The organism is Spirochaetaceae bacterium (assembly GCA_009784515.1).
Lineage (GTDB): Bacteria > Spirochaetota > Spirochaetia > WRBN01 > WRBN01 > WRBN01.
The window spans coordinates 1-48,111 of record WRBN01000002.1 but is presented as its reverse complement, the minus strand read 5'-3'; the positions used below and the strand labels follow the sequence as shown (position 1 = coordinate 48,111).

At 41.3% G+C, this 48,111-nt stretch carries 48 protein-coding genes; 18 read left to right on the top strand and 30 right to left on the bottom strand.

Annotated features, from left to right (window positions below; all coding sequences use genetic code 11):
- Nucleotides 1–1,148: hypothetical protein (locus FWE37_00680; GenBank protein ID MCL2519506.1), on the bottom strand; the 1,148-nt coding region annotated here is incomplete at its 3' end.
- 189 nt (nucleotides 1,149–1,337) lie between these two features.
- Here FWE37_00680 and FWE37_00675 point away from each other — a divergent pair.
- Complete coding sequence (locus FWE37_00675; GenBank protein ID MCL2519505.1) at nucleotides 1,338–2,255, top strand: hypothetical protein; 918 nt, start codon at nucleotides 1,338–1,340, stop codon at nucleotides 2,253–2,255.
- A gap of 67 nt (nucleotides 2,256–2,322) precedes the next feature.
- Here FWE37_00675 and FWE37_00670 read toward each other — a convergent pair whose 3' ends face one another.
- The 6 genes from FWE37_00670 to FWE37_00645 all read right to left on the bottom strand — a co-directional run bounded on the left by FWE37_00670 (nucleotide 2,323) and on the right by FWE37_00645 (nucleotide 9,376).
- The gene (locus FWE37_00670) at nucleotides 2,323–3,681 is read right to left on the bottom strand and encodes a hypothetical protein (GenBank protein ID MCL2519504.1); all 1,359 of its coding nucleotides are present in this window, start codon (nucleotides 3,679–3,681) and stop codon (nucleotides 2,323–2,325) included.
- A gap of 106 nt (nucleotides 3,682–3,787) precedes the next feature.
- Nucleotides 3,788–4,339 carry a hypothetical protein gene (locus FWE37_00665; GenBank protein ID MCL2519503.1) on the bottom strand — a complete coding sequence of 184 codons (552 nt, stop codon included), beginning with the start codon at nucleotides 4,337–4,339 and terminating at the stop codon, nucleotides 3,788–3,790.
- A 179-nt stretch (nucleotides 4,340–4,518) separates the two neighbouring features.
- The gene (locus tag FWE37_00660) at nucleotides 4,519–5,598 is read right to left on the bottom strand and encodes a hypothetical protein (GenBank protein ID MCL2519502.1); all 1,080 of its coding nucleotides are present in this window, start codon (nucleotides 5,596–5,598) and stop codon (nucleotides 4,519–4,521) included.
- 141 nt (nucleotides 5,599–5,739) lie between these two features.
- Entirely contained in the window at nucleotides 5,740–7,476 is a 1,737-nt protein-coding gene (locus FWE37_00655) for an adenylate/guanylate cyclase domain-containing protein (GenBank protein MCL2519501.1), read from the bottom strand.
- Nucleotides 7,477–7,527: 51 nt separating this feature from the next.
- Nucleotides 7,528–8,586: a flavodoxin-dependent (E)-4-hydroxy-3-methylbut-2-enyl-diphosphate synthase gene (gene ispG / locus FWE37_00650; GenBank protein ID MCL2519500.1), complete on the bottom strand. Its 1,059-nt coding sequence runs from the start codon at nucleotides 8,584–8,586 to the stop codon at nucleotides 7,528–7,530.
- Between the two features lie 139 nt (nucleotides 8,587–8,725).
- Nucleotides 8,726–9,376, bottom strand: coding sequence for a queuosine precursor transporter (locus FWE37_00645; GenBank protein ID MCL2519499.1), 651 nt, complete (start codon nucleotides 9,374–9,376; stop codon nucleotides 8,726–8,728).
- 206 nt (nucleotides 9,377–9,582) lie between these two features.
- Between FWE37_00645 and FWE37_00640 the strand changes: the two genes are divergently transcribed.
- Together FWE37_00640 and FWE37_00635 are read left to right on the top strand one after the other, a co-directional pair.
- Nucleotides 9,583–10,338, top strand: coding sequence for a hypothetical protein (locus FWE37_00640; GenBank protein MCL2519498.1), 756 nt, complete (start codon nucleotides 9,583–9,585; stop codon nucleotides 10,336–10,338).
- 317 nt (nucleotides 10,339–10,655) lie between these two features.
- Nucleotides 10,656–11,276, top strand: coding sequence for a TetR/AcrR family transcriptional regulator (locus FWE37_00635; GenBank protein MCL2519497.1), 621 nt, complete (start codon nucleotides 10,656–10,658; stop codon nucleotides 11,274–11,276).
- A gap of 140 nt (nucleotides 11,277–11,416) precedes the next feature.
- On the opposite strand, the gene FWE37_00630 is transcribed toward FWE37_00635, so the two are convergent.
- The 5 genes from FWE37_00630 to FWE37_00610 all read right to left on the bottom strand — a co-directional run bounded on the left by FWE37_00630 (nucleotide 11,417) and on the right by FWE37_00610 (nucleotide 17,266).
- A complete protein-coding gene (locus FWE37_00630) occupies nucleotides 11,417–12,385 on the bottom strand; it encodes a hypothetical protein (protein MCL2519496.1) in 969 nt (322 codons plus the stop codon).
- Between the two features lie 135 nt (nucleotides 12,386–12,520).
- Nucleotides 12,521–13,135 (bottom strand): endonuclease III, encoded by a 615-nt coding sequence (locus FWE37_00625; GenBank protein ID MCL2519495.1) that lies wholly within the window; start codon nucleotides 13,133–13,135, stop codon nucleotides 12,521–12,523.
- A gap of 221 nt (nucleotides 13,136–13,356) precedes the next feature.
- The gene (locus tag FWE37_00620) at nucleotides 13,357–14,445 is read right to left on the bottom strand and encodes a glycosyltransferase (protein ID MCL2519494.1); all 1,089 of its coding nucleotides are present in this window, start codon (nucleotides 14,443–14,445) and stop codon (nucleotides 13,357–13,359) included.
- The gene (locus tag FWE37_00615; GenBank protein MCL2519493.1) at nucleotides 14,438–15,490 is read right to left on the bottom strand and encodes a glycosyltransferase family 4 protein; all 1,053 of its coding nucleotides are present in this window, start codon (nucleotides 15,488–15,490) and stop codon (nucleotides 14,438–14,440) included. Before FWE37_00615 ends, FWE37_00620 begins: the two co-directional genes overlap by 8 nt.
- A gap of 198 nt (nucleotides 15,491–15,688) precedes the next feature.
- Nucleotides 15,689–17,266: an OPT/YSL family transporter gene (locus FWE37_00610; GenBank protein ID MCL2519492.1), complete on the bottom strand. Its 1,578-nt coding sequence runs from the start codon at nucleotides 17,264–17,266 to the stop codon at nucleotides 15,689–15,691.
- Between the two features lie 153 nt (nucleotides 17,267–17,419).
- Between FWE37_00610 and cyaB the strand changes: the two genes are divergently transcribed.
- Nucleotides 17,420–17,932, top strand: coding sequence for a class IV adenylate cyclase (gene cyaB, locus FWE37_00605; protein ID MCL2519491.1), 513 nt, complete (start codon nucleotides 17,420–17,422; stop codon nucleotides 17,930–17,932).
- A gap of 72 nt (nucleotides 17,933–18,004) precedes the next feature.
- The gene (locus FWE37_00600; GenBank protein ID MCL2519490.1) at nucleotides 18,005–18,985 is read left to right on the top strand and encodes a hypothetical protein; all 981 of its coding nucleotides are present in this window, start codon (nucleotides 18,005–18,007) and stop codon (nucleotides 18,983–18,985) included.
- 17 nt (nucleotides 18,986–19,002) lie between these two features.
- Here the strand turns inward: FWE37_00600 and FWE37_00595 are convergent, their stop codons facing one another.
- Nucleotides 19,003–19,350 (bottom strand): hypothetical protein, encoded by a 348-nt coding sequence (locus FWE37_00595; protein MCL2519489.1) that lies wholly within the window; start codon nucleotides 19,348–19,350, stop codon nucleotides 19,003–19,005.
- 237 nt (nucleotides 19,351–19,587) lie between these two features.
- On the opposite strand from FWE37_00595, the gene FWE37_00590 reads away from it, so the two are divergent.
- The gene (locus tag FWE37_00590) at nucleotides 19,588–20,028 is read left to right on the top strand and encodes a hypothetical protein (GenBank protein MCL2519488.1); all 441 of its coding nucleotides are present in this window, start codon (nucleotides 19,588–19,590) and stop codon (nucleotides 20,026–20,028) included.
- Between the two features lie 8 nt (nucleotides 20,029–20,036).
- Here the strand turns inward: FWE37_00590 and FWE37_00585 are convergent, their stop codons facing one another.
- Nucleotides 20,037–20,393 carry a TraR/DksA family transcriptional regulator gene (locus FWE37_00585; protein MCL2519487.1) on the bottom strand — a complete coding sequence of 119 codons (357 nt, stop codon included), beginning with the start codon at nucleotides 20,391–20,393 and terminating at the stop codon, nucleotides 20,037–20,039.
- Between the two features lie 164 nt (nucleotides 20,394–20,557).
- On the opposite strand from FWE37_00585, the gene FWE37_00580 reads away from it, so the two are divergent.
- Nucleotides 20,558–20,965 (top strand): response regulator, encoded by a 408-nt coding sequence (locus tag FWE37_00580; GenBank protein MCL2519486.1) that lies wholly within the window; start codon nucleotides 20,558–20,560, stop codon nucleotides 20,963–20,965.
- Nucleotides 20,966–21,020: 55 nt separating this feature from the next.
- Nucleotides 21,021–21,734, top strand: coding sequence for a hypothetical protein (locus tag FWE37_00575; protein MCL2519485.1), 714 nt, complete (start codon nucleotides 21,021–21,023; stop codon nucleotides 21,732–21,734).
- Nucleotides 21,735–21,794: 60 nt separating this feature from the next.
- Here the strand turns inward: FWE37_00575 and FWE37_00570 are convergent, their stop codons facing one another.
- The 7 genes from FWE37_00570 to FWE37_00540 all read right to left on the bottom strand — a co-directional run bounded on the left by FWE37_00570 (nucleotide 21,795) and on the right by FWE37_00540 (nucleotide 27,881).
- Nucleotides 21,795–22,385: a ribonuclease HII gene (locus FWE37_00570; GenBank protein ID MCL2519484.1), complete on the bottom strand. Its 591-nt coding sequence runs from the start codon at nucleotides 22,383–22,385 to the stop codon at nucleotides 21,795–21,797.
- A 3-nt stretch (nucleotides 22,386–22,388) separates the two neighbouring features.
- Nucleotides 22,389–22,922 (bottom strand): chromate transporter, encoded by a 534-nt coding sequence (locus FWE37_00565; protein ID MCL2519483.1) that lies wholly within the window; start codon nucleotides 22,920–22,922, stop codon nucleotides 22,389–22,391.
- Entirely contained in the window at nucleotides 22,919–23,464 is a 546-nt protein-coding gene (locus tag FWE37_00560; protein MCL2519482.1) for a chromate transporter, read from the bottom strand. Before FWE37_00560 ends, FWE37_00565 begins: the two co-directional genes overlap by 4 nt.
- A gap of 72 nt (nucleotides 23,465–23,536) precedes the next feature.
- The gene (gene pepF, locus FWE37_00555; protein MCL2519481.1) at nucleotides 23,537–25,309 is read right to left on the bottom strand and encodes an oligoendopeptidase F; all 1,773 of its coding nucleotides are present in this window, start codon (nucleotides 25,307–25,309) and stop codon (nucleotides 23,537–23,539) included.
- Between the two features lie 129 nt (nucleotides 25,310–25,438).
- Entirely contained in the window at nucleotides 25,439–25,711 is a 273-nt protein-coding gene (locus FWE37_00550) for a TMEM165/GDT1 family protein (protein MCL2519480.1), read from the bottom strand.
- On the bottom strand, nucleotides 25,711–26,436 hold the full coding sequence (locus FWE37_00545) for a TMEM165/GDT1 family protein (GenBank protein ID MCL2519479.1): 726 nt from the start codon (nucleotides 26,434–26,436) through the stop codon (nucleotides 25,711–25,713). Before FWE37_00545 ends, FWE37_00550 begins: the two co-directional genes overlap by 1 nt.
- 8 nt (nucleotides 26,437–26,444) lie before the next feature.
- The gene (locus FWE37_00540; GenBank protein ID MCL2519478.1) at nucleotides 26,445–27,881 is read right to left on the bottom strand and encodes an MATE family efflux transporter; all 1,437 of its coding nucleotides are present in this window, start codon (nucleotides 27,879–27,881) and stop codon (nucleotides 26,445–26,447) included.
- Between the two features lie 253 nt (nucleotides 27,882–28,134).
- On the opposite strand from FWE37_00540, the gene FWE37_00535 reads away from it, so the two are divergent.
- The 7 genes from FWE37_00535 to FWE37_00505 all read left to right on the top strand — a co-directional run bounded on the left by FWE37_00535 (nucleotide 28,135) and on the right by FWE37_00505 (nucleotide 33,459).
- Nucleotides 28,135–30,231: a methyl-accepting chemotaxis protein gene (locus tag FWE37_00535; protein ID MCL2519477.1), complete on the top strand. Its 2,097-nt coding sequence runs from the start codon at nucleotides 28,135–28,137 to the stop codon at nucleotides 30,229–30,231.
- A gap of 115 nt (nucleotides 30,232–30,346) precedes the next feature.
- Complete coding sequence (gene rpmF / locus FWE37_00530; protein ID MCL2519476.1) at nucleotides 30,347–30,523, top strand: 50S ribosomal protein L32; 177 nt, start codon at nucleotides 30,347–30,349, stop codon at nucleotides 30,521–30,523.
- Between the two features lie 48 nt (nucleotides 30,524–30,571).
- Nucleotides 30,572–30,814: an acyl carrier protein gene (acpP, locus tag FWE37_00525; GenBank protein ID MCL2519475.1), complete on the top strand. Its 243-nt coding sequence runs from the start codon at nucleotides 30,572–30,574 to the stop codon at nucleotides 30,812–30,814.
- A gap of 14 nt (nucleotides 30,815–30,828) precedes the next feature.
- On the top strand, nucleotides 30,829–31,554 hold the full coding sequence (gene rnc / locus FWE37_00520; protein MCL2519474.1) for a ribonuclease III: 726 nt from the start codon (nucleotides 30,829–30,831) through the stop codon (nucleotides 31,552–31,554).
- Complete coding sequence (gene rsmI, locus FWE37_00515; protein MCL2519473.1) at nucleotides 31,547–32,215, top strand: 16S rRNA (cytidine(1402)-2'-O)-methyltransferase; 669 nt, start codon at nucleotides 31,547–31,549, stop codon at nucleotides 32,213–32,215. Before rnc ends, rsmI begins: the two co-directional genes overlap by 8 nt.
- A gap of 53 nt (nucleotides 32,216–32,268) precedes the next feature.
- Nucleotides 32,269–32,553, top strand: coding sequence for a flagellar biosynthesis anti-sigma factor FlgM (locus FWE37_00510; protein ID MCL2519472.1), 285 nt, complete (start codon nucleotides 32,269–32,271; stop codon nucleotides 32,551–32,553).
- A 72-nt stretch (nucleotides 32,554–32,625) separates the two neighbouring features.
- Nucleotides 32,626–33,459: a PHP domain-containing protein gene (locus FWE37_00505; protein MCL2519471.1), complete on the top strand. Its 834-nt coding sequence runs from the start codon at nucleotides 32,626–32,628 to the stop codon at nucleotides 33,457–33,459.
- Here the strand turns inward: FWE37_00505 and FWE37_00500 are convergent.
- Together FWE37_00500 and FWE37_00495 are read right to left on the bottom strand one after the other, a co-directional pair.
- Nucleotides 33,442–34,284 (bottom strand): hypothetical protein, encoded by an 843-nt coding sequence (locus FWE37_00500; GenBank protein MCL2519470.1) that lies wholly within the window; start codon nucleotides 34,282–34,284, stop codon nucleotides 33,442–33,444. The genes FWE37_00505 and FWE37_00500 overlap by 18 nt on opposite strands.
- Before the next feature lie 2 nt (nucleotides 34,285–34,286).
- Nucleotides 34,287–35,351 carry a hypothetical protein gene (locus tag FWE37_00495; GenBank protein ID MCL2519469.1) on the bottom strand — a complete coding sequence of 355 codons (1,065 nt, stop codon included), beginning with the start codon at nucleotides 35,349–35,351 and terminating at the stop codon, nucleotides 34,287–34,289.
- Nucleotides 35,352–35,447: 96 nt separating this feature from the next.
- On the opposite strand from FWE37_00495, the gene FWE37_00490 reads away from it, so the two are divergent.
- Nucleotides 35,448–35,849, top strand: coding sequence for a cytidine deaminase (locus tag FWE37_00490; protein ID MCL2519468.1), 402 nt, complete (start codon nucleotides 35,448–35,450; stop codon nucleotides 35,847–35,849).
- 88 nt (nucleotides 35,850–35,937) lie between these two features.
- Complete coding sequence (locus tag FWE37_00485; GenBank protein MCL2519467.1) at nucleotides 35,938–36,912, top strand: hypothetical protein; 975 nt, start codon at nucleotides 35,938–35,940, stop codon at nucleotides 36,910–36,912.
- Nucleotides 36,913–36,974: 62 nt separating this feature from the next.
- On the opposite strand, the gene FWE37_00480 is transcribed toward FWE37_00485, so the two are convergent.
- The 7 genes from FWE37_00480 to FWE37_00450 form a co-directional block, all read right to left on the bottom strand.
- On the bottom strand, nucleotides 36,975–37,346 hold the full coding sequence (locus FWE37_00480; GenBank protein MCL2519466.1) for a hypothetical protein: 372 nt from the start codon (nucleotides 37,344–37,346) through the stop codon (nucleotides 36,975–36,977).
- Entirely contained in the window at nucleotides 37,318–38,034 is a 717-nt protein-coding gene (locus FWE37_00475) for a hypothetical protein (GenBank protein ID MCL2519465.1), read from the bottom strand. The genes FWE37_00480 and FWE37_00475 overlap by 29 nt, the downstream gene beginning before the upstream one ends.
- Before the next feature lie 142 nt (nucleotides 38,035–38,176).
- Entirely contained in the window at nucleotides 38,177–40,405 is a 2,229-nt protein-coding gene (locus FWE37_00470) for an MFS transporter (GenBank protein MCL2519464.1), read from the bottom strand.
- Nucleotides 40,406–40,480: 75 nt separating this feature from the next.
- Nucleotides 40,481–41,869 (bottom strand): hypothetical protein, encoded by a 1,389-nt coding sequence (locus tag FWE37_00465; protein MCL2519463.1) that lies wholly within the window; start codon nucleotides 41,867–41,869, stop codon nucleotides 40,481–40,483.
- A 64-nt stretch (nucleotides 41,870–41,933) separates the two neighbouring features.
- Nucleotides 41,934–43,622, bottom strand: coding sequence for a S1C family serine protease (locus FWE37_00460; GenBank protein MCL2519462.1), 1,689 nt, complete (start codon nucleotides 43,620–43,622; stop codon nucleotides 41,934–41,936).
- 15 nt (nucleotides 43,623–43,637) lie between these two features.
- Nucleotides 43,638–45,299: a tetratricopeptide repeat protein gene (locus tag FWE37_00455; protein ID MCL2519461.1), complete on the bottom strand. Its 1,662-nt coding sequence runs from the start codon at nucleotides 45,297–45,299 to the stop codon at nucleotides 43,638–43,640.
- A 584-nt stretch (nucleotides 45,300–45,883) separates the two neighbouring features.
- Nucleotides 45,884–46,576, bottom strand: coding sequence for a hypothetical protein (locus tag FWE37_00450; protein MCL2519460.1), 693 nt, complete (start codon nucleotides 46,574–46,576; stop codon nucleotides 45,884–45,886).
- Nucleotides 46,577–46,762: 186 nt separating this feature from the next.
- Here FWE37_00450 and FWE37_00445 point away from each other — a divergent pair, with 186 nt between their 5' ends.
- Nucleotides 46,763–47,980 carry a hypothetical protein gene (locus tag FWE37_00445; GenBank protein ID MCL2519459.1) on the top strand — a complete coding sequence of 406 codons (1,218 nt, stop codon included), beginning with the start codon at nucleotides 46,763–46,765 and terminating at the stop codon, nucleotides 47,978–47,980.
- Nucleotides 47,981–48,111: the final 131 nt, after the last annotated feature.

Sequence of the window (48,111 nt, the reverse complement as noted above, 5' to 3'; positions counted from 1 at the left end):
TCTTCTCGGCCATGACCGCTTAAGTTATCACGCACATAAGGGATAACATCGTTGGCCCGCTCAATAAGCAGCTGGTCGCCGGCGGCTAATTTAAGTTTACCTACATATTCGGCGTTATGTAAGCTGGCGCGCTCTAGGGTAGCGCCGCCTAACTGTATAGGGGCAAAGATAGCCACCGGTATAGCAAAACCGCTGCGGCTTACCTGCCACTCCACATTTATCAGGCTACTTACTTTACTGGCAGAGGGCGGCTTAAACGCTAAGGCATAGTGATGATGATGGTCTACCACCCAACGTCTATCCAACTCGGCCTGTAGCCGGCTATTGTTTATCACTAACATTAAACCATCGGTTTCATAAACCCACTGGTCACGTAGCTGCTCAAGGTACTGCTGGTAGTAATTATCTATCTCTTCTTCACTGCTCACCAGCTGATAAGGCACACTGCTAAAACCCAACGCAGTAATTAATTTAATGGCTTCTTCTTCTGTACCGTAGCTATACCCTTCAATACGATAGGCGGCAAAGTGCACAAAGCTAGCCTCTGCCTTATTTTCTTTACGGTTAATTAATCCTACGGTGTTGTTGCGCAAAGGTTTACCTTTAGTATCATAGCTGGTATTGCGGGGCAGGTATAATTCGCCGCGTACCTCGATGGTTAAAGGCTGGCTTAACTTTTTAGGGATAGCGCTTATGTAGCCGGCTACCTCTGTAATATCCTGTCCTGTTCTACCATCACCACGTGTGGCTACAACATCAAGCAAACCATTAACATAACGGCAGCTAGCCGACAGGCCATCTATCTTAGGCTCTATAATTAATTGATAGCTAGCCAGCTTAAGCTTACCCAACCACTTGCTTACTTCGGTCATATCTTTGGCTTTATCGGCGCTAAGCATAGGTACAAGATGTTTTACCTTGCCGGCTTCACCGCTGCTATCAAAATTTATGCCTACTGTTTTAAAGTAGCTATGGTGGGGGGCTAAAGCCCTTAATTTATCCTCTAAATCATCAAAGTTATTATCGGTTAAAAGCAGCTCGCCGCTATTGTAATAATTGGTACGGGCCTGCCGGAGTTTAGTTACGAGGCGTTTAATGGTGATGGCCTGTTTGGCTTGCTGGGTTAATGGGAGTATTTGCTTATTCATAAGTTACAGGGTATTTAGGCGATATTTATAGTATCGGGCGGTTAGCAATTAATTATTACTAGACCATCTTTGTCAAGGCGTTATAAGCAAAAAAGCAAGCGCAACAAGCTATTTTGTATTATAAGGACTTGACAAAGATTTAGTGTACTTATATAATATTAATGCTTTATATTTAAAGGAGTTTTTATTATGAAACTAGCTAAGCTCATTTATATTTTATTATTTATCCATATTATTTTATATTATTCTTGTGGCCAAAAAGAAGATTCTTATAATCAAATAATAGAAGATGAGCAAATCTTATCTACTGTAGAAAAACCTCATGCTCTGCTAGATAGAAATTTAGTTTTAATTATAGAAAATAATTATTCTCTTCCTACTATAAGAGATTTAAATGAACAATTAGAATACACATTTTTTTATGACGCTATGCTTGGTTATCAATTTTTAATTTATAGAGATGGCTCTAGCTGGCCTGAAGTTGATGAGCGAAGGCTTCAACAAGGAATTTCTCAATTATTAAATGAAATGGGTGAATTTATTCTTAGAACCACTAGGTTTACGGATGTAAGATATAGAACCTTTAGAGCCGGACCGGCTATGGTATTTGGCGGCGGTTATATAAATTCTACTGCTGTTTTGTTTAGGCATTATGTAAACCCTAACGTTTCTTTTCATTTAGTTCCTAATTCTACTTCTTTTTCTTTATCTTTCATACCAGATTCACCTTTTCTAAGAAATTATTCCATAAATTTGTTAGAGTCTGTAGCTCTTGCTCGTAACCAACCTAATGGTTGGTGGAATAGCTATAGGCGAAGCTTCCATGATTTTATTTTTCATTTAGCTTGGCTAGATTCTACATTTTCTCAAGTGTTATTTAACAGCTTACAAATAAACGACCCTCTAAATATACAATATAAAGTTATGATAATTCCTCATGGAGCTTTAGTTAGATATGTAGATGCTTATAACAGAGTTAGAGAGAATGTATCTTATATTATGTCTTATAATTTTATTGAATTTAGAGATGATTGGAATGTAATGCAGTATGACCAGAATGATGGGTCTCGACCAATTATTGCCTTAATAAAGTGGGATCATCGTTAATTTACAAAAAGCAAATTTAACTAGAACTAACCAATCAAAATGTTTTTATTAGTTATATTTTACCGTATTAAAAATTACTTATAGCTTCATCAATCGTGATTAGCCCAGACATAACTAACGAAAATAAAGCGGTAAAACGGTTTAACAAAGCTTGCCAGCCATCAACTCCACTTAACATAGCTCCATTCGCTAAGCTAGCCTCTAAAGCTTCCCGTTCGCCAATATGCAAAGGCCGCATTAACTGTCCAAGCCGGTTAGGGTAAAACCCCCGCTCTGCGGCCACTCTAAATTGGCCGGCATTTCCCCATAAACTTAAAATTAACCTTTGGCCGGCCAAGCTAGCTGGCGCCTCTATGGGGCTTAAAGCCACATAATACGTAAAGAGCGGCTGCATACCTTGCGGCAAAGCTAAAAAGGCTAAATCAACTAAACCGGTATTAACTGTACCGGCCCAACCGGTATCGCTAAAAAACAGCGCAATTTCACGGCTGTTAATATCACCGGAAATGTTACGTATATGCGGGCTGGCAAATAAGCTTTGCCCTAAATTAAACGCCGCCCGTAAATTTTCTTCCTGAAGACTAGTATTAAGACCGTTTATTCTTAAAAAAGGCAAAAAAGCGGTAGCTCCGCTTACATTCCATGCAATAGGTGTAGTTACAAAATTTTGCACGGCCGCAGCTGCTCTATGCAAGCTAGGTACAGTAGGAACAGCGCCATCAAAAAGCGAGTGATGCATAACATCGCTATTGTAAAGTAAAGCTTGGTAACTAAACAGCAGCGGATAAGCTATAGCTTGCAAATAACTAGGGGCTAAACGAAAAAAACTGCCGTACCGCTGCTCATCGGCTAAAACGGCCCTGCTTAAAGGAATAAAATTGTCGCGATAATTATAAATAAAAGAGTTATCGGCTGTGGTAATAATAACATCGGGCGGGCTCTCGCCAGTTAAGGGTAAACTTTCGATAGCTGTAGCTAAATTAGGTACAATAACCATTTTAATATTTACCCTATGCAAAAGCCCAAAATTTTCTATCTGCCGCTGCAGAACAGGCTGCGGGCTGCTAAGCCAAACCGTTAAGTTATTATCATTTAAAAGCTCGGCATAAGCATCTATCCTATTTATGATTACATTATTTCGGCCAAGCCTGATAGTATTTGTTACCACTAAATGCTCGTTCATTAATTGCTCGGCTGTTAGCTGCCCTAGCCTAAGACTGCCGTTAATAACAACAGTTGGGTTATTTTGGCCTAAAGGGATAATATCGTTAAGGGTAATGTATTGGCGGCCGGCTTCATCGGTCATAGCGATGGTAGTTAGTTCATCGGTATTATATATGTGGGCAAGCCTATCGTTAAAGTAAAGTTGCAGGCCGTAACCATTAAAGCTTATAAGTAAAATTAGCCATAAAAAAAGCGGTTTCATTACTTAAATTATCGGGCGGCTGGTAATTAACTATTAATGGGCCGCTTACAAATAACCCCCAGCTACAATGGGGGTTATTAATTAAAATTATTAAATAAGGTTATTCCTAATTAGGGATAGCTACAATGGTAATATCTGCTCCGGCAAAACCGGCGGCAGCGGCAAGATTATTAACAGGTGTGATAACATTGTTGCCAAACGGCCCCCAACTTCTTAATGAGTTTACCACATCTATCGGTGTTATAGGAAGACCGCTAATAGGGGTAAAATTAACCGTTACCACTATTTGTAACCTAGAAGTACTAGGAGCCGAAGGTACACCGCCTACAGTACTTGCTCCTGCCGTATTACCTAAAGTTAAAGCAGCGCCGCTTACACTAGCCGAACCATTACCGCCATTTATCATTAATCCCGGCTGGTTTGCAATACTTACATTAATAGTGCTAAGCTGGTCTGCGGTGGGTAAAGCCACCCAATTAATAACCGGGCCTTCATCGCCTCCGCCATCGGGGCTGCCATCACCTTCGTTACCGCCGCCAATAACCGGCGGCTGTTCCCCGCCCCCATCGTTATTACCACTGCCGCTACTCCTGCTATTATTACAGCCTATAAAGGCTAAAGCCGCTAATAAGAGCAGCCATAACTTTATATTTTTCATATCTAATACTCCTATAAAAAAGTTTTAGACTACATGTATATCTAGCAGCTATTGTATATTATTTTCCATAATTAATCAAGCATTATAAGTGGTAATAAAAAATAAATGTTATATTTATTTATAAAGGACTAAACGTAGCCCATAGCAATAATTTAGTAATAAAATTATTTTTATTTTAGTTATAAGTTTATGATTATGGTTTGGCTAACGCTACCGGCATTATCTTCGCGGTTAAATTCGTTAATAGGGATAATTGTTACGGTATAATGGCCGGCCGGCAGCCTAACGGTAGCAAAGTTGGTACGCGCCACTATATTTACCGGCCTAGCCCCCGTATCGTTGTTAGTAATTATTACACGGTAACTATTAGCACGGCTTATGGCTTGCCATTCGATACGTTGAGTGGGTGTAGAAAAGCTATTAGCGCTGCTCATAACCGGTGCCGGCATAGGCTGTAAACTTAAAGTAAAATTTATTACCACCGGCTCATTGCCAAGTACTGCGCCGGCGGTGCGCCTAAAACTTTGCAGGCTTAGGCTAAAGTTACCTTCTTCCAGCTGGGCTAAATTGGTATAACTAAAGCTGCTGCCCCTAATTTGGTTACGCGTTAAAATAACCCGGCCGGTATTTAAATTAGTAAGTACTAAGCTGCTATCGGTAGCTTCCTCCGGCAGTTGCCAGTTAATAATTAGAGCGCGCTCACCGCTTAAATCTAGCACCTGCCCTGCTATAGGTGATAGCATAACCGCTGGCGCTAAGTGGGTAATTACCGCCGACTCAGGTTCGGCTACAGCTAAAGCAGCTGGCGGCGGTTGAATGACTTCTATTACTGCCGGCGGCAGATTAACGGGCGGAGCGGTGGTTAGCACAGGCGATGAGCTAACCGGTATTATAGGGGCAACCTCTGTTACCACCTCTGGCACCGGTGTTTCGTTAGGGGTTACACCGATAACCGGCAAAGGACTAGGCTCATCTGCTACAATATTTGCTTGCGTTGGCAAAGCTGGTTCGGCAGTATCAGTTATAGCCTCTGCTAAAGCTTCGTTGCCGGGAGTATCTTCTACTATTGGGATTAAGACAACTAAACTAGAAGCAAACTCGGTGGTAAATAATTTTATTAATTCGGTATTGTTTAAATAACTAACTTTATTTAACTGATTATCAGTTTTAAGCGAGTGATAATGGCCAAAAGCCAGCCCTGCCAATAATACAAAAATAGTTATAAAAATAATAATTGCTAATTTACTAACTTTACTCATAACTTATATTTTACTTATCAAAATACACGATTAAGCGGGGCACGTACGGTAAAGGGTGCCTCGACAAAGTTGCTGCTACCCTCAAGGCGGAGGTACCGCTAAAGCTTTGTACACACATAAAAATCACCGCCAATCAATTTGCTAGTTTTGCTCATTATTTACCCTTACCTTACTGCGTTTTTTATCGAGAGTATGCCTAATATCGTTAATGTTTTGGCTAAGGTTAGCAATGTTACTTTTAGTGCGCCCTTCAATAAAGTAAACGGCCTCTGCTTCGTCTTTGCCGGCCAGTTTAACTTTTTCTTGCACTTTGGTTAAATAAATACCGGCTACTCTTTGGTAGCTTAGCTGGTTAATTAAAATATCTGTTTCAAAATTATAGTTAAGCCGGCGCAAGCTTTTAGCTAAGGTTACCGCCTCGCCAATTACCGTATTTTCGTTGTTTAATTTACCTACAATAACCTTACCATAACTTATACCACAGTTCATCTTTATTAACCGTTCGCCTTTACTCACCCGCTTTAAATTATAGCTATTAAGGCTTTCACGCATTAAAATGGCGGCATCTACAGCGTTTTTAACATTATTACTTAACGGCGAGCTATAAACAGCCACAAAACTATCGGCATTTATTTTAGTAAGGATAACACCGGTAGCCTTAAGACAATTAAACATACGTTTAAGGTAATCGTTTAAAAAGCTCATCAGCTCTAAGGGGCTCATTTCATTGACAAAAAGCTCAAAATCTTTAATGCTGGCAGCTATAATGGCGGCCTCTTTAAATTCGCCGTTAATAAATTCGTTAAATTGCTTGGGGTGGTTAGCTTTCGCCCGTTCTTCTTCACTTAAATTAGCAGCCAACTCCTTAAAACTATGGCTAAGCTGCCCCAGCTCGTTACGGCCGTAATTAGGTAAATTAATGGCATAGCTACCGTGCCTTAATTGTTCGCTGGCCGTAATTAACTGCCGTAAAGGCGTAGTAATGGTACGGCTAAATAACCACAAAATAGGAAAAGTTAGCCATAGTAACAGAGCGCTTATTAAAAGATTAAGGCGAGTAAGGGTAGCAACAAAAGTTAGCTCGGCCGTAAGCGGTGTGGTGGTTAAAGTTACAATATCTAATTGGTTAGCCCTGTAAAGGCTGGCTAAATAGCTGGTACCGGCAAAACTATAGCTATAAAATAAAGAGTTATTATCGCCCATTACAAACTCTGCCCAGCCGGGCAACAACGAAAAATCGGGCTGGCTGCTATTTAAAGTAAATTGCACGAGCAGTTGGCCGCTGGTATCCAGCACCAAAGTTTGTCCGCTGCCGGCTAAACTTTGATAAAGCTCATCGGCCAAAATAATAAAAAGCAACCCTAAATCTTGCGGGCCGCTGCTAAAGCGAACGGCCAGCAAAGGGCGATTAAAAACCACCGAAATATTTTGCAGCATTAACCTATCATAAGTTACCGGCGGGTGAGCAATAGTGGTATTAACATAACGGGTAAGCAGTTCGTTATCTAGGCTGGCGGCTAAACGGGGATTAAGGTAACTATGGCCGGCTGTATTAAAAAAAGCCAAGCTAGGGTTAGCGGCAAAAAAGTTGTTAATTAAACTAGCTTGATTAGGCAAACCGGTAGTTATAGCCAGCAAGTTATTAATACTTTGATGGGTAAAATTTAAACTTTGCCAAAAGTTATGACTAAAATTTTGGGCGCTTGTTAAAGCTTCGCTGCGCAGCTGATTATGCAGTTGCTCGGTAAATAAACTTTGCGAAACAAAACTAATAGTAATTGTTGCTGCCATTAACAGCAAGGCCGTAAGAGCAAAAAGTTTAGCCCACAGCGGCGGCGGCTTTAGAGAACGAACAGCATAAAGAGGATTAAAGGCCATAACTTACTTTAACATAAAGAGGCGCTTTAGGCAATTATAGATAGTAACGGCTTAACCTGCCGCCAGCTCATTTAATTGCTGCATAAAGTAGCTTTCTGCTTCTATAGCTTTACCGCTATATACCTTTTGGCCATATTTATAAACAAATACTTTATCGCCAATACCGCTAATAGCTAAATCGGCATGGCCGGCTTCACCGGGCCCATTAACGGCACAACCCATCACCGCTATGGTAATATCTTTATTTATAGTGTACAAAATGGGCTCAAGCTTTTGGCTAAAACCGTGTACATCAAAGCTGGCACGACCGCAGCGCGGGCAGCTAATTAATTTAGGCTTAGGTTGGTTAGCTAAACCTAAAGTACTTAATAGCTCGCGCCCAGCCATTACTTCGCGCTCGGGAGTATCGCTAATACTAATACGAATGGTATCGCCAATACCTTCGCTGAGTAAGGTACCTAAAAAGAAAGCGCTTTTGGTAAGGCTAGGGATAAGAGGCCCGGCCTCTGTAATACCTAAATGTAAAGGGTAATCACACTGCTTAGCCAGCAAGCGATTGGCCTCCAGCACATAGTTTGGGTTACTATCTTTAATAGAAACAACAATTTGTTTAAACCCTACCTGCTCTAACAAATTAGCTTCCTCTAGGGCAGAGGCCACTAAGGCCTCTACTCTTGGCAAACTCGCCAGTCGCTTTTCTAGGCTGCCGCCATTTACGCCTATACGTATAGGTATGGCTTTATCAAGCGCTTTGCGGGCCACCTCTTTAACTTGCTTAGCCCCACCGATATTACCGGGATTTAAGCGTAACTTAGCGATAGGATAATCTAAACATTTTAAAGCAATACGGTAATCAAAATGAATATCGGCCACTACCGCCAACTCTAGCCGGTCGGCTAAAAGGCCTAGCTGCTCGGCTGCCTGCATAGTAGGTACGGCAAAACGGATAATATCGCAGCCTAATTTTTTAAGACCATTAATACGGTTTATTAAGCCGGTGTCTATAATATCCAGCGGTTTATCCCACATAGTTTGTATAGTAATAGGCGAACTACTGCCTATAATCAAGCTGCCTGCTTTAACTTGTCCTGTTGCTCTGCGTTTGTACATAATCTTACGATAATTATAGCGTATTTTGCCTGCGAAAGCAAGAAACTTTGCAAGCCGGTAACTATCTTTTTATGGTTACCAAATGCTTAATAGTTGCTACCGCTCCTCCGCAAAGACAAAATACGTTTATTTTAATAGTTTATAAATCTTCTTTATTTACCTTTAGTTTAGCCAGCTTAATCAGCGGTGTGCCCGCTACGGCCACTAAACCTTTAACTACTAAGTTTACCACCATAATACTGATAAGCACATGGGTAGGGAAAACTCCGGCAAAGGCAATTAAGGTAAACAGCACACTATCTACCAGCATAGCGGCTAGGCTGCTAACAAAGCTGGCTAGCATATCATGCTTTAAGTTAGCTTTGAGTATTTTGCCAAAGATAATGCCGCTCAGTAAATTAGCCACCATTTCGGCAATAATACTGGCAATAATAATGCGGCGCACCGGCAGTAAAACGGCTTCGAATGCGGCCTGATGCGGCCAATCTTGGTAAGCCGGCGGCAATAAGGCCCCAATATAAAAAAGCAAGGCCATAAAAGCTATCACAAAACCATTTAAAATGACTACTTGGTTAGCCAGCTTACGCCCTAAGTTTTTGTGCAGCATATCGCGCGCTACAAAACCTAAGGGGTAAATAATAGTACCGGCATCTACCACCATATTCCCCGCAAAGCCTAGTAAAACAAGCTTAGTGGAGAGTATGTTGGCAAAAATACTGGTACATACGTAAAAAACCGCACAAAAGATGGGAAACAGAGAAACAGTCTGCTCCATTTTTAAATTGTTCATCATATAGTTATAGCCTAAAAAAAAAGTTTTAACAAGGTTATGATAGTTTTTATGGCATTAAGCCTACTTTTTATGTTTTATATCAACTATTATAAACAAATTTAAATGGCCGTAATCAATTTGTTACCTAATAATCAAAAATTAATTATAAAAATATCATAATCCCCTTATTTAAAAATAAAAAAATATGTTATACTATAGCTATTATGACAAAAAAAGTTTTATTAACCACCTTGTTTTTTTTATTTACTTTAAGCCGTGCCGGCTTTACCTTAAGCATTCACGATTTAGGTTACAGCAGCGACGATGTACAACTGTTATTAGCCGGCAATAGGCTAAATAACTTAGTAGGCAGCATTGACCAGCTGGATTATTTACCCCAAACTCTCTTTGCCCTAAATGTAAGAGACATTTTAGCGCAGCAACACCCACGCACCTTAATCGAAGCCGCCTATTTTTTACCGTTAAGAGGAGCAAGTACCTTAAATTTATTTAATTCGCTATTAAATATAGAGAGCCTATCGGGGTTAGAATTTTTTAGCCGCGGCGAAAGAAGAGTTAAAACCTTAATTCATACGGTTACGGTAGTAGATGGCCCCGGCGGCCAACCTATAACCATACCTAGTGTTACTACGGTACCCAGCCGTTTAGTGCTTTATTTTGTGCAAGATGACGAAACTTTTGGCGTAGCCAACTACCGAGCTACTTTTTTATCGCATAGTAATCAGTTAGCCATTACAATTACCAACTTGCAAGTGCTTAGGCAATCTATTTTTAGGGTAGCCGATAACGAAAGCATGCACACTACTTTTATTGTGGTGCCCATTAACGAAGGCGTTTTATTGTACGGCCTTGCTATTAACACCCGTACCGCTCCTTTTGTGGTACGCAATAACATGAACGAATCGGTTCTTAATAGGCTTGATGCCTTTAAAAATTGGTTTGTAAGCCGGTATCCATAAGCCAAAATATAAATTTACAAATTTTTATTAATCATAATTAGCAAAGCTATTTACAAACTATTTTCTTTAGATTATAATTACCAGTATAGCTTATACAAAGTTTTTTAATTTAAAAATTTGACAAATTTAGTAAAACGCTTATAATGAGCTATTAAGTAGGTAAAAAAAACGGTTTTATGGCTAACAGAGTATATGAAATTTAAATAAGATATATTATCTTTGAAATTAGAGTAAAGATAAAGTTTATTGAGTGGCAATAACATAGAGTAAAAAAATTAAAATATAATTTAAAATTTAAAAAAAAGAGGAGCAAAACTATGGAACCAGTAAAAAAGAAGTATCACTACCCCGCCGACTTAAAGCAAGATTTACTTGAAAAAGGTATTCAGCTTATCCGTGAAAAAGGTATTGATGGCCTAACCTTAAAAAGCTTAGCAGGGAGTCTTGGTGTTACCAGCGCTGCTATGTATCATCATTATCCCGATAAAACAGCTTTATTTGTAGCTATTGTGGAAAGGCGCGCGGTAGAGCTTTACCAACAGCTAAACGAAAAAGTTGTAGCGGTACACAAAGATGATGTTGCGCAGCTATTAATTAAATCGGCTGAGGTATTTTACGATTTTTGTGCCGAAAATACCGAATTTTTAGCCTTAATTATGGGTGATGCCATTAGGAGTTGGGACGAATACCCAGCTATTAACGAAAAGGTACAAAACGTTTTTGGTATACTAGAAAAAGCCATTGTACAGGGGCAGCAATCGGGCATTTTGCGCGATGGTAACCCTTATAATTTAATGATGGTTTTATTTTCGGGCACACTTGGTATGGCCAATATTATGTTTAACAGCAAAACAGCTTTACCTGCACAAATTGTAGGCGATGCAAGGCAAGCCTTCTCAGATGTGATACACGGCAGCCTAAATATGATTAGAAAATAATCAAAGGTTTAGCCAAACAACTATACCGGCAAAGTTTTTGCCGGTATATAATTTTTAAAAATAAAAAAAGCAAGTATTAATAATCATACTTGCTTTTTTGTTATCTTGTTAATTACTCTACCGCTCGGCAGATAGGCGCCTTAGTTATTTGTAGTGTAAAAATTAATTTGCGATGTTATTACATTAAATTCGTACATAGCATAGTCGCCGCCTGCGGCCTCCCACAGTAAAAAGCTGCTGTGGTTAAACATTTTACCCAGCGGTTTATTATTAAGCGAAAACGAAGCAATAGCCGAGTTAGTTTTAAGTTTAGCCCCTTTATTACCGGCAGCTAAATGCAAATTAAATTGGCTGCCGGTAGCCATAACGCTGGCATAATTAATAGCTATATTATTACTATCTAACTTTAAATTTAAACCGGTTAGTTTTAAATTTTCTATCGTACAATCTTTAAGACTAATGGGCAAATTAACGGCATCAATATCAACTTTTTCTAAAGTATGGGTGCCTTCTATATTAAGTTTACCCTCTACTAATTTACCGCCTAAGGCGATTTTATAACTTTTAGGTACATTTATAAAGAGGTTGTAAGTTAAAATATTTTTATTTTGGTTACTGCCCTGATTAAAACTTAAAGTTTCGGTTAATTCATCGTAATTTAAAGCATAACTTAAAAAGTGCGGCTGCCCTTCGGTAATTTGGTAGCTAATTTCTACCTCATCTTTATCGGTAAAACTTAAAGTAACGTTGGCATAAGTTACATTAAGGTTAATTTGTTTACAATTAACGGCTTTTTCGTAAATTTTTTGCTCACTCTCACTCACTACAACGGTGTTATGGCCGGCAAAAAAGCCGCGCTTAGCCATACTGCGGGCTAAAGGCGGGCCTAAAACTAAGGCGACAATCAGCACCAGCACACTAATAATAACTAGCCGTGATATAACAACTAGGGCCTGAAAAAAGTAAGGCAGGGCCACAATAACCAACACCACCAACACCACTAATACGGTTAAAGCTACTAAAATACCTTTAGTACCTTGCTGCCCGCTCATAGCTTTATACCATGTCTGTAAAAGATGGTTAAACATATTTTTAAATTGTTTGCTCATAATTATAGTATCGCTTTATTTGCTTATTTTAAAAACTACACACTTGTTTAGGTAATAGAGAGTAGATAACAATTAATAATTGCCGTCAAAAGGCGGCTTCCTTCAATTATTAATTAGCTGTTATTTATTATCTATTTATATTATTATTTTTGGGCAAAACTTATTAAAAGGGCATTTAGAGCATAAAGGTCTTTGCGGTTTACAAATAGTTTGACCAAAGCTAACCAATAGCTGATTACTGTCAATCCACCATTCTTTAGGCATCACTAAGCGCAAGGCCGCTTCGCTTTCATCGGGGGTAGTGGTATTAATTAAGCCCAAACGGTTGCAGATACGGTGCACATGCACATCTACACAAATAGCGGGAATATTAAAACCCCTGCTTAACACTAAATTGGCCGTTTTTAGACCAACCCCTTTAATATTTAATAACTCATTAAGGTTAGCCGGCGGCTGTTCTTGGCCGTTAGCCGTTAAATTTTGCGATAACGTTAAAATTTGTTCGGCTTTGCGTTTAAAAAACCCGGCAGGATAAATAAGAGCCGCAATTTCTGCCTCGCTTAAAGTGCACATTAGCCTAGCCGTCGGTGCTATGGCAAACAAAGCCTTACTGCGGCTGTAGCTTACTTCGTCTTTTGTCCTCAGCGAAATAATACAAAAAACCAGCACCTGATAAGCCGTAGTAAACGGCCAGTCAGGCGGCGGCAATAATTGTTTTAAGGTGGTAAAAAGTGTATCGTAGCTAACCATAACTTATTATATAACACAAAAGAGGCTCTGTACAGCCATAAACAGTCCTGTTAATAACTTGTTAATAACTTTTGTTAATAAGCAAAACAATCCTAAAATAACAATTTTTAAAAAATAATATTATCATATATTAATGTATAGTATGGTATTATTTTTAGTTCATCTTTAATAACCCGGCCGGCAGCCTAAAAAACAGCTGTTAATAACTTGTTAATAAACTCTTAATAACTTGCTAACAGCTTATTAACGGCATTGGTAATTTTAGTTTTAAAGATGGTTTTATCAAAGTTTAAGGCAAGTTTATGCATAGCTTTAGCGTTAAAGTTGTAATGGCCGCTTTCTAATTTGGTGATGGCTGCGTTAAGAGCAGAGGGAGTTTGCTCGTTAAAAAAGATACCGCTTTCCCCCTCAATCACCGTCTCTAAAGCGCCGCCTTTAGCATAAGCAATTACCGGTGTGCCACAGGCGATAGCCTCTACCGGGATAATACCAAAATCTTCTTCACCGGGAAAGATAAGCGCCCGTGCCTCTGCTAAATAAGTTAAAGTTTGTTCCTTAGCGATATGGCCTAAAAATTTAACGTTAGGCGGTAAGTTTTTGGGCTTTTTACCGCCGCCAATAATAACGAGGATTTTGCCGCTTTGCCTAAAGGCTTCTATCGCTAAATCTACCCGCTTATAATTAACCAGCTGGCCAAAAAATAAATAGTAATCTTTTTTGTTGTTAGTAGGTATAAAAGTACTTACATCTACCGGCGGATAAATTATCTCGCTCTCACGGCGGTAGATACGCGCTATACGGTTTTGTACATTAGCCGAGTTAGCAATAAAGTAGCTAACGCTATTGCTGCCGGCTAAATCCCATAACCTTAGTTTAGGGGCAACCTGCTTAAAAATAAAACGGGTAAGCGGGCCGGCTTCTTTAAGGTAATAATGGTAATAATCATACAAATAACGCATAGGGGTATGGCAATAACAAAGGTGCGGCAGGCGGCTGGGCAAAATTAAGCTTTTGGCCGGGCCGCTTTCGCTGCTAATAACTAAATCGTAACTGGAAAGGTCTAGTTCGGCTAAGGCCGCCGGCATGAAGGCTAAATATTTTTGGTATAACTTAGTTGCCAGCGGCAGCTTACTAATACTGGTGGTATAAATGTTGTGTTTTAATAAGGTGGGCGATAAATTTTTTTTATTGACGACATGGGTATAAATATCGGCCTGCGGGAAAAGCTCGCACAAAGCCTCTACCACCTTTTCGCCGCCGCGCATAGTTACCAACCAATAGTGAACAATGGCTACCTTTAAGTTAGCCATCAAGCTGGGCCTCTGTAACTAATTGGTTAATTTTTTGTGTGGTGTTATCCCAGCTATAACCTTGAACCAGCTGGAGCCCTTTAGCCTTTAAAGAGTCGGCTAGCGGTGTATCGCTTACTATTTGCTTAAGGGCGCCGCTTATCGCTTTAACATCTAGCGGATTTACATATAAAGCCCCATCGCCGCCAACTTCTTTTAAGACAGCGATGTTAGAAGCAATTACCGGACAACCCAGCGACATAGCTTCCAGCATAGGCAAGCCAAAGCCTTCGTGTAACGATGGAAAAACCAAAGCGGCCGCATGTTTATAAAGGCTGGCCATTTGGTTATCATTACATTGCCCTAAAAATTCGATGTTATGGTCTTTAGCTTCGTTTTCATCAAAAATATTGGTAGTATGGCCGGCAATTTTTAATTTAAAACCCGGTAAAGCCGCTAAATTAAACGCCGCCATAATACGCTCAATATTTTTACGCGGGTCTATACTATTAATGGCTAAAAAATAAGATTTACCGGCAAGGTCTTGCTCAAGCGTGCTATCAAAATTATTTAACTGCGGGTAACCGCTGTAAACCACATAAGTTTTATTAACGGCGGCAGGAATAGTCTTTTGCAGCTCGTCCTTACAACTTTGGCTAATGACCAAAATACCTTTAACATTGTTATTTAAGCTTTGGCTTAAATATTGCCCCCATAACTTAACCGAAAGTTTTTCGGAGCTTTGATAGTTAAAAAAGGCGGTATCGTGCACCGTAATAAATTGGTTACGATAGTTAAACGGCCCCATACCGGCTAAATTTAACAAAAATGGCCAGCCATTTTGCCGCAAAAAACTATTTAAGGTAATTTGCTCCCATTGGCTGCCGGTGTTTTCGCCAATAACCTTAGCCTCCAGCTCGGCAGCCCAATCTTTTTGCATAATATTAGGCGGACTAACAAAAATGTAGTTAGAATTTAATTTTTTTAAACGCCGCGCTACCTCAAAGGCAAAACGCTGCATACTGCTAACATTTTGGGTTAAAAACCGAGCATTTACTACTATCATATAACTATTATACACTAATTTAATAAATTTTTCAAGCCCACTTAGTGAGCTTTAGGCAAGCTTATGCTTAAGTTTTATTACTCAAATTATAGTGCAGGTAAAGATACCTATGCCGCTTTTATATGATGTTTATTTTGTATCTTACTTCCTTATTAACAGCGTAAAATTAACCGTCATATCTTCTTAAATTATTAATTGTTATCTATTTATCATCATTAATAAAGCAAAAACCACACCCATCAAGCCTTCGCCGGCCACAAAACCGGCCCCTACTAACTTGCCTTGCGCCTGATACTTTTTAAGGATAAGGGCAAGCAAACCGCCCAGCCCGATAGATGTACCCAGCCCTAAAATGGCTGAAAGATAAAAACCCAAAGCCATAGCCAGTGCCGGAACCGGTAAAAAAATAAATAGTAAGCCAATGGCTACTCCGGCTAACAGCAGCCCGGTATGACTGGTGCCGGCTACGATGGCTGCCACCATATTACTTTGGGCCGCACTAAACACCGAGCCATTAAGCATAGCGGCCCCGCCGCCAAAGGCGCTTTGCAAAATAAACAAAGTAACCACAGAGGCTATAATGCCCACTAAACTGCCTACACTTTCGCCTATCAGCATAGCGGTAGGGTTGGTACCTAAAAGTTTGGCCGTTTTAAAATCGTTCATCATATCGCCGCTTAAGGCGGCGGCGATACTGGCGGCCGCTACCATAAATACGGCGGCCTGCGTACCTAAACTAAACAGGGCTACCACCAATAAAAAAGCTACTGCTCCTAAAACTTCCAGCGGGTTAATCCCGGCATGGCCTACCAGTAAACTAGCCAGCATAGCGGCCAGTAGGCTGGCCAATAGCAGTAAAAAAGCCGCCATAACCGGCACGCCGGCTAAACTAAGCAAAGCGGTGGCTGCCAATAAACTTATGGCCAGCAAAAGTAAAAATTTTTTATTTAACAGCTCGATTAACGCTTTAACCATTAAAGGTAAAAAACTGCGCGCTTTAAAAAGGGCGGCCAGTAAAGTGGCAAAAGCTGCGCCTATCATTAAGCCTAACCCAAAGTTCCCTCTAAAGATATTAACCTCGGCCATACCGGCAAAAACCCCATTGCTTACCAGCAGCGGTATAACAATAATGGTAGTACTTAACGTGGTTATACCCCAAGTTAAAGAAAATTTAGGGCCTAACATAAAACCCATCGCCAACGTCATAGGAGCAAAAGGAATAACCCCAAATTGCCCTTGATAGAGCGGCCGTATTAAACCAATTTTATCACGTAAAGTAGCTATAACCATAGCAAAAGCCGTAGCAGCCGCTAAAAGTTTACCGCCGGCTTTGCCTTGTTCGCTGGCGATAATGGCATCGTAGGCCGCACGGCCAATAACAAAGGGCATATCTAATTTTTCGATAAAAATTACCCGCCATAACTGGGTAGAAAGTAAGCCGATAATCGCTCCGGCCGCCAATGCCAGTACGGCGCTAATGGCGCTTAAGCTGGCGGTATCACCTTCTATCCGCCATAGGGCCGGCAGCACAAAGGCTGTAGCGGCGGCGGTCATACTGCCGGCCGTCATTACGGTGCTGGTAACGTTTACTTCGTCTAGGCTGCCTTTACCTAAACGTCTTATTAACATAAAACTTAATATTGCTGCAAATACCAGCGTCCACGGGGCGCTGCTTAACCTTAAGGCTACATAAACTGTACTGCCGGCTATAATTACAGAGCCTAAACTGCCAATAATTAAACCACGAGTCGTTAGGCCATCTAGTTTTTTTAACATAATATCTCCATTTGTAAATAAAATAAATAACATATTACAAAAATATGGTCAAGCTTTTTAAAAAATAACTAGCAAAAAAATATTTTGTGTTTTATACTAAAGAAGGGATTAACCAAACTAGCGGCTGTCCCGACATTATAGGAGATAAAGCAAATGATTTACGAAATTGAAGAAAAAGTACAAATAAACAATGCTGACGAAATACGCGCCAAGCTGCGCAGCGAATTTTTAGAGAATGGCACAGAGGTAAAGTACGATACCTACTTTAAAAACGACCAAAATAAAATGGTGCGTATGCGCGAAAGCGCCAAAGGTCTTTATGTTACTCTAAAAGAGTACGGTGGCGATGTGCCCATCACCAAAGAGGTAGAGTTTGGCATTAATAATAAAGAAGATTTTAGGCAATTTATGGAGGCCATTGGTTTTAGTGAATGCTTTAAAAAGGTAAAAAAAGTGGAACTATTTACCGCCAAAGGCCTGAAATACGAACTGGTAAATATTGAAGGCTTGGGCGATTTTTTAGAGATTGAAGCCTTAAAAACCAGCCAAGATGAAGCCCATTTAGCAATAGAGCTGGTGCGCGAGGCTTTTAGTAAGCTGGGCTTTAGTAAAGATAAACTGATAACTAAAAATTACCACGATTTAATGCAGCTGGATAAACGGTAAGAGCTGCTGCCCAAAAATTGACTTTACTCTAAGGGTATGCTAAAATAGCTTAAAAAGCTACAGAGGGTTATAGTGCCAAAGAGTTTAACTTTAGTTTTATTATTAGTCATTTTAGCTGCCGCTTATGGGCAAGGGGTAGTGGTGCCGGCTAGCGCGACCCTTAACAGCCTTTTCCCCGATGAAGCTTTGCGCCATGCCGTAATGCTTAGGCTGAGCCGCGATGCCGGCCTTACCGGCCAAAGGTTAAGCGATGCCTTAGCTAGGGTAACCGGCGAGCTTGATGTAAGTAATAGGGGTATTACCAATGCCGCCGGTCTTGAGTATTTAATCGGCTTAACCAGCCTTAATATCAGCCACAATAATTTGGTATCCTTAGATGTAAGTAATGGCAACTTAACCCGGCTTAATGTAAGCGGCAATGATAATTTAATTTGGCTTAATGCCAGCGGTAACCATTTAACCGGCTTAGATGTAAGAAGCCTTCGCTCTTTAGAAGCGCTTTACCTAGACCACAACAGGCTAACCGGCCTTAATATTAATACATGGGATAACCCATATTTAACGGCTCTGAGTATTAGCAGTAACCATTTAACAGAGTTTAGGTTAAACGACAGCCGTTTAACCACCCTTGATATAAGTAATAACATTTACTTAACCTCTCTGCATGTAAACCATAATATGCTAACCAGCCTTAATGTAAGCGGGAACAGTAACTTAACCAACTTTAATGTGTGGGGCAACCGCCTTACACAGCTCGATTTAAACGGCCTTACGGCTTTAAACCATTTAGATGTTGATGGTAACCAGCTAACAACCCTTAATGTAAACGGTCTTATTAACTTAACCAGCTTAGATATACGCAATAACCCCTTAACCAGCCTAGATATAAGCACTCTTACCGGCTTATCTTTCCTTTATGTGCAAAACACTAGGCTAGCCAGCCTTAATGTGCACGGTCTTACTAACTTAACCGAAATATGGGTAAGCGGCACCGTACTCACAAGGCAAAATATTATTAGCTTGGCTTCTTTGCCTAATATTGTTCTTAGGTAATTTATGTAGCTAAGCTTTTAAAGCTCTTTTATATCTAACAAATATTGCATTACGGCTTGCAACACATCTAAATCTATCTCGCTGGCATAGCGGTTGTTAAGCTCTATTACCAGCTGCCAATCGTCGCTGCTTAAGGCTATGCCGTCTTCTTTCGTTAAATCGTTGTTGTAAAGGTCTATTAAGGTATATAATTTTTCGTAATACGGGTTAAAGTTAGCAAAATATTCGTCGGCTAATAAACGCGGCACATTAATAATACGGGCAAAGCTATCGTTAAGGCTAGCTTCAAAATCGAAGTTAGGGTTTTGCCGTTGGTGTTTTTCGGCTTGTTTTATTTTTAGCTCGAAGGCGCGTGATGAATGCATAAGTTAATTGTACAGGTAAACTCTTTTTTTGGCAAGGCCGCCGGTAATTTTTACAGTTATTAAATATAATTAATTAATACTGTTTTAGGTACAATAACATCTTACTTTTAGGCCAATTAATTATATATATTTTAAGAATTGATTACAAAGAAGTTAATTACAACCTAAGCGGCTTTACATTTTTGAAAAAGGGGTTGATAATATGAGCATCATAGCAAACAAGGAGGAAAATAAGTTATGAAAAAACTTTTAATATTAATTGCTATAGGGTTACTCTCGGCCAATGTGGTAATGGCGCAGGCCGGCTTTGGCCGAGGCCCTGCTAACAACGTGCGCGGCAGAGGCCCGCAGCAAGCCTTAGGGTGGCAGCAGCCACAAGTACAGCTGACCGAAGTTAGCTATCAAGGGCGGATAATGGTAAGTAACCGCAGGTTTGTAGAGATGCAAACAGCAAGCGGTACCGTGTACCTGCATATTCCGCCAATGTTCTTATTTGACGGCAGTATTCCTATTAACGATGGCGATGTAATTACCATTACCGGGTTTGAAAGCGTAGACGGCGGTTTTGTAAGCGTTGCCAGCATTACCATTGGTAACAACAACTATGTTATTCCGGCTATGGGTGGTTTTGGCGGCCGAGGCTTTGCCGCCGGTGGTTGCTCCTTTGGCAGATGGTAAAACATTAATTAATTTAGGCGGCCGCGTTCAGCTTTAGCCTGACAATTAATGCATAAAGCGGCTTCCGGTACAGCCAGAAGCCGTTCTTTATCTACCATTGTGCCGCATTTGGCGCAAATACCGTAGTTACCATTTTCTAGGCGTGCTAAAGCGGCTTCTATTTTAGCTAAAGCTAAACTGCTTTGGCCGCGTCTTAAATCTATCATTTGCATATCTACATCGCCGCTGGCGACATCACCGGGGTCGGAGGTATCTTTACTGTTAATAGCTTCGGTAAATTCTTGGTCTTCGGCACGCAGGGCATTAAGGGTTTCTTCTCTTTGCGTAAGCAAAATTTTTTTTATTTGTTCGTAAAATAGTTCCATTATCTTTCTCCGCACACTGCTAAGATATATCTACCTATTGTAACACCATAATAACGATAAAGCAATCTTTTTCTTTAAAAAATATGAAAATTTGTAGCATTTTATAAAAAAGACTAGTTAAAGTTGCAATAATATGTTATAGTTACTGTTAATGGAGATTAGTAATGGACGAAACTGGAGCAAGTTACGGCGTAAATAAAAACGGTGTTCCCTATAAAGTGTTAATTGTTGATGACTCGATATTTGTACAAAAACAGCTTCGCCAAATTTTACTAGCCGAAGGCTTTGAGGTAATAGAAACCGCTACCGATGGGGCCGAAGGGGTTGAGAAATACCGCCAGCTTAAAGATAAAATTGATGTAGTAACTATGGATATAACCATGCCTAATATGGACGGTATTACGGCCCTAACTAAAATTATAGAGATAAACCCTAACGTTAAAGTGGTAATGATTAGCGCACTTGGGCGCGAAGACTTAGTAAAAAAAGCGTTAATGGCTGGGGCCAAAAACTATATTGTTAAACCCCTAGACCGTAAAAAGGTACTGGAACGGCTAGCCTCTATATTTTAACTTAAAACTAAAATAAATTGTTTGCTAACTGTAGCAAACTATGCTATAATAAGTTATGCCTTACAATATACACTTAACCGAAGCCGAAAGGCAGTGGCCGATGGGCTCTACCCAAGATATTGGTAACATTATAAAATCTATCTTAAGCCGCGAGCTTAAGGTATCGGCCTTAAAGTTACCTGCGAGAGAGGCCGCTTTAGGTTTTAAACCAACTAAAGAGAAACGTGCCGTTACTTTGCAGCTAGGCGAAGGCCCCTTTGATGGCAGCACCGAACATTTTTGGACACTGGGTTTTGATATTGACAAACAGCTTACTTTTGTCGATTTAGTGGCTATAGGTAATTTATTAACGGTAAACGTGAACCCGCGTATGGCTTACAGGGGGTTTGCTTACTATGCCGCCGCTTACGCCGTATTTGTACACAACCATGTGAGCGACCAGCCGCCGGTTTTTAGCGAAGCCGATAAAGAAACTACCATTACCTTGTTAAGAACTAGTAAGCTGGCGGGTGTAAGGGTTTACGACCACATGGCCATAAACAATAAGTTAGATATTATAAGTATGCTAGACCAAAATATACTGGCTGGGTTAGCCGAAGAGGCCGATTTTACCGATTTAACGATGAAAGCAGCCGCTAAAGCCGCCACCGAAATGAATAATATAAACAGACAGCTGGTAACCAATTTAAACCAGCGAGACGAAGAAATAAAAGATAAAAACAGTTATATTAGTCAACTAGAAGCCGAATTAGCTAAGTTTAAAAAATAAATTTAAAACCCTCAAATATAAGAGTAAAGCCTTATTTGGTAATTAATTATTGCCTATTGTCTATTCTCTGTTTTCTTTCACTTTAAAACTTAAGCGATGGTGCTCACTTAAACCATATTTTTTAAGAGCCTGCTTATGTTCGGCGGTAGGATAACCTTTGTGGTTTTGGTAACCGTAGCGGTTATCTTCTTGGGCTAGCTTAAGCATGTAACTGTCGCGCTCTACCTTAGCTACTATACTAGCGGCCATAATACTAGGTATTTTATCATCACCTTTTATAATGGCATAAGCTTTAATAGGCAGCTTAGGCAGCTGGTTGCCATCAACTAAAGCTAATTCCGGCCGGCCTTTTAAGCCGGCAAAAGCCCGGCCCATTGCTAATAAGCTGGCCTGCAAAATATTAAGGTTATCAATCTCGGCCACACCGGCGGTAGCCACGCTATAATCGGCTTCATTAATAATAATATGATAAAGCTGCTGCCGTTGAGCGGGGCTAAGTTTTTTGCTGTCGGCCAACTGCCACTTAAAACTGGCCGGTAAAATAACGGCCGCCGCATAAACCGGGCCGGCAAGGCAGCCGCGCCCGGCTTCGTCTAAACCGCAATGATTAGCCGGCAGGTTGATATTATCCATATCAAAAAGTACGTTCATAATTTATCCCATTAATAGGTGGCTAAACAAACCCAGCATAGCCCCCGCCAAAATAACCACCATTATTTTAGTGCGCACCATCAGCAAAGCCATAACTAATAAAAAAATACCTAAAGCTTGTAAATTACGGCCGATAAAAGCTTCGTCCCACAATATACGTATACCCACAAAAAAAACCATACCGGCCACGACAGGTTTTAAAGCCATAAGCAAAGTAGTTAAGTAGCGGCTATTTTTAAATTTACTAAAAAATTTATAAGCAATCAAAGATGCGGCCACGCTTGGTATAACTAAACCCACAACGGCCATTAAAGCGGCCAGTTGCGGCTGTGAGCCCACCATTAAACCAAAATAGGTGGCGGCATTAATAGATATAGCGCCCGGAGCCGCACTGCTAATAGCTATTAAGTTTGCCGTTTGGGCGGGAGTAAGATAGTAGTAAAAATCATCGCTAAGCAGCGATAAAATAACATAACCGCCGCCAAAACTTAAAGCGCCGGTTCGTAAAAAAATTAAAAATAACCAAAGATAATTCACGCTAAACGCCTTTTGTAAAGATAATAACTGCTGGCTAGGGCAATAATTAAAATAATAATAACAGAGGGGCTAAAGCCCAGTAACATCATTAAAACGGCAAAAATAAAGGCGCTAACTTTAAAGAGGCTGGCTTTAAAATTTGGCTCCTTTTTAATAACGGTAACCAACATTTTACAGGCGCTATGGATAATTAGGGCCGCCGCCGCCGCCCTAATGCCCATTAAAGCGGCCTGAATGGGATTACTTAAAAAGAAGTTATAGCCAACAACAATTAAGCTTACCACTAAATACGAAGGCGCTATAACGGCCAACACACAAACTATAGCTCCACCTTTACCCGCCAAATGGCTGCCAATTAAAACCGCCGCATTAATGGGAATAGCGCCCGGCAAGCTTTGGGCTAAGCTAAAATAATCGTTAATTTCGTGCGGGGTAAGTTTATCTTTTAAGCCGTGTTGTAGCGGGGCCAGCATAGCCATACCACCGCCAAAGGTGGTGATGGTAATTTTAAAAAAAGTTACAAATAAATTTAAGTAAATCATTTTGAGAATTAATAATTAAGAAGTAAGAGCTTTTAATTATTAATTCTTACTTCTTAATTTTCACTTAATTACCTATCCTTTAAGTTGTTCTAATAAACCGGCGTACACTTTAATGGCATCGGCCACAGGGGCTTCGCTGGCCATATCTACCCCAGCCAGCTTTAAGCTATCGATGGGGAAACGGCTGCCGCCGCTCTTTAAAAAACTTAAATATTGCTCACGTTCGGCCGCACCGCCCTCCAGTACCATTTTACTTAAGGCAAGACTGGCCGAAATACCGGTAGCGTATTTGTAAACATAAAAGGCACGGTAAAAGTGCGGGATACGTAAAGCCTCTAGGCTGCTGGTTTCTTCAAAAATGAGCTGCGGGCCAAAATATTTTTTTAAAAGGCCGTCATAAATCTCTCTAAACAAAGTTAAACTGGCCGCCTCGCCGGCTTCGGCCCGGGCATGGACAAGCTGCTCGTACTCGGCAAACATTGTTTGTCTAAAAAGGGTGGCGGTAATATCGCCGATGCGTTCGCCAATCAGGACTTGTTTAAGCTGCTCATCTTTGCTGCTTTTCATTAAATAATCAAAGAGCAAAGCTTCGTTAAAGGTGCTGGCTACTTCGGCCTCAAAGATGGTGTAGTTGTAATGCTGAAAAGGATTACTCTTTACGCTGTAATAACTATGCATACTGTGGCCGGCTTCGTGGGCTAAAGTAAAAAGGGCACGAATATCTTCGTCTTTATAGTTCATCAAAATGTAAGGCTCACCGGTGTAACTGCCGTTAGAAAAAGCCCCCGAGCGTTTCCCTTTGTTTTCGTACCTATCGCTCCAGCGGCCATCAAGCAAACCGTGCCGCATAACTTTAATATAGTCGTCCCCTAGCGGCTTTAAAGCTTCGCAAATAAGGTTGACCCCTTCTTCCCAGCTAATCTTTTGGCTGCGTGCCTCCGGTAAAAGCGGAGCGTAAACATCGTAGTGCCTTAATTCGTTTACTCCTAACATTTTTTTACGTATATCATAATATTTATGCAAGGTAGGCAAGCCATTATTAACGGCCTTAACTAAGTTATCGTAAACGGCAACCGGCACATTATCGGGGAACAAAGCGGCCTCTAAGCTGCTGTTAAAGTTACGGGTGCGGGCGCTGTAAATATCTTGTCTTACGCTGCCGCCGTAAAGGCTGGAAATGGTGTTTTTGTAATTATTGTATTGGCCGTAAAATTGTTTGTAAGCCTTTTCGCGAATATGGCGGTTACTGTCCTTTAAAAAGACGGTAAAACTGCTTTGAGTAAGCGGCCTGCCTTCCACCTCGCCAAAGTTCATATCGGCATCGGTTAAGGCGCTAAAAGTACCGGTAGCGGTGCTAAATAGTTCTTCCAGCGGGGCCAGCAAAGCTTCTTCTTTAGCCGATAAAATATGCTCTTTATTGCGTAATATTTTATTTAAATAAATGGTATATTCTTTTAGCTCGGTGCCGGCAAGATAACCTTGCATTACCTCACTATCGATAGCTTGCAGCTCGGGAGCAAAGTAACTGGCTAAGGCGCTGTAGTTGGCCAACAGGCTTTGCACCTGCAAAAAGTTAGTGTTATGCCGGTTATCACCTAAATCTTCTTGCAAACGCATAAAGGCATAACTGGCTAGGGCCTCCAGCTGTAATTCCAGCTCCATTTTAGCCGTTAAAGCCGCTTTTAAGCCGGCAGCGCTTGCGGCTAATTTACCTTGATAACGGCTGATAATCGTTATATCTTTATTAAGTTTATTATAACCGGCTAACCAAGCGTCGTCGTTTTTATATAAACCTTCTAAATTCCAAGTATCTTTTTCGGCCACTTCGGCTCGTGTTTTAGTCATTTAGGTACTCCTTATCTTATAAAGTTTAACTAAAATATTTAGCTAAGTTTTATTATATATGGCAATGCGCAATAAAGCAAGGGCGGCTCGCCGTCTTTTTAGGTAATTTTTACTTTATGCTAATAGTTATTAAGTTAGGAGCGAACCAGTTAAAAATACTACGCCCATAACAATAAATAAGAAGCCAGCGACCTTCTTCATTACTGCTCCGGAAATTTTTTTGCTAATTTTATCACCAATCAGTACCGCCAACAAAGTAGAGGTGGCCAAAGCCAACGTAGAGCCTATAATGATGGCCGCCAAATTGTAGCCGCGGCTGGCAAAACTAAAGCTGGTAATTTGCGATTTATCACCCAGCTCCGAGAGCAAAATAAGCACAAAGGTAGAAAAAAATAATTTCATTAAGCTTGCCCCTCTTTTAAATTGGTTAAAATAGCTTTAAATACCCCAATATGTTCTTCTTCGTCTTTTATCATAGCGCGTATAACGTCTATCATTGGGTCGTCCTTATGGTTGGCGTTAGCCTCTAAATGCGCCAGCACCGTTTTATAAAACCGATTAGAGCTCTCCTCTATCGCTAAAGCCTCTTCCACCAACTGTTGATTAGAGATAGTTTTAAAATTTATTTTATCGTTAAAACTTATCACCGGTAAATCGTTGTTAATATCGTCTTTAAATAAAAATTTGCGGCTAATAAATTTTTTAAATAATTTTTCATGATGGTCTTCTTCGTTAAAAACTTTAGCCAGCTGCGGCGTTAAAAGACTGCGTTTTTTAAACTCGGCCAAAAACTTTTTAACCAATAAATTTTCTTGTTTAGCTACGGCGGCAAAAGCGTGGTAAATAGCCGGCGGCTCTTTACGTAATAAAATAATAAAACCAAAAGCAATAAATAAAAACGGGGCCACGTAACTGCTTACAAAAGCCATTTGGTTAGCCAACAGGCTGCCTAAAATTGCCGCCACCGTGCTGGAAAGCAAAAAGGCTAAGCTGCTGGCGGCAAAAATAACCCACGGTTTTTTAGTACTGCTGGCCAAACTAAAGGCAGCCAGCTGGGTTTTATCCCCCAGTTCGGTGATAAAAACTAAAATAAATACATTTAAAATAGCCCATAATGTTAATAACATAAATTTCCTTAGCTTTTAGCCATTTGTAATTTGTGGTAAATCTTTTTAATATCGGTAAGTTTCCAAACGATAAAGTTAGTGATTAAACCTAACGCCCAAGTGGTAGGATAAACGGCCCAAACGCCTACCAGCCCAAAACGGTTATCAAAAAAGTGGGCAATAGGGATACGAAAGCCCACCAAAACGGTAAGCGATAGTAACAGCGAAGTAATGGCCATACCCAAACCGCGCAAAGCGCTATTAAAAATAAACATTAAACCCACTAAGGGGTAAAACCACGCAACGGTAATAAAAAAGCCGGCGCCGATACGCAGCACCTCCGTTTCGTGAGCAGGGATAAACAGCCCCAGTATTGCATACCTAAAGGGGATAATAATGGCATAACACACAAAACCTACAAAAGCAATTAAAATAAAACTGGTATAATTAACGCCTTTAGTGATACGCTGTAGCTGGCCGGCCCCTAAATTTTGCCCCACAAAGGTGCTGGCAGCCATCGCAAGCGTCATCGCCGGCAAGCCGACAAAACCATCAATAATTACAATAGCGCTGTAAGCGGCGGCGGCCTCTAGGCCGTGCGCATTAACCAATCTTACCAGCACCAATACGCTTAAAGTAATTAAACTTTGCTGCAAGCCCGATGGCAAACCCAAATACAAAATAGTGCCAAAGGCCTTAGCATTAAAACGCAGCTGCCTAAACCTTACATGCAAGTAACTATCGCTTAGGGTGCGGCTGTAAATAATTACCCCAAAGCACGCTACCGCTTGCGATAAAACGGTGGCTACGGCCACACTGCCAATACCTAAACCAAAAACAACAATAAAAAGTAAATTAAAGCCTACGGCCACGCCGGCGGCAACTATTAAAAAAATAAGCGGTGTAATGCTATCACCCACACCGCGCAGCACGCTGGCAATGGCATTATACCCAAAACTAAAGATGGTGCCCACGAAAAAGATACGCAAGTAAACAATGGCCATCGGCACAATCTCGGGCGAGGTGCCTAACCAACTTAAGATTTGCGGGGTAAAGGTAATGCCTACGATAGTAATAACTAAGGCAATAGCAATGGTAAAGAGATAACCGGTGCCGATAATATCGTTTAGCTGCTGCCAACGTTTAGCCCCAAAATTTTGGGCCACCAAAATGCCTATACCCAACGCAAGACCGATAGCTAAAGATACTAAAAAAAAGTATACCATATTGGCTTGACCCATTACGGCTACAGAGCGGCTGCCTAAGTTTTGGCCCACAATCATCGCACTGGTAAAGCTGGTAAATTGCTGAAAAATGTTACCTACAAATAACGGCAGCGAAAAGCGCAAGATACCGCCAACGATGGAGCCCTCTACCAAGCCATGCTTTAAAGTTAGCTTATCTTTAAATAAATACACTAAAATGCAGCTTGCCGCAAAAGCAACAAGTAAGATAAGCCAAAACATCTTTACCCCTTTTATAATAATAGTAATAGCATAAGTTAGTATAATAAACAAGAGCGGCCGCCCGTTTAAAGATTATTTAAAACCCCGTTTTGCCAACGAAGGAGAGTTTGGGGTGGTATCTTACAAAAGCAGTTGCTTGTTTTGCTTAATTACTGCACCTTATTTGCCGATGGGTTAATATAGTGTAGTATATTGTGCAAACACAGCAAATGATATATAATAATAGTACTGTTAAAGTTATTAGGAACTAATTATGAAAACCAGTGAACAATCTTTATCGATTATACCTCCTCTGTATGCGTTTAAAACGGCTCTTACCAGTGTAGGTTTAAATTTATTGCTGCTTACCAGCTTTTTTAGTTTATTTTATTTGCGCGATACTATGCTGCTTGTAGGTACTCATCAGGTAGCTTCTTTTATACGCGCTGTTGTTAACTTTTTTATGTTAAATTTTACCGCTAATGTTGTGCTTATAGTTCTTTTTACTTTTCTTATTCAACGGCTTGTTGTAAACACCTTTAAAAGTAGTGTTATTGGGCAAAAAACCATTCCGTTAAATGTAATACATAAACTTATTGCCAACTTTGCTCTTATTAAATTTGTGGTTGCCGGTGTAGCGTTTATTATTTTACCGGCTATCTTTTTTGTGCGCACCATCGCTATGGGTAAAATTTTTAATTTAACCCACTATTACGATAACTTAAATTATTTAATTTGGCTGGTGGTGGTAGCTGCTTTGCTTAACTTTATGCAAAGAATGATATTAGACCGTAATTTTGGCCGGTTAAAAGCTGCTTTAAATGTTACCACAATGCAAGATATGCGTATGGAATCTACCCGTAAGCGTAACTTGGCTATCAACATAACTTTAGTAGCTTTTGCCGGTATATCGGTTATGTTTATAAACGATGTGGTTTTGCAGCGCGATGTTAGGTATTACCACAATATGCGGCAGGTAACCGCCGGCAACATTAATATGAACCAAGCCATTGTCAACTTTAGAGAGGCCCAATACGATACTATGCGTAACAGTCTGTTTAATGTAACCCCCGCTAATGCCAGCGACCTTAACTTACTGACCGATTTAAGTAACACACAAGTACGCGTTTATAAATTTATTTTATTTTTAATTACCCTTTCCTTTTTGTTTATTATTGGTTTTGTTATAGAAAGTGCACGGACCAGAATTTTATTAGACGAAATAGATAACGTGTCGCAAACCATTAGGGGCATTATTAAAGGCGAGGCCAGCTTAACCACGCGTATAAATATTATTAACTTTAACGAAATGGGTTATATGCTGGGGTATGTCAACTTGCTGCTTAAATATTTTAACGAGCTGGTAAGCAATGTGCGTAATGTATCGGGCGATGTAGTAAAAAGTACCGAAGAAATTTCTTCTACCGTTTATAGTATGATGGGCACGATGGAAAAGCTGGCCGAACGCGCCGAGCACAGCAGGGGCGAAGCTATGCGTAGCGAAGCCGAAATTAGCAACACGAACGAAAGTTTGCAAAAGCTTTTTTCTTCTACCAACGTGATTAACGGCCATGTAAACAGCCAAGTGCTTTTAGCCGCCCAAACCAGCGTAGCTACCGAAGAATTTGCCACCGGTGTTGATGAAGTATACAGTATGACCCGCGAAGCTCAAGAAGTTAGTCACGGCTTAGTAGATATTGCGCAGGCCGGTGAAAAAGCCGTAGAGGCCAGTAAGATAGCCATGAATTTAATTAGTGATGCCTCTAAAAATATGAGTGATGCCATGAGCGCCATTACGCGTATTGCCAGCCAAACCAACTTGCTTTCGATGAACGCCGCTATCGAGGCGGCTCACGCCGGAGAGGCCGGGCGCGGTTTTGCCGTAGTTGCCGACGAAGTGCGTAGCTTAAGCGAAGACAGCGGCCAGCAAAGTAAATTTATCCGCAGCGAAATTAAAGGTATGAACGCTAAAATTAAACAAGGACTCGAGGCTTCGGCTAACGTGCAGGAAAGTTTAAAACAAATTCTTGACGGTATCGAAAATAGTAACGATATTGTTATTAAAATTGCCAAACAAATGGAAAATCAGCGTAACGGTACCACCGAAATGGTTAATAGTATTAATCACCTTAATGAGGCCAGTATGACGATGGGCAGCCATGTAAGCGGCCAAAAGAACGAAACTAAGCACGCCCAAGAGGCTATCTCCCGCCTAGAAGTAAGCTCTAAATCGCTCATCGAAGTAGTGCTGGAGCAAGCCGAATACGGTAAAACCTTACAAACCGAGATGAACCGTATTAGTAAAAGCTTAAAAACCAGCACCGAAAAGGTAGATGCCTTAAATTCGACGGTGTCGGCTTTTAACCTATAACTAAGTAAAAACTGAAATTTTTAATTTTCACCTTTCAGTTTTCAGTTTAGTACTTGACTTAATGGCTTAACGTTAATATTATAGTTAAAAACAACGTAAAAGGATAAACAAATAAATGGCAGTACCAAAGTATAAACCGGGTAAGGCGCGCAGCCGAAGAAGGCGCACCATTAATATGCGGCTAATAGCCCCCACTCTCGCTACTTGCAGCACCTGCGGCAACGTAATTACGCGGCACCATTTGTGTGCTAAATGCGGTTCGTACCGTGGCAGGCAAATTATCGAAGTTTAAATATAATTTATGGCAACTTTAATTTTAATATAAAAAAAAGAGGTTTTTATGAACGAAAAGTTATACGAGCAACTTAAAGCAATTATTATTGATAAGCTAGAGATTGACGACCCTTCTAAAATTACGCCTGAGGCGCGTTTTAGAGAAGATTTGAACGCCGACAGCCTAGATACTTACGAACTGGTTTACGCCATTGAGGAACAATTAAACATTACCATTCCTCAAGAACGCGCTACCGAGTTTGAAAAGGTGGGTGATGCTTTAGCCTTTATCGAAAGCCAAGTAAAATAAGGGTTTTATCTATTATGAGTAAACCTAAAGCCGCCGGTGTAACTACTAGGCGGCTTTTATTTAAATTAGAAGAGGCTTTAAATATTTCTTTTAATAACCAGCAACTATTGGCTTTAGCCTTAACCCATAGCAGCTATGCCAACGAAAATACCCTGCCGCAAAGTAATGAGCGGCTAGAATTTTTAGGTGATAGTATTTTAAATATGGTGGTAAGTTATACCCTTTATCTTAACTTTCCGCAAGCAAGTGAAGGTGAATTAGCCAAATATAAATCTTTTTTAGTTAGTGAAGAATCTTTGCTGCAAAGCGCCGTTAATTTAAAACTAGCCGATTATTTACTATTGGGCAGAGGTGAAAAAATTACCGGCGGCGACAGCCGTCCTTCTATTTTAGCCGATGCAATGGAGGCTATCATTGCCGCCATCTATTTAGATAAAGGTTTTGGCGAGGCCGAAAGTTTTATTTTAACGCAGCTGGCCGCCCAATTTACGGCAGTAAAAACCAATACTTACGAAAGAAATTATAAATCTTTACTGCAAGAGTTTTGCCAAAAAAAATATAAAGATTTACCGCTTTATCGTTTAGTTGATAGCAGCGGCCCCGAGCACAAAAAAATTTATACTATCGAACTTTTAATTAATAATAAAGTAATTGCTGCCGGCAGCGGCGGTAATAAAAAAATGGCCGAGCAACAGGCGGCCGCTAAAGCTTACGAACAGTTGGTAGGCGCCTATGGCTAAACTTTATATAGTAGCCACCCCTATCGGCAATTTAAGCGATATTACTTTACGCGCTTTAACTATCTTGCAGGAGGTAGATTATATCGCCTGTGAAGACAGCCGCCATACGCAAAAACTTCTAAACCACTATAAAATTAGCAAACCGCTGCTTAGCTGCCACGCCCATAATGAACGGCAAAGCGCTGCCGGGTTAATTAAATTATTAAGCCAAGATAAAAATGTTGCTTATTGTAGTGATGCCGGCACACCGGCTTTAAGCGACCCGGGAGCACGGCTGGTAGACAGCGTAATTAAGGCCGGCTTCGAGGTAGAGCCGCTGCCGGGAGCTTCGGCCTTTAGTTGTTTGGTTAGTGTCAGTGGTTTTATGGGCGAAACCCTTTTTGCCGGTTTTTTACCGCCTAAAGGGGCTAAACGCCTGACTAAACTGGCCGAATATTTGGCTTTACCTTTTAATGTGGTGCTTTACGAATCGCCGCATCGTATAATTAAGTTACTGGAGGAGTTAAACCGGCTTTGTCCGCAACGTCAGCTGGTAGTAGGCCGTGAAATGACTAAACTTTACGCCGAATTTTGGCGCGGCACGGCGGCCGAAATTTTTAACGCAAGCGGGCAAAAAAAGATAATGGGCGAATTAGCAATTATGATTGCGAAAAATGATTAATAGTTATTGCTTAACTACTCGATAATTAAAGAGACGAGCTATAGGAGTTGCTAATGAACATAAATCGGATTAACCCATTAGATGCTATTAATCAGGCTACTAATAACGGTAAAATACAACAGGCCGGTAAAGCTAGCCGTACCGAATCTATAACTGTATCCGCCGAAGCGCGTGAAGCTGCCGAGCTGCAAAATATCCGCGACATGGTGCTGGCCAGCCCCGATGTAAGGGCCGATAGAGTGGCAGAGGTAAAGGCTAAATTGGCCGACCCTAATTATCTTAATGAAAAACTTATTAATGACACTGCCGATAAAATTATAGAATTTTATCGTTTATAAGCTATATTAATTTAGCAAGGGAAGTAGCCGTTAAGAGAGGGCCTATTAGCCCTCTCTTTTTATTAACTTACTATGATAGATTTACATACTCACTCCAACGCCAGCGATGGCGAACTTAGCCCCAGCGGGCTTATTGCCAAAGCCGCCAAGCTGGGTTTAACCGCCGTAGCTTTAACCGACCACGATACCCTAGCCGGCCTAGACGAGGCCGCTTTGGCCGCCGCCGGTAAACTTACCTTTATCAGGGGCGTAGAGCTACAGATAGAGTGGCCGCGCGGCGATTTTCATTTACTTGGCCTAAATTTAACCACTAATACCGGCAAGCTTGAGGAACGACTGACTTTACAACGCCGGCAACGGGAAGAACGTAACTTAATTATTTTAGATAAAATTAATCGCCACTTTAAGCTTAGCCTTAACTACAGCGAGGTAACTGGCTTGGCCGGCGGCGTAGTTGGCCGTTTACACTTTGCCTATTTGCTGGTAAAACTAGGCAAAGTAAAAAATGTTAAAGTAGCCTTCGATAAATATTTAGCCATTGGCCGCCCCTGCTACGAAGGCAAAGACGGCCTCCCCTTTGCCGAAGCCGTAAGCTTAATTAAAGAGGCCGGCGGCAAAGCTATCTTAGCCCACCCTATGTCGCTGTATCTTTCTTTAAGTAAATTAGCGGAAGTTGTAGCTACCCTAAAACAACAAGGCTTAGATGGCCTAGAGGCTTACCATTCGCAAGTTACCGTTGGCAAAGCTGGGCAGCTTAAAACTTTAGCCGAGCAGTTTAATTTAATTATCACCGGCGGCTCGGATTATCACGGCAATATACGCAAAGATAGGCAGCTGGGTTATACCTGCGGCCAAAAACTTACCATTGCCGATGAGTTATTGGGACAGTTAATTAACTATCACTAATAAAGTTTGTTCGTGCTCATTCCCAAAAATATTCGCCGCCCGTACCGTAATAAAAAATTGGCCCGGCGCAAGGTTAAGGCTGCCTAAAATAAGCATACCATTGTCGGCATAAAGGCTTTGGCCGGTTAAATTAGTAGAGTGCAAAGTAGCCATACCTTCACCGGTACTAAAAGCATTAAAGGCAAAACGGTTGACTATATTCCCCATAAATTCTAGATTGAAACTGTAGGCTATTAAGCTATAGCGGCCCAAAGTACTGGGCTGTGTGGCATTAATTAATACCTGATAGTGCCCGCTGCTTAGCTGCATATTATTAGTAGCTGTAATTAAATTGCCATTAGCGCTTAAAAACGAAACATTATGAATAGTAGGCCTAATATTTAATTGGCCGGGTAAAGGCAAAAATAGTAAAGGATTAACAAACTGATTAAGAGCATTATCGTATAAAGCAAGGTTAAAAGAGTAACCATTATCACCGGCAGCGGCCGCAGCAAAGGTATCGCTTACATTAATGTTGTTAATAATATTAACATTATTTAAATGAGAATAGATAGAGCGGATTTGGTTATTATTTTGAATGATAACTGTGCTACCGGCCCTTACCGGCATAATAGCATCATCAGCCGTTTGCACAAAAAGTAAACTGCCGTCTTCGATAGGGTTAATAGTTAGTGGCTCTTGACTGCTAATGGTTATCCTCTTGGCCACAACCCCCTGCCTAAAGCTGCCAAACAAAGAAGAAATTTCGCCGCCAGTACTAGGCCATTGATAAGCTACCACTAAATTAACCGATAATATCAAAATTATAAATAAATATTTTTTCAATTTTAATAAGCCTCTTGGTAAGTTATTAAGTGTAAGGTATCACCGGCCACCAACACTAAACGATTAGTGTTAATAGTAATTAAATTAGCATTGACGGCGATAAAGCGGTTATTTAAAATAAAACGCGGACTATTTAAGGCAAAAATTTGCAGCTGCCACTCGTCATCTTGGTTACTAAGGACAGCCTGAAAGCGCTCAAAACTATGCATAGTCATAGCGCGTAAACGCCCTGTATGGGCCACCGTACTTAAGCTGCGGCGATTAAGATTATAGGTATGCAAAAATCCTAATTCTTCATAACTAACAAAATTATTGTCTCTAAAATTTATGCGTAAAGGAAAACGGGCCGAACCGGCTAATTCGGTATGAAAAATGGGGGTGTAATCGTTAATCCCGCGCCTAAATAAGATAAACCGCTGCGGGTAAAGGCCGCTGATAACCGCCGCATGCGAGCCATCGGGCGATAAAGCCGCCGCCAAAATCAGGCCGTAACGGCTGCCGCCGGGCCGATACTGCGATATAAGCTGCCCATTGCCATCGATAAACAAAATATTTTCATTTAATAGGCCAACCATAGTTATGCCCGCCGCTAAGGCAATAGCCGTAACGTGCGAATTTGTATCAAAGCTCCATAATGGCTGCCCGGTGGTAGAGTAACTGCTAATAGTACCGTTATCATCAACAAAAATAAGGTTACGGCCAAAAATAAACGGCACACCGCTGGCGTTAATTTCGTTAATAACTAAGCCGGACGCTGTAGTTAAGGTAAGAGGACTGGCGGTATCTTCATCAAATAAAATAAAAAAATCGCCCGAACTGGCAGCCCGGCCGGTGGTGTTTATAACTAATTGCGGCTGAAAATTTTGATTTAAATAACCAAAAAAATGCGAGGTTTTAAAGGGGATAACTAAATTATCGGCATTAGTAGATGTTAAATGGGTATCAACTTCGTTAAGGTTAAGCGCACTATCGGCCCTAAAATAATGCTCACGCTGTAAAGGCAGGGGAAAAACAAAAAAATGCAGCAGTATAGCCAAAATCGCCAAAAATATGATACGCTTTTTCATACGCTTGATATAATAAAGATAAATAGTAAAAAAATCAAGGCGGCTTACCGCCTTTAGAGAGTAAAGTAATACTTTGTAATATAAAGGGAGGATTAAATGGATATTAATATTTTACAAGATGCCGCTACTAAGGCAGCCACTCGGGCTTATGTGCCCTACTCCGGTTTTGCTGTAGGGGTCGCTTTACTTTGCGGCGATGATGATAAAGACGAAATTATCAGCGGCTGTAACGTCGAAAATTCTTCTTACGGCTTAAGTAATTGTGCCGAACGTACGGCTTTATTTACTGCCGTTGCTTTAGGCAAGCGGAGCTTTAAAGCCATTGCTATTTATTCGCCTAACGCCGCCGATTATCTGCTCCCCTGTGGGGCTTGCCGCCAAGTTCTTAGCGAATTTGTAGGCGAAGATTTTCCTTTTTATCTAGGTAATAAGCAAGGACAATTTACTAAAGTAGCTTTTAGCCAGCTTTTTCCTAAGCCATTTAAAATTAATGAGTAATAATTATTTTAAAAACGACTCATTAGCCTTGCTAGCCTTAAATAGTCGTGCTATAATTAATAATTATAATTAGAGAGGAGACCGATTTATGCCTTTAACTTTTAAACAATTTTTTGATACCGCTATCGAGATAGCCATCGATAACGACCCGCGCGATAAAGCCGCCATCGCTAAACTACGCGAAAAGGCCCAAAAAGATTACGATGCCCTTAAAACCGAAGCCGAAAAGGAACGCTTTGACAAAGACCGTTTAGTGCACCCCTACAGCGATAGCCGCATTATTAACGACAGCGGTAAAGAAATTAAACAACTTATGGTAGGTATCGATTGTGAAGGGCCGGAGCTTTTACTGGCCGACCAGCTAAACGAGCGCGGCAAAGCCATCGATTTAGTACTTACCCACCACCCATCCGGGAAAAGCCGGCCCGGTGTAACCGGTGTTATGAGCAGCCAAAACGACTTTTTAGAGCAATTAGGCGTACCCATCAGCCAAGCCGAAATACCGATGAAAAAGTGGGTCGCCGAGCTAGACCGCCGTATCCACCCCGGTAACCATACCCGTGCCGACAGTTTTAGCAAGCTGCTTAATATCTCTTTTGGGTGTATCCATACTCCGGCCGATTTAATGGTAGAAAACTACCTTAACAACCGTTACCGTAACCAAGAAGATAAATATTATTACCTAAGTGATATTATGGAAGATATTTATAATATTCCCGAATACCAACAGGCGGCCTGTAATAATGCGCCGGCGGCTATTTATGCCGGCGCTAAAGATAACCGGGCCGGCAAAATTATTGTGCAGATGGCCGGCGGCACGACAGGCAGCATAAAAACTTACGAAAACTTAGTACGTGCCGGTTACAGCACCTTAATTGTAATGCACTTGCCCGATAACCACCGCGAAGAATGCGAAAAGCAAAACCTTAACGTAGTAATGGTGGGCCACATGGCCAGCGATAGCTTAGGGCTTAATCTTTTATTTGATGAAATACAAAGACGCACCAAACAAAACTTTACGGTATTGCCGGTAGCGGGCTTTTTACAGCACAGCAGACTTTAATAAGTAACAGGGAACAAGGAATAGATAATAGCTGAAAATTTTTTCTTTCCCTTGTTCTCTAGTTAATACATGGCATTTTCAATTTGCGCTCTTTGGATAGTACTTAATTTTTTAAACCTTGCATAAAAATCAGTAACAGCTATAGAGCCGTTATCATAAACTGGCCTATATAAATTAAATAGACAAAACCGCTTAGTTCCTGCCCATGTTTTAGGGCTTAAAACCCTTAAACCATCAATAATTACACATTTATAATCAGCTGTTCTACAGTCTGCTAATACTTTACTTTCAGAGACACAGCCCCTACCTCTTGTTAGACAACCCTTCCCCTCAACAGTATCAAATTTCCAATCTGTAAAAGCATAACTATTCGTTAAATTGTCTATATCAATTTTCTCATTACTATTAAGCAAATAAAGGTTTTTTACCCACATCAATAATCCTTTCCGTAGCATCATAAATACTATAAACATCTGAACTTTTTGGTACATTAATATTAGATATAAATTTTTTATTAAGTTCTAGTCGTCTGCGTTCTTCTATTTCTTTTTTAGCCTCATCTGCCGCTTCCATTATCGCTATGTCTATTTTCTCTCTATAATCAGCTAAATTAGCATTATCATCCGTTATAAGTTGCTCTAATAAGCTATCTAGTTTTTTACTTAAATCTTTTCCCGTACTTATTAATACTTTTCCAAACAATATTCTTGCCCAATATGGTGGATTATTTATGTAATTCATTATTATTTTTATTTTCAAGCGTAAAACTACTTCACTAAAAGCATTAGAGAGTTGCGCTTTAAAAGCCTCAGAGTTTTTAGCCTCATAATAGGTAAAATTATTAAAGATATTGATATAAGCCTTTCTTACATCTTTCGGCAATTTATTATACCAAAGGTATAAAGGGTTATTAAAAGCCTTTAGTAACCGCATAGTATAAATTATGTAGGCAACCCACTGTTTGCGGTCAGCTGCAAAAATATTATAGTTACACGATTGAAAGATAAAAATACCTTTACTATTTTGTTTAACAATAAAGTTATCTTCTTTACGGCCTTTGCGAATAACCCCGCCGCCAATCCACTTATTTAAATCATCATCTTTATTATTTTGTGTGTTCATATTTTTTATTTCCTTTATAGCAGCTCTTAATTGCTTATACTGTAATTATAAAATAATTAACATATAAAACAGGCTAATATACAAAGACGACTACCCGTTTTTACACTTTATCATAAAAGTACAAATTTGTATATTATTTTTTTCATTTTCTATTAACCTTCCTCTTTGTCTCTACCCTAATATGACTGGCCACAAAAAGGGCGGTAAATAAAAAGCGCACCTTAGCATAGCGGATAACCACCGGGTTAGCGCAGGCCGTTGTTAGCTGCCTTTGTACTATCTCGCTGGCAGTAAATTTAAAAGGCTGTTCGGTGCTAAGCTCGCCGGCCATACGCCGAAAAATAATTAACGATGGCCTTAAAAGCAGTTCTTCTAGCTTTTGGTTAGCGCCATATTTACGTTTGTTACTGCTGTACAGGTCGTATAAAAGCTCGTAGCCATCGTTTGGGTTACGTGTGTAACTAACATAAATAGGGTAAAACCAATCGTTAAGGCCAAGCAGACCGGTTATAGCTAAAATGGCTTCGCTGCCTACACTGTCCGAAAACAAACGCGGCCATTTAAAAGGCTTAAAAAGCATCGTTACCGCTTCGGGCTCCAGTAAAATTTCCAGCGCATTAATGGCCTGAATGGTAATAAAAATATTTTTTTGCGGTAAAATAAAACTATAAATATCGGGGATACTGGCTTTATCGTTAAGGCTGGCCAGCGCACGTATGGCCTCGCCTTGCAGTAAAAAGTTATCGCCTACCGTTAAAGCACGCCTAAGGTAAGGAATGGCGCTTTCTACTTTACGGCTGCCAAGTAAGCGCGCCGCCATATAAGCTGTGGTATGCGTGCGCTCGTTAAGCTGTGTTATTAAGGCCGCCGCCAGTTCGCTGTCTTTAGTGGGCGGGATACTCTCTAAGGTAAAAAGAGCTTGCCGGCGGATAGACATTTTAGGCGAATATAACGTTTCGGTAAGCAGTTCGGTAGGGGCATCGGATTGGGAATGAGCAATTTGCTGTAACAATCTTATTTGGTCATCGGGCTTTAAACTATTTTCCAGCTGGTTAGCCAGCGAAATAGCTTTAATATCTTTAAAGTTTAAAATAAACCCCAGTCCATCGCTCACCGAATGCTTACTGCTATTTTGCAGGCGGGTTAAAAAAATTAAGGTAACAACATAACCAATTAAAGCAATACTAAATAATAACTGAAAAGCAGTTTGCAGATTTACATTAAAAAGTACAGGGAATAAATCGATTAAATAACCGCCCAGTGTAGAGCCTATAGCACCGGCCACACCAAAAACCATATACCAAATAATAGCGAGAGAGCCTACTTCTTCTTTGCGGATAACGGTAAAAAGGTAAGTTTGCGAGTTAGATTCCACCCCTTGCATACCAAAGGTAGAAGTAAAATGAAAGATAGCCAAAAAGGTAAAAAGCGCTCCGCCCACTAAAGCGGGGGTTATAATGGCAGGCAATAAACTAAGAGTAGCCACCGTCATAAAAAAGATATACAAAGTTTTACTGCCCACTAAATTAACGATAGTACGGCTAAAAAGGGCCATCATAAGCGAGCCTAACGTACCGATGGTGGTAAGTAAAATGGTCATACTATCGCTTTGGTTATAAATTTGCCGCGTGTAAACGGCAATGTAAGGGCGGCTTAACCCTAAAAAAAATGATAAAACAAAATAACTAACGATAAAACGTTTGAAAGACCACCGCCCCCAAGCCGTTTTAAAACTTTGTAATAAAGAGGTTTTTTCAACTTGTCGCTGGCTGCTGGGAACTTTAAATAGATAATAAGCCGACCAAAAACCGGTAGCTATCCCCAAAATAATAAAAAGGTTATAACTTAAAATACTGGCATTAAAAACATGCAGCCCTACCACCAACAAAATTAAGGCCAGCGGCGTAAAGATAAAATTAAGCATAGCCAGCACCATTAAATAGCGGCTAAGCTGCTTACCGGGCACAAGGCTATCTATCACCGGGTTAAGGCCAATCAGTGAAATACCTCTAAAAAAATTAAACCCAAAGATGGCAATTATTAAGATAAGGTAGGCCAACTCCAAATTACCCACCCCATAAAAGATGGGTAAAAACAATAACGGCGAAATAGCTACGTACCTAAGCACCTGCCCCCAAGCTAAAGCTTTAGCCGCCCCAATGCGCTCTTGCAGCATTTTACCTAAAGGCACTATCAAAAAAGCAATAAAATTAAACGACGATAAAATACCGATTAACGAAGCCGAAGCCCCTATGCGTATGGCATATAAGGTAATGATGGTACCATTTACCAGCGGGAAAGAAAAGCAGGTAATAACCTGATACAAATTAAAAAACTTACGCCCTTGCTTCATTGCGCTGGCAGATAACATAATATTCTCCGAAAATTAAAAATTAAAAATTAAGAAGTAAACATTTTTTAGTTTTTATTTCTTAATTCTTACTTCTTAATTATTAGTTAACGTTAGTTCTATTTGTTCTATAAACAACGGCGATACACCGGCCGGCTCTATCCCCCACACCAATAACTCGCCGGGGGTTAAAGTTAAGCTGCGTACGGTACGGCCGCCTTCGTGCCTTTCATTAAAATCGGCTAAAAAAGCCTCCCGCTCAAGAGTTATACCCCGACTATTAACAAAGTTAAGGGTTAAAATTAGTTGGTTGTTTACCCTAAAAACAGCATAGTTGCCTTGCCTTTGGTTAGCCCCTTCGTTAAGGGTAAAACGGGTAGCATTAAAATACCACTCGCTACCACTTGCCGAAAAATAACTGCCGTTTAGCTGTAAAGGGAAAAGCTCTATGCTGCGGCTTCGGGGTAAGGTGCTTTCCATTTGGCTGGCCGTCATACGGCGGTAAGTGCCCCGCCACGGCGAATCGCCGTTAAAACGCAGCAAAATTTCGTTGTTGCTGTGGTAAACAATGGTAATGTTACTGGTAATGTAATCTATTTGGCTATTGCGGGTGCTTAATAATAAACCGGTTTGTAAACGGGTAGAAAAATTCCAGTTAAAAACCTCCAGCATATCGTGCTCGCCAAAAACTATTTCCCGGCTTTCGGGCCTAAACTGTACCAACACCTGTCCGCTGTTGGTAGCCAAAAACGAGCCGCTGTCTAGTTCGCTGCGTATCCACGGGCCGTGCAAAAAAGCCTCTTGGGCCCTTACATCTAAAGCCCTTAAAGCTCGCGCTTCGGGGTTATTTAACAATGTACTTTCGTTACGAATAAAAACACTGTTTAACTGAAAGCTGCTGCCGCTAAAACCGTAACGATGCACCTCCAGCCCGGTGGCTACTGTTTCTTCACGGTCGATAAAAAGCTCGCCGGCTACCATAGATAGGTTAATCTCGCCCAAACTTTCTAGGGCAAAAATCTCTACCGCTACGTTATCTATATTACGGTAAACATAAGCCAGCTGCTGGCCGTTAGCGGCGATTAACTTTAAAAAAATGGCCGGTAACGCATAACCGGGTAAAGAGATAGCATCTAACCAAATAGCTCTGTAATTATTAATAGGCACCACAATACCGGTTTCGTCTTCGGTAGGGTCGCGGTCGATGTTAGGAAACCTATCCCAAACAAAAGGAAAAACGGTATGCTGGTTACCCACTTGTTTTAAATAAGCGCTTTCTTCACCATTTAACGAAGAAAAAACATGCGAAAGCTGCCAGTTAATTAAATTTACCGGCGGCTCGCTCCAGCTAACTTCATTTATGGGCGGAGGCTGCTGTAGAGTAAAACTCTCCGGCGGGGTAAAATCGTCTAATCTTACGGTACGCGGCTCACGAGTACAGGCCGTTAAGCCGATAATAATAAAGAATAAAGTGAGTTTTTTCATTCATTTCCTTTTTTGCATCATAATTAACCCGGCATTATAACTGCTGTAATGCCGGGTTAGTGTGTTACAACCAAACGTTACTATTAAAAGGTACGGCAAATTGCAAGCCGTTTGGCCCCTCTAATAGCCCCTGCGCTCTCACTAACGAGCGAATGTTAAGTACTAAAAATTCGTGGCCGTTTTGCTCAACAAACCGCTGGCGCAGCAAAGTAAAACTATCGCCGCTGCTAAAGCGATTAACACCGGCTAAAGTGGCCGGATAAACTTGGCGAACTACATAGTCGCGCCGGCTTATTCTTTCTATGTTCATGCCGGTAAGCGGCGGGAATAACTCTTCTATCGTGCTTCTGTCCATTAAACTGCGGCCAAAGTTGCTGGCCCGGCGCTCTATTAAAGTAATCGCCTCACCGGCCGTACCGTCAGCGGCGCTTTGAAAGTTTACCCTAATGAGAGCCCCTATCGGTTTGCTCATTAAATATTTTTGGTAAGCCGCCCGGCTGCTTTGCGTTTGGCCGTTAAGCGCTGCCAACCTATCGCCAACTTTTAAATTATTATAAGCTGCTAACGAGTTGCCGGCCACGTAAGTTACCTCTTGCATATTGCTCCATTCGTGCAAGGCTAAAGCCAAAAAGGGCAAAGCGGCATCGGTGCGGTTAGCCGCCAGTTTAGGCAGCAAAGAAACAATTAAATCGCTGGGTAAGGCAAAATTAACGCCCTGAAATTGCTCGATACCGGCAAAAACTACCCCCAGTACCTCGCCGTTGCTGCCCACTAAAGGCCCGCCCGAATTACCGGGGTTTACCGCTGCATCTATTTGGATAATATCGCCTATAGGCATTAAAGTGCGGTTAGCGTTACTGACAAGACCGCTGGTAAGGGTAGAGGCCAATCCGCCGGGCGAACCTAAAGCAAAAATTTGCTCGCCGGTAACCGGCCGCCTGTTGGCAAACGAAAAAACATAATGAGAGCTAACGCTGCTGCGCAGCAAAGCAATGTCGTTAATACGGCTAAAGCCAATAAGCTCGGCCGGCACGCGCTCACCTTGCGCCCCCGCCAGCTCTACCGAAAGACGCGCCGCCGGTGTATTGCGGCCGCTGCTCTCCACTAAGGGAGCAATGACATGGTAATTAGTAAGTATGTAGCCGGCCTTATCGATAAAAAAGCCCGAGCCCAAATTAACATTAGGCACCACCATACCGCCACGGCGGATAAAGCCCCTATCTACATAAACCACTACCGTACCGCTTAGCCAGTTGGCCGGGTTATTAACCACCGTTAGCCTATGGTTGTGCGCAAGGCCGCGCCTTTGAGCCTCGCTTTGTAACAAATTAAAAGTTACGGCCGCTAAATTTTGCTCGGCTAAGCCTAAAAAATAAAGCAGCATATCGTTATCTAACAAACTAATATTTACTTGATTACCCAAAGTAGCTAAGGCCACACCGGGACTGCTGGTTTCGGCCACATGGCGCGAAAATTGGGCATATAGAGTATTAAGCCGGCTGGCGGTAATAGCATTAAAGGCATTAAGGCTTTCGCCGTAAACTAAAGCCTGCTGAAAATCGCCGCTGTTAAGCTCTAAGGTTAAACGGTTATTTAAACTGGCGATAAGTTCGGCCATATCTACCGGCCGGCCGGCCCGTATGGCGGCGGCGTAAAAACCGATTGGGTCGGTATTGATATTTTGAGCCGCCAAAGTTACAGGCAAAATTAAAATTAAAGCAGTTAGTAATAACGGCCGTACTATTTTAAACAAAAGAATCTTCTCCTTTTAAGGTATTAAGCTGCCCAGCCGATGCCACGCCAAAATTTCGGCAGCCGTAACCGGCCTTAACAAATTGGCCGATAAGTTAAATTCGCGGCCCAAAGGCCCTTCAAAGTAATAGGCATCTATATAACCATCGCGGTCAAAATCCCACAACTTAATAGGGATAGTTTGCCAATCTTCAAAATAAACGGCTATTTCGCGGTCATCACCAAAATAAGCTAACCCTACCCATACGCCATCGCGGTAATATTCAAATAAGTTAAAGTTGCCGGTGCCGTTTACATCGCGCCGAGCATATTGCACTTGCCAATCTTGCACCATCAGCAAATAATCAAAACGGCCGCGCCCGCTGGAATCTTCCAAGATGGTAACTACTTCGCCGTTTAACAGCCGCATGCTTCTAAAGTGAAAACTGCCGTAATATTCATCTAGCTGGCTGCTATTGGCCAGCAGCTGCCATTGCTCCGGCAGGGCCGTTGTAGCGTTAAAAACAGGCACAGCAGCCCAATCGGCCCTTAGGCTATGGTTAGCCGGCGGCGCAAAAGTGATGCTGCCCGGCACAATGGTATAAACTAACCGCCGCGCCCCTACTTGATTAAGCTGCGGAAAGCTAACGGTAACCCGGCTAACATAAGGGTAGCTGATAAACTCCCATAAAATTTCGTTGTGGCCGCGTTTTTCGTTAATGCTGGTAATTAAACCATTTACAATATTAACGCTGTAATGAGGACGGCCGCTTTGGTTAAGATAAGAATGCCAAACGGCCTCGTTTAAGGTTAGCCGGCCAAGTTCATCGGCAAAGCCATCTAGGGTACGGTCGCGCCCTAAAATAAAAACCTCGCTGCCTTCGGTAAAACTAGGGGGCTCCGGCAGTAAATCTATCTCTATAAACAAACTGGTGGCTTCTTCATCATCGGCTAATAAAGGAACTAGGCCGCCCTCTAACAGGCTAAGGTTACGAAAGTTAATATCGGTGCGCAGCCAATTTTGGCTCAAGCTTATCAGCTCGCGCCGTAAATCTTCGTTTTGCACCCCTCTTAACGCCGCCACCATTAAAGAGCGGGTTACTTCATCGCTTACTACCTGCGGTTGGTTTAAGGCTAAAAATCTTAAGTTAGCTAAATAACGGCCGCTAAAGCCGGCTTCGTTTAATAAAGCAAAGTAAAGACTAAAGTTAGTTGGATAAAGCGAAATTAAACTATCGGCTTCCTCAAATAGCCGGCTGCTGCCCAGCCGCTGTAAACTAAGCAGGTAAAAGAGGGCATTAGAATCGTCATTTACCAACGAATTAACCTGATATAGGCTAACCGCCTCTTGGTAACGGCCGGCCCGGTAATAAAGCGGTAATAGCCAAGCGATAACTTGATTGCGGGTAAACAGATTATCGCTATTGCCGGTAATTAAAGCCTCTTCAAAGCGCTCTATCGCCTCGCCGTAAAGGCCTTGCCGTTGAGCAATAAGGCCGCTTACCACAAAGTAACCGGCATAGGCACGGGCAAAGGGGCCGGCTTGCTGGATAATAGCAGCGGCCTCGTTTACCGAGTTATTATGGTAAGCCGCCAAAGCCGTACGCACATGCAGCAAAGCCAGCTCGCTGTTAAGGCTATTTTGAGCCGGCAGCAAGGCAGCTGTAGTAAAGATAAACAAAACCATTAATTTTAGCATTTTAACTTATCCCAAAGAGTACTTTTTTAAATTTTCGGCTACTTGGCTTAATAATACTAGCTTTGCCCGGCTTTGTCTATCTTTGGTTTGTTAAAAGTTGGTTACTTTTTATTAACCGGCGGTTAATTTACCTTGACTTTAGTTAAAAAATAGGATATTATCTAACTATAAAAAACTGAGGCTAGCAAAACCAGCCTCAGAAATGTAAAGTTACGTTTTTAATGTAACCTTTGTAGTGCTATTACGAGCATAAACAGTGCAAATAGTAATGCTCGTAGTAGTGTTTTTTCACTTACCCACATTTTTTACACCTCCCTATAAGAATTTTTCCCTATAAGTTAGCGCGCCCTGTTTACCAAAGCCTTGCGGCTTCTTAAATGTTATCATAATATTGTTTTGGTTTATTGTCAAGGCACTAAAATTAACACGTCAGTTTAATTAAAAAAATAAGTAAGAAAAAATTAACCACAAAAAATTAAGTTTTTTATTTTGTGCCTTTTGTGGTCATAAAATAAAATAACCCCCTTGTTAGCGCAAGGGGGTTATTTACTGCTATGTTAATATCTTTTTTAATGGAGATATTATTAAAAGTTAATGCTATAACCTACACGTAGGGCAGCAAATTCACCGATAAAACGGCGGTACGATACGCCATCGTCCCAGTTATCAACACTGTTACCATCATCATCAAATTCACCGATAGCAAAACCACCGCCAATACGGCTGCGTAAACCAATTAATAAGTTACCTGGGCCTAAAGGAAGCTCGGTACCAACTTCTAATACACCGGTAATGTCTAAGTAGTGGAAACCGCCTAGAGAATCGCCATCATACGATGCGCTAAAACGAGTATAACTTACGTTAGGGCCAATAGCTACATAAAGTGGAAAATCGATAGGCAGGCTAATGCGGGCCAAAATATCTAAACCAACGGTAAAAGCGCCGGTGCTGAAATCGCCGCGATCGGTGCTTGCCCAATCGGTCCAATCACCGCCATCTGGTTGAGTACGAGCGTTTAAATCGCCAATACCAATGCTGTAACTTAAAGCTACACCAAGTTGTAAGGCAATAAGTTCGCTAAAACCTAAGTTTACAAAAATTTCGCCGCCCATTGGTATGGCTAATTCACGGTTTTGGAAAAGGCCAGCACTATCCACGTCGGTAGTGTCATGGTTCATGGCAATACCGGCGCCTAATTTAGCGCCAAAACCAATTTCTACAGCGTAAGCATTTACGGCTAACATAGCAACCATAGCTAATAAAGCTATTTTTTTCATTTACATTTCTCCTCTAAAAAATGTGCAATTTGTAATGAGGTAACACTAACATATGGCCAAAAATTAGTCAACTACTTATAATGCTTTTTTACGGTAAATATAGCTAACTATTTATAACAAGCTGCCGGCCGTAAAACGCCTTATAAGTAGTTGACTATTAACTAGCCGCAGCGTATCATATTAAATATGAAATATAAACTTTTGCTAAGTTGCCTGCTGCTAACTACCAACTTGTGGGCGCAGCATATTAATTTGCCGGCCAACCGTGCCGCCGTTTTACCGGCCACCGATTATGTTATTTACATACCCTGGGGCACTTTACCCACCCTTTACGTAGCTTTGCACGCCCAGCTGCACAACACCCCATCTTTTTTGTGGTACTTTAGGGTCGGCACTTTAAATAACGAGGCCCAGCCCAGCCACCTTACCTTAGTAGGCACGCCCGGCGCCACCGCCGATGTAGCCCTGATGGGCCGCGAAGTGGCCCGGATAATCCAGCAAAACCCTAACGCCAGCTTTACTTTATACACCGATGATATGCAAGCCGGGCGTATCTTCATCGAGCTGCTTATAGCTAATGGGGTAAAAGACGGCAACTACTTTGTGCGCATCCTCTCCGATGGCACGGGCACTTACAACTTTTACCGCAACCTTTTTAACCGCACCGGCGCCGGCTTCGAGGTTTTTAATAACGCTATGCTTTTTTATTTTAATTTATTTTACCGGGCCGGCGTTACCGGCAGCGCCGCCCACCTGCCGCGCACCAACAATAATTGGGCCGACCTTGCTAACCAAATGTTTGCCCTTGCTACCTACCCTTTTGCCGAATTATGGCTAAGCCACCCCGATTTACTGCTCTCGGCCGATTACCGTATGGGCCTTGCCCGTATGCTTATTAATGCCCGCGAGGTTACGCCGCAATTTTTATTTAGCTTGCTTAACAGGGCTCAAACCGAATCTTTTTTACAGCTGGTAAACTTTGACCGCACCTACTTTGACAACTTGCTTGGCCAAAACAGCGCCAACCGCCCGCCTTTAGTGGTAACTATGAGCGACCCTATCCCGGCTAACTTTAATACCATTTTAGCCCAAATATTACGCGACTACGCAGATTACGCTATCTTTTTAAAACCGCACCCCAATGCCGCCCCTACAGCCGCGCAAATAGCCCACTACCGTTCGTTAGGGGTGGTAGAGATACTGCCGGCCCGTATGCCGATGGAGGTATTTATTTGGGCTTACCCGCATATTAAGTTAGGCGGCTTCCAAAGCAGCTTATATATGTCGGCCGGGCTGGGACAAGTGTTATTTTTTATTGCTAATGGCCCAAACGATTTACCCGAGCCGTTAATTAGCCTTTACCAACGGCAGGGCTTTCCCGGCGTACGCTTTATAAATAGGTGATAGAAAATTAACAATTAATAACTGGAAGATAAAAGTTTTTAATTTTTTGTTACTAATGTTTCCGTTAAATACTCTCTTAAATCATCGGGCATCTCGCTTACCATCTGCCGTATGTCGCCGGCTAAATCTAC

What these genes read in the sequence shown, in the direction of transcription:
- FWE37_00535 (MCL2519477.1), top strand. Translation starts at nt 28,135, where the DNA reads ATGAAAACCAGTGAACAATCTTTATCGATTATACCTCCTCTGTATGCG.
- FWE37_00585 (MCL2519487.1), bottom strand. Translation starts at nt 20,393, where the DNA reads ATGGAACTATTTTACGAACAAATAAAAAAAATTTTGCTTACGCAAAGA.
- FWE37_00550 (MCL2519480.1), bottom strand. Translation starts at nt 25,711, where the DNA reads ATGAAATTATTTTTTTCTACCTTTGTGCTTATTTTGCTCTCGGAGCTG.
- FWE37_00580 (MCL2519486.1), top strand. Translation starts at nt 20,558, where the DNA reads ATGGACGAAACTGGAGCAAGTTACGGCGTAAATAAAAACGGTGTTCCC.
- FWE37_00635 (MCL2519497.1), top strand. Translation starts at nt 10,656, where the DNA reads ATGGAACCAGTAAAAAAGAAGTATCACTACCCCGCCGACTTAAAGCAA.
- FWE37_00655 (MCL2519501.1), bottom strand. Translation starts at nt 7,476, where the DNA reads ATGGCCTTTAATCCTCTTTATGCTGTTCGTTCTCTAAAGCCGCCGCCG.
- FWE37_00465 (MCL2519463.1), bottom strand. Translation starts at nt 41,869, where the DNA reads ATGAAAAAACTCACTTTATTCTTTATTATTATCGGCTTAACGGCCTGT.
- FWE37_00455 (MCL2519461.1), bottom strand. Translation starts at nt 45,299, where the DNA reads ATGCTAAAATTAATGGTTTTGTTTATCTTTACTACAGCTGCCTTGCTG.
- FWE37_00620 (MCL2519494.1), bottom strand. Translation starts at nt 14,445, where the DNA reads ATGGCTAACTTAAAGGTAGCCATTGTTCACTATTGGTTGGTAACTATG.
- FWE37_00560 (MCL2519482.1), bottom strand. Translation starts at nt 23,464, where the DNA reads ATGATTTACTTAAATTTATTTGTAACTTTTTTTAAAATTACCATCACC.
- FWE37_00595 (MCL2519489.1), bottom strand. Translation starts at nt 19,350, where the DNA reads ATGCATTCATCACGCGCCTTCGAGCTAAAAATAAAACAAGCCGAAAAA.
- FWE37_00510 (MCL2519472.1), top strand. Translation starts at nt 32,269, where the DNA reads ATGAACATAAATCGGATTAACCCATTAGATGCTATTAATCAGGCTACT.
- FWE37_00495 (MCL2519469.1), bottom strand. Translation starts at nt 35,351, where the DNA reads ATGAAAAAGCGTATCATATTTTTGGCGATTTTGGCTATACTGCTGCAT.
- FWE37_00670 (MCL2519504.1), bottom strand. Translation starts at nt 3,681, where the DNA reads ATGAAACCGCTTTTTTTATGGCTAATTTTACTTATAAGCTTTAATGGT.
- FWE37_00615 (MCL2519493.1), bottom strand. Translation starts at nt 15,490, where the DNA reads ATGATAGTAGTAAATGCTCGGTTTTTAACCCAAAATGTTAGCAGTATG.
- FWE37_00570 (MCL2519484.1), bottom strand. Translation starts at nt 22,385, where the DNA reads ATGAACGTACTTTTTGATATGGATAATATCAACCTGCCGGCTAATCAT.
- rpmF (MCL2519476.1), top strand. Translation starts at nt 30,347, where the DNA reads ATGGCAGTACCAAAGTATAAACCGGGTAAGGCGCGCAGCCGAAGAAGG.
- rsmI (MCL2519473.1), top strand. Translation starts at nt 31,547, where the DNA reads ATGGCTAAACTTTATATAGTAGCCACCCCTATCGGCAATTTAAGCGAT.
- FWE37_00445 (MCL2519459.1), top strand. Translation starts at nt 46,763, where the DNA reads ATGAAATATAAACTTTTGCTAAGTTGCCTGCTGCTAACTACCAACTTG.
- FWE37_00470 (MCL2519464.1), bottom strand. Translation starts at nt 40,405, where the DNA reads ATGTTATCTGCCAGCGCAATGAAGCAAGGGCGTAAGTTTTTTAATTTG.
- FWE37_00590 (MCL2519488.1), top strand. Translation starts at nt 19,588, where the DNA reads ATGAAAAAACTTTTAATATTAATTGCTATAGGGTTACTCTCGGCCAAT.
- ispG (MCL2519500.1), bottom strand. Translation starts at nt 8,586, where the DNA reads ATGTACAAACGCAGAGCAACAGGACAAGTTAAAGCAGGCAGCTTGATT.
- FWE37_00630 (MCL2519496.1), bottom strand. Translation starts at nt 12,385, where the DNA reads ATGAGCAAACAATTTAAAAATATGTTTAACCATCTTTTACAGACATGG.
- pepF (MCL2519481.1), bottom strand. Translation starts at nt 25,309, where the DNA reads ATGACTAAAACACGAGCCGAAGTGGCCGAAAAAGATACTTGGAATTTA.
- FWE37_00610 (MCL2519492.1), bottom strand. Translation starts at nt 17,266, where the DNA reads ATGTTAAAAAAACTAGATGGCCTAACGACTCGTGGTTTAATTATTGGC.
- FWE37_00545 (MCL2519479.1), bottom strand. Translation starts at nt 26,436, where the DNA reads ATGTTATTAACATTATGGGCTATTTTAAATGTATTTATTTTAGTTTTT.
- FWE37_00625 (MCL2519495.1), bottom strand. Translation starts at nt 13,135, where the DNA reads ATGGTTAGCTACGATACACTTTTTACCACCTTAAAACAATTATTGCCG.
- FWE37_00660 (MCL2519502.1), bottom strand. Translation starts at nt 5,598, where the DNA reads ATGAGTAAAGTTAGTAAATTAGCAATTATTATTTTTATAACTATTTTT.
- FWE37_00540 (MCL2519478.1), bottom strand. Translation starts at nt 27,881, where the DNA reads ATGTTTTGGCTTATCTTACTTGTTGCTTTTGCGGCAAGCTGCATTTTA.
- FWE37_00485 (MCL2519467.1), top strand. Translation starts at nt 35,938, where the DNA reads ATGCCTTTAACTTTTAAACAATTTTTTGATACCGCTATCGAGATAGCC.
- FWE37_00665 (MCL2519503.1), bottom strand. Translation starts at nt 4,339, where the DNA reads ATGAAAAATATAAAGTTATGGCTGCTCTTATTAGCGGCTTTAGCCTTT.
- rnc (MCL2519474.1), top strand. Translation starts at nt 30,829, where the DNA reads ATGAGTAAACCTAAAGCCGCCGGTGTAACTACTAGGCGGCTTTTATTT.
- FWE37_00505 (MCL2519471.1), top strand. Translation starts at nt 32,626, where the DNA reads ATGATAGATTTACATACTCACTCCAACGCCAGCGATGGCGAACTTAGC.
- FWE37_00480 (MCL2519466.1), bottom strand. Translation starts at nt 37,346, where the DNA reads ATGTGGGTAAAAAACCTTTATTTGCTTAATAGTAATGAGAAAATTGAT.
- FWE37_00475 (MCL2519465.1), bottom strand. Translation starts at nt 38,034, where the DNA reads ATGAACACACAAAATAATAAAGATGATGATTTAAATAAGTGGATTGGC.
- FWE37_00575 (MCL2519485.1), top strand. Translation starts at nt 21,021, where the DNA reads ATGCCTTACAATATACACTTAACCGAAGCCGAAAGGCAGTGGCCGATG.
- FWE37_00450 (MCL2519460.1), bottom strand. Translation starts at nt 46,576, where the DNA reads ATGAAAAAAATAGCTTTATTAGCTATGGTTGCTATGTTAGCCGTAAAT.
- FWE37_00640 (MCL2519498.1), top strand. Translation starts at nt 9,583, where the DNA reads ATGACAAAAAAAGTTTTATTAACCACCTTGTTTTTTTTATTTACTTTA.
- FWE37_00675 (MCL2519505.1), top strand. Translation starts at nt 1,338, where the DNA reads ATGAAACTAGCTAAGCTCATTTATATTTTATTATTTATCCATATTATT.
- cyaB (MCL2519491.1), top strand. Translation starts at nt 17,420, where the DNA reads ATGATTTACGAAATTGAAGAAAAAGTACAAATAAACAATGCTGACGAA.
- FWE37_00645 (MCL2519499.1), bottom strand. Translation starts at nt 9,376, where the DNA reads ATGAACAATTTAAAAATGGAGCAGACTGTTTCTCTGTTTCCCATCTTT.
- acpP (MCL2519475.1), top strand. Translation starts at nt 30,572, where the DNA reads ATGAACGAAAAGTTATACGAGCAACTTAAAGCAATTATTATTGATAAG.
- FWE37_00490 (MCL2519468.1), top strand. Translation starts at nt 35,448, where the DNA reads ATGGATATTAATATTTTACAAGATGCCGCTACTAAGGCAGCCACTCGG.